The sequence below is a fragment of the Pectinatus sottacetonis genome (assembly GCF_015732155.1).
In the GTDB taxonomy this organism is placed as follows: domain Bacteria; phylum Bacillota; class Negativicutes; order Selenomonadales; family Selenomonadaceae; genus Pectinatus; species Pectinatus sottacetonis.
In genome coordinates this window covers 1,516,714-1,573,990 of sequence record NZ_WIQK01000001.1, presented here as the reverse complement: position 1 = coordinate 1,573,990, position 57,277 = coordinate 1,516,714, and the positions used below count along the sequence as shown (strand labels likewise).

General features: G+C 36.3%; 72 protein-coding genes, 1 pseudogene and 2 riboswitches (2 of these 75 running past the window's edge). Of the genes and pseudogenes, 19 read left to right on the top strand and 54 right to left on the bottom strand.

Translation table 11 applies throughout. The features are described 5' to 3' along the window. On the top strand, window positions 1-402 hold the 3' portion of the coding sequence (locus tag I6760_RS07325; protein WP_196593835.1) for a M48 family metallopeptidase. 303 nt of this gene lie to the left of the window's left edge; the window shows 402 of its 705 coding nt (coding positions 304-705); its start codon lies off the left edge, out of view; it ends in the stop codon at window positions 400-402. A 7-nt stretch (window positions 403-409) separates the two neighbouring features. Here the strand turns inward: I6760_RS07325 and I6760_RS07320 are convergent, their stop codons facing one another. From I6760_RS07320 to thiD, 4 genes are all read right to left on the bottom strand, one after another. Beyond that, on the bottom strand, window positions 410-1,099 hold the full coding sequence (locus I6760_RS07320; protein WP_231036145.1) for a GntR family transcriptional regulator: 690 nt from the start codon (window positions 1,097-1,099) through the stop codon (window positions 410-412). 196 nt (window positions 1,100-1,295) lie between these two features. After that, a complete protein-coding gene (aroH, locus tag I6760_RS07315) occupies window positions 1,296-1,667 on the bottom strand; it encodes a chorismate mutase (RefSeq protein ID WP_196593834.1) in 372 nt (123 codons plus the stop codon). Between the two features lie 42 nt (window positions 1,668-1,709). Further along, window positions 1,710-3,314, bottom strand: a complete 1,605-nt coding sequence (locus tag I6760_RS07310) for an ABC1 kinase family protein (protein ID WP_231036143.1) — start codon at window positions 3,312-3,314, stop codon at window positions 1,710-1,712. A gap of 164 nt (window positions 3,315-3,478) precedes the next feature. Beyond that, window positions 3,479-4,306, bottom strand: a complete 828-nt coding sequence (thiD, locus tag I6760_RS07305) for a bifunctional hydroxymethylpyrimidine kinase/phosphomethylpyrimidine kinase (protein WP_196593833.1) — start codon at window positions 4,304-4,306, stop codon at window positions 3,479-3,481. A gap of 355 nt (window positions 4,307-4,661) precedes the next feature. On the opposite strand from thiD, the gene I6760_RS07300 reads away from it, so the two are divergent. After that, window positions 4,662-5,465 carry a Cof-type HAD-IIB family hydrolase gene (locus I6760_RS07300; protein ID WP_196593832.1) on the top strand — a complete coding sequence of 268 codons (804 nt, stop codon included), beginning with the start codon at window positions 4,662-4,664 and terminating at the stop codon, window positions 5,463-5,465. A gap of 197 nt (window positions 5,466-5,662) precedes the next feature. On the opposite strand, the gene I6760_RS07295 is transcribed toward I6760_RS07300, so the two are convergent. From I6760_RS07295 to I6760_RS07275, 5 genes and pseudogenes are all read right to left on the bottom strand, one after another. Further along, on the bottom strand, window positions 5,663-6,016 hold the full coding sequence (locus I6760_RS07295; RefSeq protein WP_196593831.1) for a PTS glucitol/sorbitol transporter subunit IIA: 354 nt from the start codon (window positions 6,014-6,016) through the stop codon (window positions 5,663-5,665). 158 nt (window positions 6,017-6,174) lie between these two features. Then, a complete protein-coding gene (gene srlE / locus I6760_RS07290; RefSeq protein ID WP_196593830.1) occupies window positions 6,175-7,152 on the bottom strand; it encodes a PTS glucitol/sorbitol transporter subunit IIB in 978 nt (325 codons plus the stop codon). Window positions 7,153-7,174: 22 nt separating this feature from the next. After that, window positions 7,175-7,703: pseudogene (gene srlA / locus I6760_RS07285) on the bottom strand (PTS glucitol/sorbitol transporter subunit IIC). Window positions 7,704-7,911: 208 nt separating this feature from the next. Next, window positions 7,912-8,277 (bottom strand): transcriptional regulator GutM, encoded by a 366-nt coding sequence (locus I6760_RS07280; protein WP_196593829.1) that lies wholly within the window; start codon window positions 8,275-8,277, stop codon window positions 7,912-7,914. 130 nt (window positions 8,278-8,407) lie between these two features. Continuing rightward, window positions 8,408-9,778, bottom strand: coding sequence for a sn-glycerol-1-phosphate dehydrogenase (locus I6760_RS07275; protein WP_196593828.1), 1,371 nt, complete (start codon window positions 9,776-9,778; stop codon window positions 8,408-8,410). 432 nt (window positions 9,779-10,210) lie between these two features. On the opposite strand from I6760_RS07275, the gene I6760_RS07270 reads away from it, so the two are divergent. Further along, on the top strand, window positions 10,211-11,020 hold the full coding sequence (locus I6760_RS07270) for an HAD-IIA family hydrolase (RefSeq protein WP_196593827.1): 810 nt from the start codon (window positions 10,211-10,213) through the stop codon (window positions 11,018-11,020). 515 nt (window positions 11,021-11,535) lie between these two features. Here the strand turns inward: I6760_RS07270 and I6760_RS07265 are convergent. After that, window positions 11,536-12,366, bottom strand: a complete 831-nt coding sequence (locus tag I6760_RS07265) for an energy-coupling factor transporter ATPase (RefSeq protein WP_196594794.1) — start codon at window positions 12,364-12,366, stop codon at window positions 11,536-11,538. Window positions 12,367-12,740: 374 nt separating this feature from the next. After that, window positions 12,741-12,918, top strand: a riboswitch (cobalamin riboswitch). A 53-nt stretch (window positions 12,919-12,971) separates the two neighbouring features. Here I6760_RS07265 and I6760_RS07260 point away from each other — a divergent pair. The 6 genes from I6760_RS07260 (at window position 12,972) to sufU (ending at window position 19,142) form a co-directional block, all read left to right on the top strand. Next, window positions 12,972-13,922: an L-lactate dehydrogenase gene (locus I6760_RS07260; protein ID WP_196593826.1), complete on the top strand. Its 951-nt coding sequence runs from the start codon at window positions 12,972-12,974 to the stop codon at window positions 13,920-13,922. Between the two features lie 301 nt (window positions 13,923-14,223). Further along, on the top strand, window positions 14,224-14,988 hold the full coding sequence (gene sufC / locus I6760_RS07255; protein ID WP_196593825.1) for a Fe-S cluster assembly ATPase SufC: 765 nt from the start codon (window positions 14,224-14,226) through the stop codon (window positions 14,986-14,988). Then, the gene (gene sufB, locus I6760_RS07250; protein ID WP_196593824.1) at window positions 14,981-16,399 is read left to right on the top strand and encodes a Fe-S cluster assembly protein SufB; all 1,419 of its coding nucleotides are present in this window, start codon (window positions 14,981-14,983) and stop codon (window positions 16,397-16,399) included. The genes sufC and sufB overlap by 8 nt, the downstream gene beginning before the upstream one ends. Then, entirely contained in the window at window positions 16,399-17,472 is a 1,074-nt protein-coding gene (locus I6760_RS07245) for a SufB/SufD family protein (RefSeq protein WP_196593823.1), read from the top strand. Before sufB ends, I6760_RS07245 begins: the two co-directional genes overlap by 1 nt. Then, window positions 17,459-18,673, top strand: a complete 1,215-nt coding sequence (locus tag I6760_RS07240) for a SufS family cysteine desulfurase (protein WP_231036141.1) — start codon at window positions 17,459-17,461, stop codon at window positions 18,671-18,673. Before I6760_RS07245 ends, I6760_RS07240 begins: the two co-directional genes overlap by 14 nt. Further along, window positions 18,660-19,142: a Fe-S cluster assembly sulfur transfer protein SufU gene (sufU, locus tag I6760_RS07235; protein ID WP_196593821.1), complete on the top strand. Its 483-nt coding sequence runs from the start codon at window positions 18,660-18,662 to the stop codon at window positions 19,140-19,142. Before I6760_RS07240 ends, sufU begins: the two co-directional genes overlap by 14 nt. Before the next feature lie 77 nt (window positions 19,143-19,219). On the opposite strand, the gene I6760_RS07230 is transcribed toward sufU, so the two are convergent. Together I6760_RS07230 and I6760_RS07225 are read right to left on the bottom strand one after the other, a co-directional pair. Further along, window positions 19,220-20,296, bottom strand: coding sequence for a tartrate dehydrogenase (locus I6760_RS07230; RefSeq protein WP_196593820.1), 1,077 nt, complete (start codon window positions 20,294-20,296; stop codon window positions 19,220-19,222). Window positions 20,297-20,670: 374 nt separating this feature from the next. Beyond that, window positions 20,671-21,297, bottom strand: coding sequence for a GntR family transcriptional regulator (locus tag I6760_RS07225; RefSeq protein ID WP_196593819.1), 627 nt, complete (start codon window positions 21,295-21,297; stop codon window positions 20,671-20,673). A gap of 465 nt (window positions 21,298-21,762) precedes the next feature. Here I6760_RS07225 and I6760_RS07220 point away from each other — a divergent pair, with 465 nt between their 5' ends. The 3 genes from I6760_RS07220 (at window position 21,763) to I6760_RS07210 (ending at window position 24,994) form a co-directional block, all read left to right on the top strand. Beyond that, complete coding sequence (locus I6760_RS07220) at window positions 21,763-22,266, top strand: L-2-amino-thiazoline-4-carboxylic acid hydrolase (RefSeq protein ID WP_196593818.1); 504 nt, start codon at window positions 21,763-21,765, stop codon at window positions 22,264-22,266. A 26-nt stretch (window positions 22,267-22,292) separates the two neighbouring features. Beyond that, complete coding sequence (locus I6760_RS07215) at window positions 22,293-23,558, top strand: L-cysteine desulfidase family protein (protein ID WP_196593817.1); 1,266 nt, start codon at window positions 22,293-22,295, stop codon at window positions 23,556-23,558. Window positions 23,559-23,896: 338 nt separating this feature from the next. Further along, window positions 23,897-24,994 (top strand): YkvI family membrane protein, encoded by a 1,098-nt coding sequence (locus tag I6760_RS07210; protein WP_196593816.1) that lies wholly within the window; start codon window positions 23,897-23,899, stop codon window positions 24,992-24,994. 266 nt (window positions 24,995-25,260) lie between these two features. Here I6760_RS07210 and rplQ read toward each other — a convergent pair whose 3' ends face one another. The 41 genes from rplQ to cysK all read right to left on the bottom strand — a co-directional run bounded on the left by rplQ (window position 25,261) and on the right by cysK (window position 48,934). Further along, entirely contained in the window at window positions 25,261-25,602 is a 342-nt protein-coding gene (gene rplQ / locus I6760_RS07205; protein WP_196593815.1) for a 50S ribosomal protein L17, read from the bottom strand. 11 nt (window positions 25,603-25,613) lie between these two features. Beyond that, complete coding sequence (locus I6760_RS07200; RefSeq protein WP_196593814.1) at window positions 25,614-26,573, bottom strand: DNA-directed RNA polymerase subunit alpha; 960 nt, start codon at window positions 26,571-26,573, stop codon at window positions 25,614-25,616. Between the two features lie 60 nt (window positions 26,574-26,633). Beyond that, window positions 26,634-27,221, bottom strand: coding sequence for a 30S ribosomal protein S4 (gene rpsD / locus I6760_RS07195; protein WP_196593813.1), 588 nt, complete (start codon window positions 27,219-27,221; stop codon window positions 26,634-26,636). Between the two features lie 20 nt (window positions 27,222-27,241). Further along, on the bottom strand, window positions 27,242-27,631 hold the full coding sequence (gene rpsK / locus I6760_RS07190; protein WP_196593812.1) for a 30S ribosomal protein S11: 390 nt from the start codon (window positions 27,629-27,631) through the stop codon (window positions 27,242-27,244). A gap of 12 nt (window positions 27,632-27,643) precedes the next feature. Then, entirely contained in the window at window positions 27,644-28,018 is a 375-nt protein-coding gene (gene rpsM, locus I6760_RS07185; RefSeq protein WP_196593811.1) for a 30S ribosomal protein S13, read from the bottom strand. 18 nt (window positions 28,019-28,036) lie between these two features. Further along, window positions 28,037-28,150, bottom strand: coding sequence for a 50S ribosomal protein L36 (gene rpmJ, locus I6760_RS07180; protein ID WP_132548289.1), 114 nt, complete (start codon window positions 28,148-28,150; stop codon window positions 28,037-28,039). Between the two features lie 47 nt (window positions 28,151-28,197). After that, window positions 28,198-28,416, bottom strand: coding sequence for a translation initiation factor IF-1 (gene infA, locus I6760_RS07175; protein WP_009645081.1), 219 nt, complete (start codon window positions 28,414-28,416; stop codon window positions 28,198-28,200). Between the two features lie 146 nt (window positions 28,417-28,562). Further along, complete coding sequence (locus I6760_RS07170) at window positions 28,563-29,207, bottom strand: adenylate kinase (RefSeq protein ID WP_196593810.1); 645 nt, start codon at window positions 29,205-29,207, stop codon at window positions 28,563-28,565. Between the two features lie 11 nt (window positions 29,208-29,218). After that, on the bottom strand, window positions 29,219-30,475 hold the full coding sequence (gene secY / locus I6760_RS07165; RefSeq protein WP_196593809.1) for a preprotein translocase subunit SecY: 1,257 nt from the start codon (window positions 30,473-30,475) through the stop codon (window positions 29,219-29,221). Window position 30,476: 1 nt separating this feature from the next. Further along, the gene (gene rplO / locus I6760_RS07160) at window positions 30,477-30,917 is read right to left on the bottom strand and encodes a 50S ribosomal protein L15 (RefSeq protein ID WP_196594793.1); all 441 of its coding nucleotides are present in this window, start codon (window positions 30,915-30,917) and stop codon (window positions 30,477-30,479) included. 24 nt (window positions 30,918-30,941) lie between these two features. Next, window positions 30,942-31,127, bottom strand: a complete 186-nt coding sequence (gene rpmD / locus I6760_RS07155) for a 50S ribosomal protein L30 (RefSeq protein WP_196593808.1) — start codon at window positions 31,125-31,127, stop codon at window positions 30,942-30,944. A 13-nt stretch (window positions 31,128-31,140) separates the two neighbouring features. Continuing rightward, entirely contained in the window at window positions 31,141-31,641 is a 501-nt protein-coding gene (gene rpsE / locus I6760_RS07150; protein WP_196593807.1) for a 30S ribosomal protein S5, read from the bottom strand. A gap of 23 nt (window positions 31,642-31,664) precedes the next feature. After that, window positions 31,665-32,024 (bottom strand): 50S ribosomal protein L18, encoded by a 360-nt coding sequence (rplR, locus tag I6760_RS07145; protein ID WP_196593806.1) that lies wholly within the window; start codon window positions 32,022-32,024, stop codon window positions 31,665-31,667. A 26-nt stretch (window positions 32,025-32,050) separates the two neighbouring features. Next, a complete protein-coding gene (gene rplF, locus I6760_RS07140) occupies window positions 32,051-32,602 on the bottom strand; it encodes a 50S ribosomal protein L6 (RefSeq protein ID WP_196593805.1) in 552 nt (183 codons plus the stop codon). 24 nt (window positions 32,603-32,626) lie between these two features. Next, window positions 32,627-33,025 carry a 30S ribosomal protein S8 gene (rpsH, locus tag I6760_RS07135; RefSeq protein ID WP_196593804.1) on the bottom strand — a complete coding sequence of 133 codons (399 nt, stop codon included), beginning with the start codon at window positions 33,023-33,025 and terminating at the stop codon, window positions 32,627-32,629. Window positions 33,026-33,053: 28 nt separating this feature from the next. Beyond that, complete coding sequence (locus I6760_RS07130) at window positions 33,054-33,239, bottom strand: type Z 30S ribosomal protein S14 (RefSeq protein WP_196593803.1); 186 nt, start codon at window positions 33,237-33,239, stop codon at window positions 33,054-33,056. 20 nt (window positions 33,240-33,259) lie between these two features. Further along, window positions 33,260-33,799, bottom strand: coding sequence for a 50S ribosomal protein L5 (gene rplE / locus I6760_RS07125; protein ID WP_196593802.1), 540 nt, complete (start codon window positions 33,797-33,799; stop codon window positions 33,260-33,262). Between the two features lie 21 nt (window positions 33,800-33,820). Continuing rightward, complete coding sequence (rplX, locus tag I6760_RS07120) at window positions 33,821-34,153, bottom strand: 50S ribosomal protein L24 (RefSeq protein WP_231036137.1); 333 nt, start codon at window positions 34,151-34,153, stop codon at window positions 33,821-33,823. A gap of 18 nt (window positions 34,154-34,171) precedes the next feature. Further along, window positions 34,172-34,540 (bottom strand): 50S ribosomal protein L14, encoded by a 369-nt coding sequence (gene rplN, locus I6760_RS07115; protein WP_196593801.1) that lies wholly within the window; start codon window positions 34,538-34,540, stop codon window positions 34,172-34,174. Window positions 34,541-34,581: 41 nt separating this feature from the next. Next, window positions 34,582-34,839, bottom strand: a complete 258-nt coding sequence (gene rpsQ, locus I6760_RS07110) for a 30S ribosomal protein S17 (protein WP_196593800.1) — start codon at window positions 34,837-34,839, stop codon at window positions 34,582-34,584. A 33-nt stretch (window positions 34,840-34,872) separates the two neighbouring features. Further along, entirely contained in the window at window positions 34,873-35,073 is a 201-nt protein-coding gene (gene rpmC / locus I6760_RS07105) for a 50S ribosomal protein L29 (RefSeq protein WP_196593799.1), read from the bottom strand. Then, window positions 35,063-35,503, bottom strand: a complete 441-nt coding sequence (rplP, locus tag I6760_RS07100) for a 50S ribosomal protein L16 (protein ID WP_196593798.1) — start codon at window positions 35,501-35,503, stop codon at window positions 35,063-35,065. Before rplP ends, rpmC begins: the two co-directional genes overlap by 11 nt. Then, on the bottom strand, window positions 35,503-36,174 hold the full coding sequence (gene rpsC / locus I6760_RS07095; RefSeq protein WP_196593797.1) for a 30S ribosomal protein S3: 672 nt from the start codon (window positions 36,172-36,174) through the stop codon (window positions 35,503-35,505). The genes rplP and rpsC overlap by 1 nt, the downstream gene beginning before the upstream one ends. A gap of 15 nt (window positions 36,175-36,189) precedes the next feature. After that, a complete protein-coding gene (gene rplV / locus I6760_RS07090; RefSeq protein WP_196593796.1) occupies window positions 36,190-36,522 on the bottom strand; it encodes a 50S ribosomal protein L22 in 333 nt (110 codons plus the stop codon). Window positions 36,523-36,543: 21 nt separating this feature from the next. Then, window positions 36,544-36,825 (bottom strand): 30S ribosomal protein S19, encoded by a 282-nt coding sequence (rpsS, locus tag I6760_RS07085; protein ID WP_196593795.1) that lies wholly within the window; start codon window positions 36,823-36,825, stop codon window positions 36,544-36,546. 38 nt (window positions 36,826-36,863) lie between these two features. Next, window positions 36,864-37,703 (bottom strand): 50S ribosomal protein L2, encoded by an 840-nt coding sequence (gene rplB, locus I6760_RS07080; protein WP_196593794.1) that lies wholly within the window; start codon window positions 37,701-37,703, stop codon window positions 36,864-36,866. 23 nt (window positions 37,704-37,726) lie between these two features. Continuing rightward, window positions 37,727-38,008: a 50S ribosomal protein L23 gene (gene rplW / locus I6760_RS07075; RefSeq protein WP_196593793.1), complete on the bottom strand. Its 282-nt coding sequence runs from the start codon at window positions 38,006-38,008 to the stop codon at window positions 37,727-37,729. Continuing rightward, complete coding sequence (gene rplD, locus I6760_RS07070) at window positions 38,008-38,631, bottom strand: 50S ribosomal protein L4 (RefSeq protein ID WP_196593792.1); 624 nt, start codon at window positions 38,629-38,631, stop codon at window positions 38,008-38,010. Before rplD ends, rplW begins: the two co-directional genes overlap by 1 nt. A gap of 26 nt (window positions 38,632-38,657) precedes the next feature. Then, the gene (gene rplC / locus I6760_RS07065) at window positions 38,658-39,302 is read right to left on the bottom strand and encodes a 50S ribosomal protein L3 (RefSeq protein WP_196593791.1); all 645 of its coding nucleotides are present in this window, start codon (window positions 39,300-39,302) and stop codon (window positions 38,658-38,660) included. 15 nt (window positions 39,303-39,317) lie between these two features. Next, window positions 39,318-39,629, bottom strand: coding sequence for a 30S ribosomal protein S10 (gene rpsJ / locus I6760_RS07060; RefSeq protein ID WP_456320150.1), 312 nt, complete (start codon window positions 39,627-39,629; stop codon window positions 39,318-39,320). A 165-nt stretch (window positions 39,630-39,794) separates the two neighbouring features. Then, window positions 39,795-40,982, bottom strand: a complete 1,188-nt coding sequence (tuf, locus tag I6760_RS07055; protein ID WP_196593789.1) for an elongation factor Tu — start codon at window positions 40,980-40,982, stop codon at window positions 39,795-39,797. Between the two features lie 18 nt (window positions 40,983-41,000). Next, the gene (fusA, locus tag I6760_RS07050) at window positions 41,001-43,079 is read right to left on the bottom strand and encodes an elongation factor G (RefSeq protein ID WP_196593788.1); all 2,079 of its coding nucleotides are present in this window, start codon (window positions 43,077-43,079) and stop codon (window positions 41,001-41,003) included. A 26-nt stretch (window positions 43,080-43,105) separates the two neighbouring features. Next, on the bottom strand, window positions 43,106-43,576 hold the full coding sequence (gene rpsG, locus I6760_RS07045; protein ID WP_196593787.1) for a 30S ribosomal protein S7: 471 nt from the start codon (window positions 43,574-43,576) through the stop codon (window positions 43,106-43,108). Window positions 43,577-43,614: 38 nt separating this feature from the next. Further along, window positions 43,615-43,992 (bottom strand): 30S ribosomal protein S12, encoded by a 378-nt coding sequence (gene rpsL, locus I6760_RS07040; protein ID WP_132548344.1) that lies wholly within the window; start codon window positions 43,990-43,992, stop codon window positions 43,615-43,617. A gap of 51 nt (window positions 43,993-44,043) precedes the next feature. Next, window positions 44,044-44,289 carry a L7Ae/L30e/S12e/Gadd45 family ribosomal protein gene (locus I6760_RS07035; protein ID WP_196593786.1) on the bottom strand — a complete coding sequence of 82 codons (246 nt, stop codon included), beginning with the start codon at window positions 44,287-44,289 and terminating at the stop codon, window positions 44,044-44,046. Window positions 44,290-44,513: 224 nt separating this feature from the next. After that, on the bottom strand, window positions 44,514-45,230 hold the full coding sequence (locus I6760_RS07030) for an amino acid ABC transporter ATP-binding protein (RefSeq protein WP_196593785.1): 717 nt from the start codon (window positions 45,228-45,230) through the stop codon (window positions 44,514-44,516). After that, on the bottom strand, window positions 45,217-45,885 hold the full coding sequence (locus tag I6760_RS07025) for an amino acid ABC transporter permease (protein ID WP_196593784.1): 669 nt from the start codon (window positions 45,883-45,885) through the stop codon (window positions 45,217-45,219). Before I6760_RS07025 ends, I6760_RS07030 begins: the two co-directional genes overlap by 14 nt. Window positions 45,886-45,922: 37 nt before the next feature. Then, window positions 45,923-46,714, bottom strand: a complete 792-nt coding sequence (locus I6760_RS07020) for a basic amino acid ABC transporter substrate-binding protein (RefSeq protein ID WP_196593783.1) — start codon at window positions 46,712-46,714, stop codon at window positions 45,923-45,925. Between the two features lie 184 nt (window positions 46,715-46,898). Then, complete coding sequence (locus tag I6760_RS07015) at window positions 46,899-47,189, bottom strand: zinc-ribbon domain containing protein (RefSeq protein WP_196593782.1); 291 nt, start codon at window positions 47,187-47,189, stop codon at window positions 46,899-46,901. A gap of 282 nt (window positions 47,190-47,471) precedes the next feature. After that, the gene (locus I6760_RS07010; protein WP_196593781.1) at window positions 47,472-47,654 is read right to left on the bottom strand and encodes a YjfB family protein; all 183 of its coding nucleotides are present in this window, start codon (window positions 47,652-47,654) and stop codon (window positions 47,472-47,474) included. Between the two features lie 350 nt (window positions 47,655-48,004). Further along, complete coding sequence (cysK, locus tag I6760_RS07005; RefSeq protein WP_196593780.1) at window positions 48,005-48,934, bottom strand: cysteine synthase A; 930 nt, start codon at window positions 48,932-48,934, stop codon at window positions 48,005-48,007. Between the two features lie 407 nt (window positions 48,935-49,341). Between cysK and I6760_RS07000 the strand changes: the two genes are divergently transcribed. The 4 genes from I6760_RS07000 to rpsR all read left to right on the top strand — a co-directional run bounded on the left by I6760_RS07000 (window position 49,342) and on the right by rpsR (window position 51,941). Continuing rightward, entirely contained in the window at window positions 49,342-50,697 is a 1,356-nt protein-coding gene (locus I6760_RS07000; protein ID WP_196593779.1) for an MFS transporter, read from the top strand. Window positions 50,698-50,829: 132 nt separating this feature from the next. Then, window positions 50,830-51,117 (top strand): 30S ribosomal protein S6, encoded by a 288-nt coding sequence (gene rpsF, locus I6760_RS06995; protein ID WP_196593778.1) that lies wholly within the window; start codon window positions 50,830-50,832, stop codon window positions 51,115-51,117. A 21-nt stretch (window positions 51,118-51,138) separates the two neighbouring features. Next, window positions 51,139-51,570 (top strand): single-stranded DNA-binding protein, encoded by a 432-nt coding sequence (locus I6760_RS06990; protein ID WP_196593777.1) that lies wholly within the window; start codon window positions 51,139-51,141, stop codon window positions 51,568-51,570. Between the two features lie 137 nt (window positions 51,571-51,707). Beyond that, a complete protein-coding gene (gene rpsR / locus I6760_RS06985; RefSeq protein WP_183860014.1) occupies window positions 51,708-51,941 on the top strand; it encodes a 30S ribosomal protein S18 in 234 nt (77 codons plus the stop codon). Window positions 51,942-52,006: 65 nt separating this feature from the next. On the opposite strand, the gene I6760_RS06980 is transcribed toward rpsR, so the two are convergent. Beyond that, entirely contained in the window at window positions 52,007-52,438 is a 432-nt protein-coding gene (locus tag I6760_RS06980; protein ID WP_196593776.1) for a universal stress protein, read from the bottom strand. Between the two features lie 212 nt (window positions 52,439-52,650). Beyond that, window positions 52,651-52,747, top strand: a riboswitch (TPP riboswitch). Between the two features lie 79 nt (window positions 52,748-52,826). Here I6760_RS06980 and thiC point away from each other — a divergent pair. The 3 genes from thiC to glmS all read left to right on the top strand — a co-directional run. Beyond that, complete coding sequence (gene thiC / locus I6760_RS06975) at window positions 52,827-54,152, top strand: phosphomethylpyrimidine synthase ThiC (RefSeq protein ID WP_196593775.1); 1,326 nt, start codon at window positions 52,827-52,829, stop codon at window positions 54,150-54,152. 211 nt (window positions 54,153-54,363) lie between these two features. Next, a complete protein-coding gene (locus I6760_RS06970) occupies window positions 54,364-55,203 on the top strand; it encodes a PHP domain-containing protein (RefSeq protein WP_196593774.1) in 840 nt (279 codons plus the stop codon). Window positions 55,204-55,618: 415 nt separating this feature from the next. Further along, on the top strand, window positions 55,619-57,277 hold the 5' portion of the coding sequence (gene glmS / locus I6760_RS06965) for a glutamine--fructose-6-phosphate transaminase (isomerizing) (RefSeq protein ID WP_196593773.1). 171 nt of this gene lie beyond the right edge of the window; only the first 1,659 of its 1,830 coding nucleotides appear in the window; the start codon lies at window positions 55,619-55,621; the stop codon falls past the right edge of the window.

Sequence of the window (57,277 nt, the reverse complement as noted above, 5' to 3'; positions counted from 1 at the left end):
AATAACAATAATATTATTATTCCTCACACTGACTCACTGTTTTTACCACTTGATTCTTTATTTATTCCCTGGTACAAGCAAGAAGCAAAAATTTATCTTACACAAAGAACTGTATTTTGGAGTAAAAAACTATCTGTTTACGTTTCGCGTATAAGTATCCGTGATCAAAAAAGCCGCTGGGGCAGCTGTTCAAGCCTGCACAATATAAACTATAACTGGCGAATTATGATGGCACCGGACAACATAATTGATTACCTAGTCATACACGAAACAGCCCATCTGCTACAAATGAATCATTCAATAAAATTCTGGTCAATAGTAAAAAGACTTGACCCGGATTTTCAAAAACATCGCCTATGGCTTAGACAACATGGTGATATTATCCTGCATGTACTACGTTAGCATTTATTTATTTAAAAAACTCTGGATATTGTTTTTGTAAGTCATCAACATCACTAATAACTTTATTTATATGCCGAACTATTATATTTTCACCCAAACTTGTATCCTTCGTAATAATCGCTTTAACTATTTCTTTATGCTGTGCAAACAATACTTCTATTTCATCTTGCCGTGAAGACAAATCTAATACACGCGCACGTGCATAATTTAAATTTGCCTCCTGGATTATTTTCCATATATATGATTTCTCACAGCCAGTAAAAATTATGTCATGCATCATATTGTCAAAAATGAAAAATTGCTCATGATTTCTTTTTTTCACACATATACTTTGTTTTTCCAAACAGTTGCAAAGCTGTTCCTGAAGTTTTTGAGGAAAATCACTACAAGCTAATTTCATCACTGCCTGCTCTAAGGTTATTCGTAAAAATTTAAATTCAGCTATTTGCTCCGTGTCTATTTTAGATACATATGTTCCCCGTTGTGGCAATATTTCCAGCAGTCCTTCCTGTGACAGGCGAATAAAAGCTTCACGAACAGGTGTCCGGCTAATGGACAAGACATCAGAAATTTCTTTCTCCGATATTGCAGCCCCTGGTACTAAAACCAAATCCAATATATTTTCGCTCAATATGCGATAAGCATATTCACGTACTGATTCTCGTGGATTTGGTTCAGATATTTTTAAGTTTATCATCAAAATCCTCCATTAGTCTGAATTTATATTATTTTATAAAATAATTATATAATTGTAATACTTTAAGTCAAGTATAATAACCTTATATATTATTTTTTTCTATTTTTATACTTATTTTCAACATAAATCCAGAACATTAACCCTCAATATTTTAAATAGCAATTATTATGTAAATCATATTTTTACCTTAAGAAAATTATACTTTTTCTTTTTTTATTATATCTGGTCTTAACTTTTTTGCCCGTCGTAGATAAACATGATTTATTTCGTTCTGACTTTTACTGCTGTTTACCAAAAGCAATACTCTTATACATTTCCTAATGCTGTTATCTACAACCATCTGTTGTGCATCAAAAAGAGGAACCATATCCCAGCCTGCCAGAGTACGGGCTGCAGCTGCCGGAAAAGCTGCGGTTATATCACTGGTAGCCGAAAAAATAGCCGCACCTATATCACCTGTACTTAAATAATTTTCACTCATCATTTCTTTTAATAACATTTGAACCGCCTCACAAACAGCTTTACTTTCATTTACTTCTACAGTTATTGCGCCACGTATACCACGCAAATAAATCTCTCCTTTCTTTAAAGTATTTATTGCAGTTTTATGCTACCGATGCCGCCATATACTTATTAATAATCTTACACATAGAATAAGGGCTGCCATATATCCTAGTACTCCTAAAAAAGGAATCTCCAGAAATTTGGGTGTCATACTAGTAGTGCATATGATCGATGACCCCAGCAAAAGCGCTGCACTTATTATTCCAATGATTAATTTATTGATCATTTTATCTATCTGTTTAAGTGGTTCTTCCGAACCAGTTAAATCAAGATTGACTTTAGTCTGACCACTCATTGTCATTTTAATTATATCAGAAATCTGTTCTGGCAGCTGCATTGAACGGTATAACAGTGAATAACTTCCCTGCTTCATCTTTTTTAGTTCCTCCCGCCAATTAAAGTTGCGGGAAAAATCATTTTGCATCTGTTCTTGTAATATATCAACAAAGTTTATCTTAGGACAGGTTAACTGCATTATACCATCAATCGTCATTATACCGCGGGCAAACATGCTAAGTCCGGGAATAATTCCCATATTATGGTGCTGTAGAATTTTAATTATATCATGTGATAATCGACCAAGATTTAATTCCCCAAATTGCAGATCATTATAACGCATCATCAAAATATCAATGTCTTCATATAATTTAATATGATTTATTCTGCCCCGAGCTATCCCTAGGGATAGGATAGCCGACTTCATCATAAAGGTATCATGATGTGCCAGGGCATAAACAGCTTTTTTTAAAGCTGCCCGCTCCTGTTGTGACAATCTTCCCATCATGCCCAAGTCCAGCCAGATTATTTTTCCATCCCTCACCCATATATTTCCTGAATGTGGATCAGCATGAAAATATCCATCCTTTATAATTTGTTTAATATAGTTTTTACCCAAATTACGTCCCAGCTGCTCAACACTATAACCTGCTCTTCTTAATTTATCAATTTTATCTATGCGGATTCCATCAATATATTCCATAACTAAAATACGGGCAGTAGTCAATTTTCTATATACTTGTGGACAATCTACATTTGGATCATCACTATTCAAATGACGGAATTCATCAATATGGTCCGCTTCCATCATAAAATCCATTTCCTGTTTTGTTATTGTCCACATTTCATCTAAAACTGCCATAAAATTAACAACATCACTTGATTTACTGAATACCTGCAAAAGTTTTACAATTCTTTTCAACAATATAATATCTTGTGCCATTACATCATATATTCCTGGCCGCTGAACCTTAATTACTACCCTTGCTCCGTTTTTCAATATAGCACTATGGACTTGTGCTATTGATGCTGACCCAAGTGCTTTTTCATCAATACTGCTAAAAACATCATGCCACTTTTGATTATATTCCTTTTCAATAACTGACTTTATCACGTCAAACGGTAGAGGATTAGCCCGTGTCTGAAGTTTGCTCAATTCATATATATATTCACTCGACAAAAAATCCGGCCGCATAGATATTACCTGCCCTAATTTTACAAAAGTAGGACCCAAAGCTTCTAATATAAGCCGCATCTTTCGCGGATTTATTCCCCGAACTATATCATATTTGCGCAGTACAGTCAGCATTTCTTTTAATCTTAACGATGATCCTATATAGCTATATTTATTGTTTTTTAACATATCATTGAGCATTCTATTACTCCTAAAACTGCTTTATCCTCAAATAGTATACTGCCGCAAGATCATCCTTAGCTCAATTGTCATCTATGCGGCCATTATCTTGTTTGCATCTGGCAGCCTATCTGAACTCATTAAGTAAAATCCGGACATAATCAATACACTTTATTGTTCAATTATCAGTCCAGTATATTTTTTGCTATCCATGTATTTGCTGCCATGTGATTTAAGGGACCACTTCCATTACCCAGGTCTAATCGGGTTTTTAATAAAAGTGCTACATATTTTTTAGCATAATTTATACTGTCGTGCAAATTCATGCCACCAGCTAAATTGCAGGCTATTGCTGATGATAAAGTACAGCCTGTACCATGTGTATTTGGATTATCAATTCTTTTGCTATGATATACATAAGTTACAAGTGCATCTCTCAATACATCATCTGCATTATCATCTGAATGTCCACCTTTTATTAGTACTCCATAATCCTTATCTTGACGCTGGGCAAATATTTTTTTCATGATCACTATGGCTGCTTTTTCCATCTCATCAATATTATGCGGCTCAAAGCCGCATAATATTGATGCTTCAGGTATATTAGGCGTAACAACAGTGGCCAACGGCAGTAAAAATTCACATAATGATTTTACAGCATTCTCATCCAAAAGCTTATTACCTGAAGTTGCCACCATAACAGGATCTATTACTATGTTACTGACATTATATTGAAGCAATTTTCGCGCTATTATTTTTACTATAGCATCATTAGAAACCATCCCTATCTTAACAGCATCAGGTTTTATATCTGAAAACACAGCATCCATCTGTGCCGCAACAAAATCAGGTTCAATATCCATAACTTTATATACTGCGTTAGTGTTTTGGGCAGTAAGTGCCGTTATTACACTCATTGCATACATCCTGTGGGCCGTTATAGTCTTAATATCAGCTTGTATTCCCGCCCCTCCACTGCAGTCTGACCCGGCAATTGTCAATATTTTCTTCATAAAATCATCCATTCAATATTAATTTGCGATTTAATTTTACTATATTGTAACTTTGTAATCAATAACATAAATGTTACATTATTATATTATAGTATTTATTATCTTATAGCAAATATTTACGCTATATATCCTGTTATTTTTTTATATCCTTAAATTTCATTATATTTACAAGATTACCTAACTAAAAAATATTACTTACCTCATGCCATTACCTTTATTTTATCAATCAAATACGTTATAATAACCCAAGTAGAATTAGTAATTTAACTATCTAGTATATATCCTTTTTATTATTCAGCATATACTTTAATTATCCCATGAATTTTATTTTACTAAATTGTAAAGGATGGATTATATGGCAATAAAAATAATTATCAGTGACCTTGATGGCACTTTATTAAACGATAATAAAACGATTAGTATAAATAACATCAAAGCTTTCCATGCTGCTTCCCGACAGGGAATATATTCCTCAATAGCAACAGGAAGAATGCATTTTGCCGCTTCTTTTTTTGGTAGGATAATTGGTACTAAAGTTCCTGTAATATCATGCAATGGTGCAATGATCCGTACAATTAATACTAATGAACCTATATTTGAAAAATATATTGACGATGCTGTTACTGAGGAACTGTTGGCATTTTTTATAGAAAACAACATTTTTTGTAGTTGGTATATTGGTAACAACCGGTTTGCACCATTTTTTTCCTGGGATATGTTTCCCGGCTACCGCACTATAAAAAATTTTAACATAACCGAAGTAGGAGCAAATTATAAACCCTACTCTAAAAATGTCACTCAGATAGTTATCCGCAGCAGCACAAAAATTCCACTGGAGTTAACACAGTCCCTTGCTGAAAAATATAAATCAGCCATAAAATTTCAGCAAAATACCGGCTATACTATAGACATTACCCCGCCTAATATAAATAAAGCTATCGGTATAAAACAGCTCGCCGCCTATTTAAATATACAGAAAGATGAAATAATGGTTCTCGGTGATGGTGATAATGACCTTGCCATGTTAAAATATGCTGGTATTTCTGTTGCTACAGGCAATGCCATAAAAGAAGCTAAATCAGCTGCTTCCTTTACAACAGATAATTGCAACAATGATGGTGTAGCAAAAGCCATTTACAAAATTTTAAAATTGAAATAACTATTTATAAACGTAAACAATGCTCCTCTAAAAACAAACTTGTTTTTAGAGGAGCATTGTTTATAGTACACTATTATTTAACAACAATAACCTTCAGCATAGAAAAAACTATTTTTTTGCATACATTCGCCGCTTGAACATTAATATTCTGTTATGATATAGAAATAACAACTTTACACCCTAGCAGAATATATTTATCATTCAATAGAAATAATATCGCCAATCTTTGGTGCCGGTAAACCATTCCCCTTAAGGTTGATATGTCCTGGCAGCTGTGGTTTCATATCATCGGTAAATTTAAAAGTACAGTGTCCCAATGTCTTTAAAGTATGTTGTGCTTCATTTCCTACTGCTGCTATTATATAAGCACTGCTACCTATTAATACTTTATCGCCAATAACTATATCAGTATTTAAAATACCTTTAGTATGCATAAAACATACCTCAGCCAAAGCTTCCATTTCGCACTGCTCAAATATAATCATATCTCCTGCTGAAAGCAAATCATTAGCCATTGACCCTACATTAGTTATTTTTACACTATATTTCAACTAAATCACTCCCAAAACATATTACTTCCGTATTGTGCCAATTAGCACCTATACCCTAGATATTACATTTTATTAAAGAAAATATTCACATAGCATTTTCTCGAAAATATAAAAATTTTACCGACACAATACAAATTATCTCTATCCTACATATACACTCAGCTAAATAATCCTATCCCAACAAAATAGGCAACAATAACACCTATAGGCCCGCCCAACTGGCGTGACATCAATATCGCTGGTACACCTATATCAACTGTTTCTGGTTTTGCTTCCATAAGGCTCAACCCCACAGGCATAAAATCACAGCCAACCTGCGAATCTATGGCAAATAGTGCCGGAAGCGCAAATTCAGGTGAAATTGCTCCCGCACCTATTTGTGTCCCTATTAAAACTCCAATTACCTGAGCAATAACAGCTCCCGGACCTAATATAGGTGACAAGAATGGTAAAGAACAAACAACCGATATAATAAATAGGCCCGGTAATGATCCAGCATATGGAGATAAATGCGCCGCAATAAAATCACCTAATCCTGATCCCATAATAAGACCAACGATCATACTGACAAAAGCCATAAATGGTAAAATCGTTTTTACCACCATGTCAATAGTATCGCGCCCTGCCTGGAAAAAAATCTGAATAACACCACCAGCGGCCTTCCCAAAACGCATTAATATATTTCCCTTTTCCTTTTTTGTCGAAATATTTTCAAGTTTAGCAGTTTGCTTCAATTCCGGCGCAGGAACGTCTGAGATCACTCCATCTGCACTGACTGTACTTATTCCCTCAGGTTTTACATCAGATACATATATTGATTCATTAATAAACGCCGCTAACGGACCTGACTTTCCCACAGGCGTCAAATTTACTGTAGGTATTCCTTTTTTAGGATAAATCCCACAGCGTAGCGTACCACCACAATCAACAATTGCTACTGCTATTTCTTCATCTGGTACCCCATGATTAAAACCATCAACTAATTCTGCTCCCAGTATTTGAGCTATTTTTTCGGCAATCGCCGGTTTTTCACCTCCCGTTATATATACGACTTTATCACGCTTCCCAGTCAATTTAACTGTAAGAGGCCCACCAAAGCCATTAGGCCCTTTTTCTATTTTAACTGCATTCGCCATGCTTTTTTCCTCCCATCAACAATTAAAGTTCTACGCCCTTTTTTTTCATCATATACAAAGTTATCTTTTCCGTTATTATTCCTCTTATAAGTATTACAATTACGCCTGCCAGAAAGTAGCGTACTGCTAATTCACTAGTTGGCAGTCCTAACTGCATAACGCCGTTAGCTATTCCCAGCCAGACAAAAAGTTCCGCCGGATTTGCATTAGGAAAAAGCCCTGTTATAGGATGACAAAAAGTTATACAGGAATCCATGAAAGCCGGTTTATATTTTTCTGGAAGAAAACGCCCCATGGTATAAGCCATTGGATTTCCCAAAAAAAAGCATGGAAATTATATTAAATACTGTATAGCGTAATATTATGTTCCTACTGGTAAGCTGTGCTAATTTATTAATACGTTTCTGCCCCATGATATGAATAAACGCATTAATAGCCGTAATCAATGCTATCAATGTAGGCAACATGCCTGTTACCATACCAACAAAGCTTTTTCCTCCTTCTTGAAATAAGCCAATAAAACCTGCTGCCAAAAATCCCAAATGCTGCATAATTCCCATTTTTTTTCCTCCTCAATTATAAAAAATTCCACTTTACTGCTCTAGATTTATACTCCTTTCATATTTGTCATATATAAAATTTATTAAATAAATAAACGCAAAATTACGTCAATTACAAATAATATATCTACCATTTGTATTAATATTTTCTAAAATAAACATAAGTATTATAAATTTTCTAACTATTTATCCGAAAACATTACACAAGATCTTTTTTTACCACAATACTATCTATTGCTTGCAATAAAGCTTTGTTCTGCTTTTTTTCTTTTAACGCTGTTTGCTTTAAAAAATTTATATTTTTTCCCTTCCATACTCCCATACTCTTAAATCGTGCCAATAAAGTACGTCCCTTCATCTGTTTTGCTTCAAGGATCATGCCGTTATCGTCACTAACTAATACCACTACATTTCCAGCAGAAAACTTGCTTTTTCTTTCACCTATACCTACATGTCCTTTTGTCATAAAATCCTTAACAATACTTTTAAAGTGCTTCATCTGCAGATACATAAAAAAACATTGTACTACATATAAAACAAATGCCAGAAATAATATTTTTTCCATAATAACCATCCTTTTGGGACTGCCGTACCTAAACGTTTTTCCAATCCACATTCAACAGCAAACTACTGCATTTTTATGCAGCCAATAGTTTATGTCACAGTCCCTTATAAAATTATTGTTTTGTTTTATATTATTTTTTGATAAAATCATCAATAATTTCTGTATATTTTTCTGTCAATCCCAAATCAGAAAGCATATTTAAAATAGTATAGCGCTGACGCACTTCCTTAGCCATAAGCATACTATTATGAACGGTTGTTTCATCAACGCCAACATCTTGCGGACGAAGCGGTGCCCCAGCACATTTCATTATATTTTCAATAAAAGAAGCTGTCTTGGCTGTCTTGGCTAATTTTGTAATCTCAGTAAAATTTGTCCTTATTGTTTCTATTCGTTCCAGTCGCTTTTCAATACAATTTCTGTTATCTGTGGCTGCTGCTTTTAATATACCCGCTGCCGCTTTACCATAAAATTGCTTTATATTATCTTCCCATTTGGATGCATCAAAATTCCTTGCCTTCCTTATTGCTGCTGTAAAATCAACTTTTTCTTGTGCAAAAGTTTCATAGATCTTTCCTGCCAATATACTTGTAATCCCTACCTTAGTTCCATGAAGAAGCGCTTCTTTTCCCTGAAATAAAAACATCATTTCCCAATAATGCGATAAATGGTGTTCGCAGCCAGATGCCGGCCGAGAATTATTTACATAGCTCATAGCAATTCCTGTACGTATCAGCCCATCCATTATATTGGCAATAGCTGCATCTGAACGCTTTTTTACCCCGTTAATATTATCAACACATTTTTGAATTGCCTCAGCAGAAATTGTTGCTGTTGTCGCACAATAATATTCGTTGTTTATAATTTCACTTAATTTCCAATCAGTAAGTGCCGAATACTTTCCTATCATATCGCCTAATCCAGCAAGTATCATTCGTTCTGGTGCTTGTTTCAATATATCTACATCACCTAAAACAACTTTTGGCAGCTCACACGACACACTTGTTTTCAAATTATCAATGGTCAGCGCTGATGTATCCGATACAAACCCATCCATCGATGGTGCAGTTGCAATAATAACAGCCTTTAATCCTGTACGCCTGCTTATATATTTAGTGAGATCGTTTAATACGCCAGATCCCACTGCTATCAGCAAATCTGTATTATCTCCCACTGCTAAAATCAATTTTCCCATGGCTTCCTCATCAGGAACCAAAGAACACTTCGTTTGATAGATAACTTCCTTATGTGCAATATTTTCACTATCAAGCAACGATTCAAGCATTTCTCCCGCAACTTTATATGTATTAGAATCAGCTATAATTAATGGATATTTACTGCCATATTTGTTTATTACATCAATTATTTTATTTATTGCACCATTTTCTATAACTATTGCATTCATATCCATATAATGTTCTCGACCACACTCACAGGAAAACTTTTTTCCAATAAATTCATTAATCTTCATTTTTTTTACTACCTTTGGTGTTAACTTCATAACATTATCCTTTCTTTACTCAGTACTTAATCTTCAACTCATAGTATAATTGATAAAATCAGAATATTTTTAACAATTATACTGTTCTTATCGTTTATTTATGTTTATATTTTATTACCTCTGAATAAATTTCATTATAGCAAATTTTTTCTAAAAATCAAGTATTTTGCTAAAAAATAATTATTTATTGTTATATTTAATTATTTTTTATGTTATTGTATTTTATTTAATATTCATAATTAGTAAAAATTATTTTTTATTTATTTTTTTATAATATATATCTTTTTTATTATTCCTTTATTGATGAGTTTTTTTCTAAATTATTGTAAATAAATTTAAAATAATACTTGTTTTTTTAATAATTCTTTGACATTTAACCTGTTTATTGATTATACTATTAATTAATACAAAAACAAAAAGAGGTGTAAATAAATGATTTCAAAAGTAAACAAAGATAAAAGTAACATAATAAAAACTATAGATTTTTTTTCTCTTGACATGGACGGCACTATTTACCTCGACGAAACATGGATAAATGGTGCAAAAGAATTTTTACACAAAGTAGAATCGTCAGGCCGGAAATTTATTTTTCTGACCAATAATTCTTCCAAAAGTTCACAAAATTATGTCGATAAACTTCATAAAATGGGACTTGATATTGATGTAAACCAAATAATAACTTCAGGGCAAGCAACTATTTATTATTTAAAACAAACTTACCCTAATAAAAAAATTTTTCTTTTAGGTAATGCTTTACTGAAAAAAGAATTTCTTGAAGAAGGCCTAATTTTAGATGAAGAAAAACCTGATATAGTTGTTACAGCCTTTGATACAAGCTTAGATTATAATAAAATGTGTAAAGTTTGTGATTTTGTACGTGCTGGGCTGCCGTATATCTCTACCCATCCAGATTATAATTGCCCTACCAAAACCGGATTTATTCCCGATTCTGGTGCAATTGCCGCATTTATCAAAGCTTCAGCTTTTCGCTATCCCGATCGTATTATAGGTAAACCTAATCCTGATATTATAAAATATATGCTAGCCCGGCTAAACACTACTGGCGATAAAGTAATGATGGTCGGTGACCGGCTTTATACCGACGTAGCTGCCGGTGTCAATAATGGTCTTTACAGTATGCTTGTGTTAAGCGGCGAAACAAAATTAGAAGATGTGGAAACCTCTTCAATAAAACCTCATCTTATTTTTGATTCTGTAAAAGAAATTATTCCGTTTCTATAATATGGTTACTAAAATTATTATTATGAACTCCTTTATGTTTCCATAAAGCACAGACTATATCTTGTCCTTTGGCATTATCCGTTAAGGTCTGCCCACTTCCAGCCGCTAGGCTGTACTTCCCTCAAGAAAAATAGTCGTTGGGGATTCTCCTGTTCAGAGCTTTCCTGCTGATTGTCCATTTTCTAGTGTTTAGGGTTTAACCTTGCACCATACAGCATATTTTTTTACTTTCGCAGCCGTCACGTTTGAGCTTGTTTCATCTTAGCGTTGTGGCTATGAGTTTCCAGCATTTAAGGCAGTATTGTACTGGTCTTGTACCAATCTCTATATGCATATTTCTATACATACTGACTAATTCGGTCGCCTAACTCAGACTAATGTCACGAGTGTGCGGTTCCCATTTAATCAAATTGCAATCAATAAAATAAAAAATGCCTTCCCATTAAGTTAGATTTTAATTTCAATTTACGGGAGGGCATTTTTAATGCAATAATAAATATTTCTTTTTAACTATTTCATTTTTTTAAAGCTTCTATTAAATCTCTATCTTGATAAATATTTTCTGATAATGGTAGTTTTTTTCTTCGCAGATTACCTGCTATTTGAGATGCTAATGGCAAATCCAGTCCCATTTTTTTTATTTTTTCAGGATTATTAAATATTTCCCCAGGTGTTCCATTGGCAGCAATTCTTCCTTCATGCATAATTATTATCCGGCCCGCACTGACAGCTTCATCCATAAAATGCGTTATTAAAATTATGGTTATACCATATTCCCTATGTATTTTATGTACTGTTTCTATAACAGCCTGTCGCCCTAAAGGATCAAGCATCGCTGTCGGTTCATCCAATACCAGATAGTCTGTCCGCATAGCCAGTACACCAGCTATAGCTATTAATTGTTTCTGCCCGCCTGATAAAAGATGCGGCGCAAATTTTCGTTTTTGTTCCATTGCCACGACCTTTAAACTTTCAGTGACTCGTTTTCTTATTTCCTCAGGCATTATCCCCAAATTCTCCGGTCCAAAAGCAACATCATCCTCAACAATCGCGGCAATTATCTGATTATCTGGATTTTGAAAAACCATTCCTACCTTTTGCCTTACCTGCCAAATAGTTTTCTCATCTTTTGTATTTATCCCATCAACAATACAGCTTCCCTCATCTGGAAGTAGCAACCCATTAAACTGGCGAGCAAGAGTTGATTTTCCTGAGCCATTCATACCAATAATTGCGATAAACTCACCTTTACTTATAGTCAAATTTATCTTATCCAAAGCTTTTTTCTTCTGGTTATCTGCCCCAGTATAACTATATATTAAGTTTTTTACTTCTATTCCTTGCATTATTTTTTCTCCATGCCGTATAGATTTTACTATATAAAACAATTATAAAATGCTTCCTTAACAGATATTTTTATTCTACACCATTTTTTACTTTTTAAGCAATATTTAAATTATTTTGTCATAAACTATGCTTACTATTTTTTACATAATTACATATGATTATGAATTATCTCACTACACAAAAACATTTATATATTTATTACATTGTTATTAGAATAATAAATAATTTTTATTATTCTAATAACAATGTAATGCCTAGTCTGCTATCTTGACAATTTAATCACTATGTGCAACAATGATAAATGAAATTTTTATATTTGACCAGCAATTAAATATAATATATTTTAAAAGGGTTAAACTATAAGTTTAGTTTATCTACCGTTAAAGGAACAGGTGTTATCCACTTAATAGAGAATCCGTTAAAAACCGGAGCTGTCCCGCAGCTGTGATGCAGAGTAAATTACATTTGTCCATTGAGATAGTGTGAGTCTTGAGAAGGCGTAATTTATAATGAAGCAGAGCCAGAAGAACTGCCTGTTCAGCAATCACCATGTCGTAAATATTTATGCGACGCACCTACGAGTGATAGGGAGGAGAATTTTTTTATGGTAAACAAAGGAAAAATCGTAATCATTGGAGCCAGTAATGTAGGTTCCGCAATATTGAACAAAGTCACCGACTTTCAATTAGCCTCAGAAATTGCTTTAATCGACATCAATACAGATAAAGCAAAAGGTGAAGCACTTGACGCTAGTCATGCAACATCATGTATCTACAGCACAAATATTAATGTGCATTCAGGTACATATGCCGACTGCAAAGATGCGGGTATTATAATTATTACAGCAGGTCCCAGTATAAAACCTGGCGAAAAGCCTGATCGTTTAATTTTAGCAAAGACCAACACTAAAATTATGGGCAGTATTATGTCTGAAATAACAAAATATACAAAAGAAGCTATGATAATTGCTATAACTAATCCGCTTGATGTAGCTACTTATTATATTTCAACTCATTTTGATTATCCGCGTGAAAGAATTGTCGGTACTGGGACAATGCTGGAAACGTTCCGTTTCCGCCGTGCTTTAGCTAATCATTATCGTGTTGATCCCAAAAATATTCATGGTTATATCTTAGGCGAACATGGAAATACTGCATTTACTGCCTGGAGTACTGTAAATATAGCAGGGATGCCACTTGAACACTTAGATGAGTGTTTCAATTTCTCACAAAAAATCAGCCGCAAGGCTATTGAAGATGAAATTGTACAAGTAGCATATGATATAATCAATCTTAAAGGATGGACGAATACAGGGATTTCGATGGTAGCCTGCCGTTTTATAAAAGCCATTTTATATGATGAACATACTATCTTACCTATGTCTGCCGTATTTGAAGGCGAATACGGTTTGCATGATGTTGCTCTTAGTATACCTCGTATGCTTTGTGGCGAAGGCGTTGTAAAATCCTTTGAAGTTAAATTAACCAAAGAAGAAACTAAAATGCTTATGGATTCTGCCGACAGCGTAAAAAAAGCTATTGCCGGTTGTAAATAAACATTTCATCTTTATTTAATATAACGTAAAAATGAAAATATACATAGATAATGCCTGTCTAATATTGGACAGGCATTATCTATGTATATTTTCATTATAACTACATTAATAATAAGCAAAACTAAAAAATAACTATTGTTTATATATTATCATAGTAGTATAATATGATTAATGAGATAGGGCTGATAGCGCAAATTAAATTGATTATCTAGCAATATTTTGTAATAATAAATTATTAAGCAATAATTTCTATTTTATATAATTGAATAATACATTATTGATATTAGGGAGTGTCTTTCTTATGAACAATAAACTACTAGAAGTAAAAAACTACTCTGTCACATCTAATGACAATGTTCCTATATTGCACGCACTTAACATTACGATAAACAAGGGTGAAACACATGTATTGATGGGGCCCAATGGTGCTGGTAAATCAACATTTGGTTCATCCCTTTTGTCTAATCCGGCTTACAAGGTCGATAACGGCAGAATTTTTTTTGAAGACGAAGATATAACGGAGCTTCCTACTGACAAAAGAGCCAAAAAAGGTATTTTTTTATCTTTTCAGTCACCAGTAGAAATTCCAGGAATTTCCTTATATAGTTTTTTACGCGCTGCTGTTAAAAATACACCCCAGCCAATTAAAGGCAAAGAATTTCGGCAAAAATTATATACTACATTAGGTATTTTAGATTTGAAAAAAGATTATTTAGATCGTGATCTTAACGTTGGTTTTTCCGGCGGTGAACGAAAAAAAGTCGAAATGCTTCAACTTTTGATGCTTTCCCCTAAGCTTGCTATTTTAGATGAAACCGACTCTGGTCTCGATGTTGACGCCGTAAACATCATGCTCAAGGGAATCAAAGAATTTCAACAGAATAAAGACAAAGGATTATTGATAATCTCACACAATATGCATATTTTAAACAAATTAAAAATAGATAAGGTCCATATTCTATTCAAAGGGCACATAATTGCCGAGGGCGGCAGTGAACTTATTGAAGAAATAAACGAAAATGGATTTGTTCGTTTTGAAGCACAGGCAGGTGATAAAAATGTCTGACATCTTAGCAAAAGCACCGGTAATAGCGGATATAAACCGCAATATGTACGATTTTGCCAAAGAAGAAAAAGATGTAGAAAAACTAACCAGCGGTCTTACTGAAGATATAGTCAAACAAATAAGTGCCAAAAAAAAAGAACCTGAATGGATGCTGATCCATCGTTTAAAATCCCTGAAAATCTACCATGAATTAAAAATTCCTAATTGGGGTCCTGACATTGATGATCTTAACATTAACAATATTGTAACTTATGTCCGCCCTAATGCAAAAATGGCCACTAAATGGGATGAAGTTCCCGCCGATATAAAAGACACATTTGAACGGCTAGGTATTCCTGAAGCAGAACGTACTTCCCTTGCCGGAGTTGGCGCTCAATATGATTCTGAACTTGTTTACCATAACATTCAAAAGTCTGTTGCTGAGAAGGGTGTAATATACAGTGGTATTGAAGAAGCCTTAAAGGGACCTTACGCTGAAATGATAAAAAAACATTTTATGCATCTTGTTCCAGCTTCTGACCATAAATTTGCCGCTTTGCACGGAGCTGTATGGTCAGGCGGCTCTTTTGTCTATGTTCCGCCTTATACTACTGTAGATATTCCCCTCCAATCTTATTTCCGCCTTAATTCACCGGGTGCCGGTCAATTTGAGCATACCTTGATAATCGTTGACAAAGGTGCCCGCCTGCATTTCATTGAAGGTTGTTCTGCCCCCAAATACAACGTTGCCAATTTACATGCCGGCTGTGTAGAATTATTTGTCGGTGAAGGTGCACATTTACGTTATTCAACCATCGAAAATTGGTCTAAAAATATGTACAATCTCAATACCAAACGTGCCAAAGTAGAAAAAGGTGGCGTCATGGAATGGGTTTCAGGTTCCTTTGGTTCCCATGTATCTTATTTATATCCTATGACAATATTAAATGGTGAACGGGCAAAATGCGAATTTACTGGTATAACATTTGCTGGTAACGGACAAAATCTTGATACTGGAACTAAAGTACTGCATAATGCACCACATACATCTTCCGTAATAAATACAAAGTCGCTATCAAAAGATGGCGGCATCAGTACTTTTCGAAGTGCCGTTGCCCTTACGGAAAAGGCCCACAAAAGCAAAGCCAGTGTTTCCTGCCAATCACTCATGCTCGACGACAAGTCCCGTTCAGATACTGTTCCCTTGATGGATGTCCGCTGCGATGATGTAAACGTAGGACATGAAGCTTCTATCGGTCGCATCGATGATGAGGCTGTTTTTTACCTGATGAGCCGCGGTTTAAGTGAAAGCGAAGCTAAAACTCTTATTGTTAATGGCTTTGCCAATCCTATTTCCAAGGAACTTCCGCTTGAGTATGCTGTAGAAATGAATAATCTTATACGTTTGGAAATGGAAGGGAGCATCGGATAATGGGTACTATCTTACACGCAAATAATTTACCTGTTCTTACATGGAATAGATTTAACGTCAACTATAAACAAATACAACTTTCTGATAAACCTGATACAAAAACAGAACCTGTTATAAGTGGAGTTAATAAAAATATGAGGCTCCTTAATAGTCCCACGTTTAACAGCTGCATTTTACGCGATAATGACAAAAAAACCACTGATTACATTACAGCCAATGCGTCTTTTATAAAATCAATAATTGTAAACAAAAATGTTCAGATAAAAGAACCGCTAATTATTGATTTAACAATGCAGCAAAACGACAAACTTACTTGTTTATTTGACATTATCCTTGAAGAAAATAGTTCTGCTGAAATAATACTCTCTATGTCATCTGAAATTAACGCTGTCGGGCAATACGCCGATCTTATTAGAATAAAAGCTGCAACTGGTTCTTCCCTTAAACTTACATGTCTGCAGCTGCTAGGACAGGATTTTCTTGCTTTCAACAATATCACGGCAGAACTTGATAAAGATTCTCTTGTAAAAATCAATCAAATCCCGCTAGGAGCTGGAGCAGCTTTAGCTTCCGTAAATGCTGACCTACGAGGATATAACTCAGCTATAAAGATCTACTCAAATTATATTGGCCATAAAAAACAGGAAATAGATCTCAATTATGTGGCCCGCCATTATGGTAAAAAAAGTTTATCAGAAATAAAAATGACTGGTCTGTTGTTAGGCTGCAGTAAAAAAACTGCCCGCGGTACAATCGATTTTCACCGTGGCTGCAAGGGAGCGGCCGGTAGTGAAAGCGAAAATGTCCTTATTTTAAGCAAAACTGCCAAAAATAAAAGCGTTCCTTTAATTTTATGTGATGAAGATGATGTTGCCGGTAATCATGGCGCTGCCATTGGAACCCTTGATGATGAGCCAATGTTTTATCTAAAATCACGCGGCATCAATGAAGAAGAAGCCCGCCGTATTTTTCTCAGTTCTGCCGTTTCTCGTTTAAAAAATATTGTACCGGAAAAATTGGCAGCAAAACTTGATAACTATAATAAGGATGTGCTTTTTAATGAATCAATATAAAAACTATTTTCCTATAATGCGCCATAACAAAAATTTAGCTTATCTGGATAATGCCGCTACTACCCAAAAGCCTGATATGGTCATAGATGCCATTGCTGATTACTATAAACAGAAAAATGCCAATCCACTACGCGGACTATATGAACTTTCGCAAAAAGCTACTGATGCCTATGAAAATGCCCGCAAGAAAATCGCGGCTTTTATCAATGCCCCCAAAGAACAGGAAATTATTTATACGCGGAACGCCTCCGAATCTCTTAATATTATTGCTTATTGTTTATCTGATCTGTTACTTAAGCCTGATGATGAAATCCTCATCTCAATCATGGAACACCACAGTAACATGATCCCATGGCAGCAGGCTGCTAAACGGCATAACGCAAAATTGATATATCTTTATCCTGATAAAAATGGCTGCATTACTACTGATGAACTAAAAAGCAAATTATCCGCTAAAACCAAAATTTTATCCTTGACTCACGTTTCCAATGTACTTGGAACAATGCAAAACATAAAAGAACTAATAGCTATCGCTCACAGCAACAATACTGTTGTTTCCGTTGATGGTGCGCAGGCAATACCTCATGCTAAAATTGATGTAGATAAACTTGATTGTGATTTTTACTCTTTTTCCGGCCACAAAATGTATGCGCCAATGGGTATCGGTATTTTATATGGCAAACAAACTTACTTAGAAAAAATGCCACCATTTTTAACCGGCGGTGAAATGATCGACTATGTAGATGAACAAACAGCTACATTCGCCGAGCTACCTTATAAATTTGAGGCAGGTACCCAAAACGTAGGTGGTGCTGTAGGATTAGCTGCTGCCATAGATTTTATGCAGTCTATTAGTTATGATACAATTATAAAGCGTGAAACAGCTTTAAGTGAATCAGCCGGAAACCAGCTAAGCAGACTTCCATACGTTACTATCTATGGTGACAAAGACTACACTAAACATCATGGCGTCATCGCTTTTAATATTGAAGGTGTACACCCCCACGATGTTGCCTCACTAATGGACGCCGGAGATGTTGCTATCCGTGGTGGCCATCATTGTGCCCAGCCACTTATGCGCTACTTAAAATGCAATTTCTGCTGCCGAGCCAGCATGGCTTTTTATAATGATGAAGAAGATATTAACAAACTCGTTGAACGGGTAAAATATATAAGGAGTTATTTTCATGGCGCTCAATAACATTTATAATGATATTCTTATGGACCATAATATGCATCCCGACCACAAGCATAAGCTGACTGCTGCCAGTGATTACAAAGTTGCCATTAATCCCCAATGCAGCGAAGATGAAGTTTTAATAAAAAAGGGGATAAATCCCAGCTGCGGTGATGAAATAGTATTAGAAATAAATGTAGAAAACAATATAATAAAAGATGCTGCCTTTAACGGACAGGGATGTGCTGTATCTCAGGCTTCTACGGACATTATGGCTGAACTTGTAATTGGTAAAAGTGTAGAAGAAGCATTAGCACTCACTGATCTGTTTATCAAAATGGTCCGTGGTGAAGAAACTGATGAAAAAAAACTGGAACAGCTTGATGAAGCTGTTGCCTTAAAAGATGTTGCCCACATGCCCGCCCGTGTAAAATGTGCCGTCCTCGCCTGGCATACCCTAAGTGAAATGCTTAAAGAAAGACAAAACAAATAAATTAATCACCCACGCAATACTTAGAAGCCCCGCACAAAATTATGTGCGGGGCTTCTAAGTATTGTCAATTTCCTATATTAAATGGTATATATTTTCCTTAGCTGTTTTCCTATCTCTTCACCTACTTCCTTAGTTGTTGCTGTTCCAGCAAAATCTATTGATAATACTTTCTTGTCTGTCAAAACTTTTTCAATAGCCATTATCATTTTATTACTCCACTTTTTCTCGCCAAAGAATTCCATCATTTGTGCTGCCGACCAGATAGCAGCCATCGGGTTAGCTATACTTTTACCGGCAATATCCGGTGCTGAACCATGAATAGGCTCAAACATTGACGGATATTCTTTTTCTGGGTTAATGTTAGCACCAGCAGCCAGCCCCATTCCTCCAGCAATTGCTGCTCCCAAATCAGTCAAAATATCCCCAAATAAATTTGATGTCACTACTACTTCAAAACGGGCTGGATCTTTCACAAAAAACATTGCTGCCGCATCTACTAAATAACTATACTGTTTGACATCAGTATATTCTTTTCCCACTTCGGCAAATATCTTATCCCAAAACACCATTGAATAATTTAGTGCATTACCTTTACTTACACTAGTAATACTTTTATGCTCTCTGCGCGCCAGTTCATAAGCATAACGTATTATCCTTTCCGTTCCCTTACGAGAAAACACACTTGTCTGTAAAACAACTTCTTCTGGTTTATCTTTATAAAGCCAATCACCTGCTCCTGCATATTCACCTTCGGAATTTTCCCGCACAACAATCATATCTATATCAGCCTGGCTTTTTCCAATCAAAGGACATGGAGCTCCCCGTAATAATTTTACTGGTCGTAAATTCACATACTGGTCAAAACCCTGTCTGATTTTTATCAACAAATCCCGTAATGATATATAATCAGGTACCTCCGGAGCTCCTACAGCCCCTAAATATACAGCATCATAATTTCGCAGTTTTTCCAATCCATCATCATCCATAATCTTACCTGTTTTTTTATAATACTCACACCCCCAGGGAAAATAAGTAAAAGAAAACTGTATATCTTTATCTAATTCTTCAATTATTTTTAATACTTTTATTCCCTCAGCTGTTACCTCTGTTCCTATTCCATCACCAGCTATGACCGCTATGTTATATTCTTTCATATAAATTCCTTCTTTATATTAGTATTACATTATTCAAATTAAACTTTGTATTATGAAAAATCAATATATTATCTTCACCCATTAACCTCCTTATAATTTATTACGAAATAACATACAGTTGTTTTTTATAAACGCCACCATAAATATATATTCTAACCCCTGGGAGTCTACTTCACAGATATCTGCGCTAAAAGCACGCCATAAATTATCTCCACAGGCTAACCCCGTAATTTCTACGGTTCTTATATATGTTATTACGCTATTGCGTACAATATTCTTAATCCTTCATATTTATGGTTGCATTTATATATCAGTCATGATGTGCCTTGCATGCAGGGCATTTCCACACTTTTATAGCAAGGTCTTTAACTTCTTTATTCTGATGGAGCTGTCGTATTTAAAAGAAAATCGCCTATATCTGCCTTTAAAATATTTATAGCAATATTTATTTCCTTCTTTTCAATATAATCCAGCACAGCAAGATGTAAGCTATTAGATGCATAGTGTTTTGTTTGAACAAAAAACATTGTTTGTATTGATAATGCATCATTCAACAAGGAATAAGAATAATTATTATTATAGTTAGAAAATAGCTTTAAATGAAATTCACAATTATATTGCCAGCGCGTCATAAAATCAGTTGCCGGAGACTTATCATATAAATAACAAATTTGCTTCAGTTCTCCTATTGATTTATCTGCTATGCACGAATAATACATTTCTAGAAAAGCTGGTTCTAAAGCAGTACGGAATTTAACTATATCACGCATTTGCTTAGGACTTGGCTCGACTATCTTATAACCCTGCCGTGGTATACTCGATAAAATAGCTGTAGCTGTTAATTGGGTTAGTGCTTCTCTAATAGGTGCCCTACTAACATTATATTTTTCCATTAAGAATTTTTCTGTTAAAATAGTATTTATTTTATATTTACCACTGATAATATCAGAAAAAAGATCATTATAAATTTGTGCTTTTAGCGTACTTAAATTTTTATTCATGATTACCTCGTTAGGAATTTAAATGCTTCATATTAATACACTATTCTACAAATCAACACATACAAATATTTACGAGTACAATATATTTTGCAATAAATTGGGCATGATTAGATCATATTAATATAAAACACTATTATAATATATTATATCTGATATATACAATAATGCAATCATTTCATAAGTACAAAACATATAGCATAATTAGATTAATCCGCAAGTCACGTTTTTTAATCATATCAGTATATGGTTAGAATCTTATCATTAAATTTATTATAATTTCCTAATTTTATTATGCTTAAAGGCATATCTATTTTAAATTTTAATTTTAATTATAATGATATAAAATTTTTATTGCATTATTTTTTATGCCGTGATATGATTACGTTAAAGGTAAAAGACATATGTTCTATTATTATTACTTATTTTTATTAATATTTTGTAATCATATTAAGGAGAGGGATATACATGATTAATAACAAAACTTCCATCAAGGGTGATCCAATGGCTGATTTACAAAGAAGCGCTATAGCTCACAGAGCTATTTGGACTGGTCTAACCTATGTAAAGGCCAAGGAAACTGGTAAAGCCAATGAAGTCGAAAAAATTATTCGCGAAGCAATTGCCCAAACTGGCAAAATGCAAGGTAATGAAATTAAAAAACAATGTACTAATCCTGATAGTGTAAAATGTTTTGCTGACACTTTTTTAACTGGAAGTACATTAAAAACTTTTGAAGTAGAATTCAAAGTAAAAAATAATGACAAAATGGAAATGGAATTTCATCATTGCCCATTACTAAAAGGCTGGCAAGATGCAGGTATCGATGATGAAACATGCGTAAAGCTTTGTGATATGGCTATGGATGGTGACAGAAATATTGCTAAATCTATGGGGTATGATTTTAAGTTAACTGATACTATTGCTAATGGATATCCAACATGCAAAATTGCTTTTTCCAAGAAAAAATAATTTTATGATTCGGAGGAAATAAATCTATGGAAAAACTGCAATATGATAACTATGTAAAAATACTTAAAGAAGATCTTCTCCCTGCCATGGGATGCACAGAACCAATTGCCATAGCATATGCTGCTGCTAAAGCTAGAGAAATCCTTGGACATATTCCAGAAAAAATGATATTGCGGTGCAGTGGTAATATTATAAAAAACGTAAAAGGAGTAGTTGTTCCAAATTCTGGCGGTCAAAAAGGTGTTGCTGCAGCTGCTGTCCTTGGTGCTGTAGCCGGTAAAGCTAATTTAGAACTACAAGTTATCAGTGAAGTCATTCCTGAACAATTAAGGATCGCCAACCAATTACTAAGGCAAAAAATATGTAAATGTGTACTAGAGGAAAATGAAGAAAATCTTTTTATCCGTGCTGAAGTAAGATATGGGAATGATACCGCAGCTGTTGAAATAAGAAGCAAACATAATCACATTGCTAAAATAGAAAAAAATGGTATCGTGTTATTTGAACAATCTGGACTCCTTACCACATCAAATAGTAACAAATCAAGCTTAAGTATAAAAAATATCCTTGAATTTGCCAACAATGTAAAACTATCTGATATCGAGGACATTATACACCGACAGATCGAATATAACAGTGCTATTTCCCAGGAAGGTCTTACTCACGAATGGGGGGCACAAGTAGGCCGTACATTAATGGCTTATAACAGCAATGACATTCGTATAAGGGCCAAAGCTGCCGCCGCTGCTGGCTCAGACGCGCGTATGAATGGCTGTGCCCTTCCTGTAGTAATAAATTCCGGCAGTGGTAATCAAGGCATAACATGCACAATGCCGGTACTTGTATATGCTACGGAGATGGGCAGTAATGAAGAATGCCTATATCGAGCATTAGTTCTCGCTAATCTGTTATCTATACATCAAAAAAGATTTATTGGTAACTTATCTGCATATTGTGGTGCTGTTTCGGCTGGAGCCTCAGCTGCCTGCGGTATTGCTTATTTAAACGGTGCCGGTGAAGATATGATCGGCAAAACTCTTATCAATGCACTTGGTAATGTAGCTGGTATAGTCTGCGACGGAGCCAAGGATTCGTGTGCTGCTAAAATCGCTAGTGCCATAGATGCTGGAATAATGGGCTATGAGCTTGCCAAACGCGGACTTTCCTTCCCGTTCGGTGAAGGTCTTATGGAAACAGATTATGAAAAAACCATACAAAACATTAGTCGGGTAGGAAAAAATGGTATGAAATCAACTGATATTGAAATTCTTAATATTATGATAGGTAACTGAACATAAAACTTTCCTTCCTAGTTAATAATCCAGGTTAAAATCTTATATGAAAATTTTATCTGACATAACTTCAATGATGAAGCTGCTAAAATAAAGTGTATATTTTTTTAGTTTTATAATAATGCTTATTTTGGCAGCTATTTTCTATATAAATTTAAAAGAAATTTCATAATTTTCAATCTTTATTACTACAAGCAGTCGCTGTAAGGCGCTGAAAAAGTGAAAAGACATAACCTTTGCTACAAAGATCATTAAAATCTATTCTAGCATCAGAAGTTCCTTTTGTAAGTAAGGCGGATGTCTTGCTTACAAAACTTATTATACGAGGAGTGACAAAAATGAATAAGGACTCAATAAGTATTAAAAAACTCATTATCCTGGCAGGAGCCCTATCAGCTTACTGGATAGGTTCTGGTTTTGCCACCGGCCAGGAGGCACTACAGTTTTTTGCGGTGTATGGAATTAATGGCATTTTAGGTGGGATCATATTTCTTATTATAATGAGTGCTATAACTTATATTCTATATGGCAGAGGACAGATAAATAAATTTAAAAATCCCTATGATATTTTTGAATATTATTGTGGTAAATTGTTAGGACAAGCTTATATCTGGTATAGTATTACTTTAATTTATTGTATATTTGTTGTTATGTTAGCCGGTGGAGGTGCCACTATAAATCAGTATTTTGGTATGACCACATATGTTGGAACAGGTATAATAGGTATTTTAGCTTTAGGGACTGCTTTGCTAGGTGTAGAAAAGCTCATTGATATTATTGGAGTAATTGGTCCAGTAAAAATAGTATTTTTAGCGATAATAGGGCTGTTTGCCTTAAAAACACTGGCTGGACAACCAACACTTTTGCTTAGTAAAGCTTCTCTAATGCCTGTATTAGGTTTTAAAGCAGCCTCGTCAAGCTGGTTATGGTCTGCTACATTATATGCCTTTTTAGCACTTATCGTCAGTATTCCGTTTCAAATAAACTGCGGAGCATCGGCTAATAATTTAAAAGAAGCACGCATTTCTGGTATTATCGGAACCTTAGGTTTTACTATAGCAATTATTTTATTAGTAATAGGTGAAATAGTTTATAATCATCTTATAGTAAATCAGCAGGTTCCTACCTTGGCCATTGCCAGATATATATCACCTGTTTTGGGGTTATTATTTTCTATTCTGATAGTGGTATCGATCTATTCAGCAGTGGCTTCTTTTCTCTTAATGGTCGTCAGAAAATTTGCCGTTGACAAAACAAAAAAATTCAATATAATTGCCACTGTACTCACTTTCATCGGCGTATTTTTTGGCGGTATAATTCCTTTTGATGAATTAGTAAATATTCTTTATCCATTTGCCGGTTATTCCGCTATTGTGTTTGTCTGCTTCATGACATTTAAAGAAGTAAAATTAAAAATCACCAATAAGAATTATTAATTTTACTAAAATATTGTCCTTTTATAAGAAGTGACACATTAATATATATTTAAAGCTAACAGAAAGGATAAATTCTTAACTATGATCAAATTAATACAGCTTTTATAGCTTTCACACTCAACTGCTGATAATTATATATATCACTTAAAGAGAGCATCTATTATAAATACAGAGATGCTCTCTTTATATTGTAACAAAAAAATAAGAACCGCCATAAGACAGTTCTTATCACATATCTCATTTATAACAGGCATTACCTGTATAAATTATTTAACTAATTCAAGGATAACCATCGGAGCGGCATCACCGCGACGAGGTCCTAGTTTAAGAATACGAGTATATCCACCCTGGCGCTCATTATACGCAGGAGCTATTTCATCAAATAATTTTGCTGCTGCTGCCTGATCCTGCAAATCAGCAATGACCTGACGACGTGCGTGTAAATCACCACGTTTAGCCAAAGTGATCATTTTTTCAGCAAGTCCGCTTATTTCTTTTGCCTTTGCTTCTGTTGTTTCAATGCGTTCACGTTGGAACAATGCTGTCAAAACACTGCGAAAAAGAGCACGACGTGCACTACTATTACGACCTAACTTTCTATAAACCAATTTTTTCCCTCCTATTCGTCATTGTGAGTAAGCGAAAGTCCTAATTCTTTCAATTTATTCCTTACTTCATCAAGTGATTTTCTACCTAAATTTCTGACCTTCATCATATCTTCTTCAGATTTTTGAACAAGATCAGCAACTGTATTTATTTCAGCACGTTTCAAACAATTAAATGAACGGACTGACAAATCGAGATCCTCAATTGTCATTTCCATCACTTTATTTACATCGTCTTCTTCATTTTCCATGAAAGTGCTTTCAGATTCATTTTCTTCTTCAGAACATCCTGCCATACTCTGGAAAAGCTTGAAATGCGCTATTAAAATGCTGGCAGATTTACTCACAGCTTCTTCTGGTCTTAATGAACCATTAGTCCAAACTTCCATAGTAAGCTTATCATAATCTGTTACATTTCCTACACGGGTATCTGATACAGTATAATTTACTCTTTGTATCGGGGAAAAAATCGAGTCGATAGGAATGACACCTATAGGCTGATCAGGCTTTTTATTCTTATCAGAAGGAACATAACCTCGACCACGTTCAACTGTCATTTCCATTTTGAGTGAGCCACTTTCGTCAACAGTTGCAATATGCAGATCGGGATTTAATATTTCAATGTCAGCGTCAGTTTTAATGTCCGCAGCAGTAACTTCTCTTTCTCCGGTAACATCAATACTGATAGTATGTGGTTCGTCATTATACATTTTGAGACATAACGACTTCAAATTTAAAATAATATTAGTAACGTCATCTCTCACACCCGGTATTGTAGAAAATTCATGAAGTACGCCATCAATTTTAATTGATGTAATCGCAGCTCCCATCAATGAAGATAAAAGTATACGGCGCAGTGAATTTCCTAAAGTTGTTCCATACCCGCGTTCAAGTGGTTCACAGACAAACTTGCCATATTTTTGATCTTCACCTATTTCCACAATCTCTATTTTAGGCTTTTCGATTTCGATCATCTAAGGTTCCCCTCCTTTATTCTATGCACATAAAGTGCTAACACTGCCCAATATGACATATTATCTGGAGTACAATTCGATGATAGCCTGTTCATCTACCGGAACATCAATTTCGTCGCGATTAGGAAACCTTGTCACCGTACCACCTAATTCACCAGCAGTAAGCCATGCAGGAACACTTAAATTATTACCTGATTCAGCAATAGCTTTAAACAGTTCATTGGAACGGCTTGATTCTTTTACACCAACAACATCATTAGCATGTACAAATGCTGAAGGAATATCAAGACGTTTACCATTGACTGTAATATGCCCATGTGATACCATCTGGCGAGCTTGACGACGGGTACTGGCAATTCCTAAACGGAATACTACATTATCAAGACGTCTTTCCAGTAAAATCAAAAGATTTTCCCCTGTTACACCTTGCATTTTTTTTGCTTTATCATAATAAAGACGAAATTGTTTTTCCAATACGCCATAAATAAATTTTGCCTTTTGTTTTTCTTTAAGCTGCATACCGTATTCGCTTACTTTACGAGTTCTGCGGTTAACCTGGCGTTTAGATTTCTTGCCAAGACCGACAACAGCAGCTTCAATGCCTAATGCGCGGCATCTTTTAAGCGATGGTACTCTATCAATTGCCATTTATCTATTCTTCCCTCCTATTATACTCTTCTACGTTTTGGTGGACGACAGCCATTATGCGGAATGGGGGTTACATCCTTAATCATATTTACTTCAAGTCCCGTAGCCTGGAGTGAACGGATAGCTGCTTCACGTCCTGCACCAGGCCCTTTTACGTATACTTCTACCTGTTTTAAGCCATGTTCCATTGCTGCCTTTGCTGCAACTTCTGCTGCCATCTGTGCAGCAAAAGGTGTGCTTTTACGTGATCCTCTGAATCCGAGTCCACCAGCACTTGCCCAGGAAAGTGCATTACCATTTTTATCAGCAATAGTTACGATTGTATTATTAAAAGTTGAACGAATATGGGCGATTCCATATTCGATATTTTTACGTTCTCTTTTTTTTGTGCGAGATTTACCTGCTGGCAATTCTATCCCTCCTTATACTTCTTTTTTCTTACCCATAATAGTTTTCTTAGGACCTTTTCTTGTACGTGCATTGTTTTTAGTATTTTGTCCGCGTACGGGCAATCCAAAGCGATGACGTCTGCCACGATAGCAGCCAATTTCTACTAAACGTTTAATATTGAGCGATACTTCACGACGAAGGTCACCTTCAACTACATAATTTTTTTCAATAGCCTCACGCAATTTTGCAACTTCATCTTCTGTTAAATCACGAGAACGTGTATCTGGATTGATTCCTGTCGCGGCTAAAATGTCACGGGAAGATTTCAAACCAATACCAAAAATATATGTTAAAGCGATTTCCATTCGTTTATCGCGTGGTAAATCTACGCCGGCAATACGTGCCATATGTTAACACACCTCCTGTTATCCTTGTTTTTGTTTATGTTTAGGGTTTTCGCAAATGACCATTACCCGGCCCTTACGTTTAATTATTTTACATTTTTCACAAATACGTTTCACTGATGGTCGTACTTTCATTGCAATTACTCCTTTCAGCAATATTCCTATAATCTTCAATATGCCGCTTATTTAAATCTATAAGTAATGCGGCCTCTCGTAAGATCATACGGCGTAAGCTCTATTGTAACTTTATCCCCGGGAAGTATACGTATAAAATTCATGCGTATTTTACCGGACACATGAGCTAAAACGACGTGGCCGTTTTCCAGTTCTACCTGAAACATTGCGTTTGGTAATGCTTCAAGCACTTTACCTTCAACTTCAATTACATCTTGTTTAGACATGAAACTGCTCCCTTTCGAATGAAGGTTGGGCTATCTCTGTATTTTCAGGCAACCTTTTTTCTAAGGAACCATCCTTGCCCAACATTATTGCAATGAATTGTCCTCGTAGCATTTCTTCACTATTCAGCACAATTATCTTTATTATATCAGCCGCGTAATACAGCCACAACATCACTATACACCTTGTCCATTGACTGTCTGCCGTCAACCTGTTTATATATACCTGCATCCTTATAATATTTGATAAGCGGTTTTGTCTGCTCATCATAAACAGCTAACCTGTTTTTCATAGTTTCTTCACTGTCATCAGCACGCTGATAAAGCTCTCCGCCACAAATATCACAAATACCGTCTTTCGCTGGTACTTTAAACCTTATATGATAAGTTTCTCCACATTTTTTACAAATACGCCGTCCTACAGCCCGTTCTATAAGCTCTTTTGCCGGAACATCTATATTAAGCGCTCCAGTCAATTTTAAGCCTAATTCAGCTACTATTTTATCAAGTGCTTTTGCCTGTTCAACGGTACGGGGAAACCCATCAAGAATAAATCCCTTCTGGCAATCATCCTGTGATAAACGTTCCTTAACAATACCTATAGTAACATCATCCGGCACAAGTTTTCCTTGATCCATACAAGCTTTAGCTTTTTTACCAAGCTCCGTCTGATTTTTAACTGCGGCTCTAAACATATCGCCTGTAGAAATATGCGGGATTTTAAATTCTTCTACCAATTTTGCCGCCTGTGTGCCTTTGCCCGCACCAGGGGGCCCCATTAACAAAATATGCATAATAATTCTCCTTATTTCATAAAACCTTCATAATGGCGCATAACCACCATAGATTCTATTTGCTTCATCGTGTCAAGTGCAACCCCTACTACGATTAGCAACGCTGTACCGCCAAAATATATTCCCTGAATATGTGTGGCATGAGCAATAACCATAGGAAGTATTGCTATAAATGCTAAAAATACTGCCCCAGCTAATGTTATTCTCGTCATAATTTTATCAAGATATTCGGCCGTATCCTGTCCAGGTCGTATTCCTGGTACAAATCCGCCATATTTCTTAAGATTATCCGCTAAGTCAGGTATTTTTAGTGTAACAGCTGTATAAAAATAAGTAAAGAAAATTATCAGCAGAGTATATGTTATTGCATGAGTAAGTGTTCCCCATTGGAAATAAGAGGCAATTGTCTTTACCCAACCAATATTTACAAACTGGCCAATTGTAGCCGGAAACATCAGTAACGATGAGGCAAAAATAATAGGAATAACTCCTGCCTGATTAACTTTTAATGGTATATGCGAGGATCGTCCACCATAAGTTTTATTTCCGACAACTCTTTTAGTATAAGAGATAGGCACTCTACGCTGCCCCTCTTGGATAGCAATTACAAAAACTATCATCGCCAGTGCTATTATAATAAATAACACTACATTAAAATAATTTATTGTGCCTGCCTGTAAATATTTATACATTGTGCCCAATGAACGCGGCAAAGCTGCCACGATACCGGCAAAAATAATTAATGAAATACCATTTCCTATACCATTGGCTGTTATCTGTTCACCAACCCACATTAAAAAAACTGTTCCTGCTGTTAATGTGATTGCAATAATTAAAATGGATATCGGATTAGGATTTATTATAGCGGCTTTTAATCCTATGGACATACCAACAGCCTGTAAAAACGCAAGGACAACCGTTAAATAACGGGTGACCTTTATCGTTTTTTTCTGGCCTTCTTCTCCTTCTTTGGACCAATCTTCCAAAGTCGGAATAACTACAGCTAACAGCTGCATTATGATAGAAGCATTGATATACGGTGTTATACTCATAGCAAATATAGAAAACTTACTAAGAGCTCCTCCCGAAAATAAATCCAACAGTCCAAATAAATTACCACTATTAAAAAGATGTTCCAGTGCACTTGGGTTAACTCCAGGTACCGGGATATGAGTTCCCAGCCTGAACACTGCAAACATTATTAAGGTGAAGATGATTTTTTGCCGTAATTCAGGAATTTTAAATATGTTCCCAAGGGCTGAAATCAACTCAGATCACCTCAATTTGTCCGCCTGCTGCTTTAATTTTTTCTTCAGCAGATTTTGTGAACCCCTGCGCTTTCACAGTAAGTTTTTTTGTTATTTCTCCATTACCAAGGATACGGATACCGTCGCATACATTTTTTAATATGCCGGATTCTACTAAAGTAACTGCATCAACTACGCTGCCATCTTCAAAACGTTCAAGCATACAAACGTTAACTTCTGCATATTCCTTAGCAAAAATATTTTTAAATCCGCGTTTTGGCAATCTACGATAGATCGGCATCTGCCCACCTTCAAAACCGGTACGAACACCGCCGCCGGAGCGGGAATTCTGTCCCTTATGACCACGTCCTGAAGTCTTGCCTAAACCAGAACCAAGACCGCGCCCTACACGAATACGTGTTTTCTTCGATCCCGGAGCTGGAGCCAATTCATGTAAATTCATCGTCAACTGGCACCCCCTTCTCAATTATGCATTAATTTCTTCTACTGTTACGAGATGTTCTATTTTATGAATCATACCGCGAATAGCTGGATTATCTTCTTTTTCCACCACGGAATTTATTCTTTTTAAGCCTAAAGCCCTAACAGTTGCACGTTGATCCTGTGGATGACCGATAAGGCTGCGGGTAAGAGTAACTTTCAGCTTTGCCATTGAAATAACCTCCTTAACCCAAAAGTTCCTGAACAGTTTTGCCACGCAACTGGGCAACTGTTTCTGCTTTTTTTAATTGATTCAAACCACAAATTGTAGCACGAACCATGTTATTAGGATTAGAAGAACCAAGTGATTTTGTTAAAATATCACCTATACCACATAACTCGAGTACTGCACGGGCAGGACCGCCAGCAATAACTCCAGTCCCTTTTGCTGCCGGTTTTAAAAGCATTTTTCCTGCACCAAAAATTCCTGTAATCTGATGCGGAATAGTTTTTTCAACCAATGATACTTCTATCAAATTTTTCTTTGCATCTTCAATACCTTTTCTGATTGCTTCCGGTACTTCACTGGCTTTACCAAGTCCTGAACCAACATGACCGTTCTTATCACCGACAACAACCAACGCACTAAATGAAAAACGGCGACCGCCTTTTACGACTTTAGCAACACGGTTTATATATACAACTTTTTCCTGTAACTCAAGCGCATTAGCATCTATTCTGGACATTAATTAACCTCCTGTTCCATAAATTAAAATTTGAGTCCTGCTTCACGAGCTGCATCAGCCAAAGCTGCAATACGACCATGATATAAATACCCGCTGCGATCAAATACAACTTCCGTGATGCCTTTTTCTATAGCGGCTTTAGCTACTGCTGTTCCAACTAATTTAGCTGCTTCAGTATTTCCACCGTATTTCTTAAAACTTTTATCCTGCGAGCTAGCTGCTGCTAATGTAACGCCATTAACATCATCAATAACCTGGGCATAAATATTGCTAAGGCTGCGGAATACATTTAAACGAGGTCTTTCTTTTGTGCCGGACAACCGATTACGTACACGCAGATGACGTTTTTGACGAGCTTCATTTTTATCCTGTTTTTTAAACAAGTCAATTGCTCCTTTCTCTTAAAAAATCATTTAGCCGCTTTAGCGCCGGCCTTACCAACTTTACGACGAATGTGTTCATTTTCGTATTTAATACCTTTACCTTTATAAGGTTCTGGTTCTCTATACCCACGAATCTTTGCCGCAACTTCGCCAACGATTTCTTTATCGATACCGGATACAACTATCTTATTAGATGCCGGAGCAGTAAGAGTAATTCCAGTTGGTGGTTCAACGATTACAGGATGTGAAAATCCTAATGAAAGATTAAGATTTTTTCCCTGCTGGGTTGCTCTGTAACCAACACCATTGATTTCAAGATTTTTAGAAAAACCTTCTGTCACACCCACAATCATATTATGAATAAGGCTACGTGTAAGACCATGTAATGCTCTATGTTTTTTATCATCAGAAGGACGCTGTACAGTGACAACATTTCCTTCAATTGTTATTTTTATATCTTTATGGCACGTACGAGATAATTCTCCCTTTGGTCCTTTTACAACTACGTAATTATTATCTGAAAGAGTAACTGTAACGCCGTTAGGAATCTCAATAGGTGCTCTACCAATTCTTGACATTTGTACACCTCCTAGTTCTAAAGATTACCATACATAAGCTAATACTTCGCCGCCAACACCTGCACCGCGAGCTTTTTTATCACTCATAATACCTTTTGATGTAGATATTATAGCGATACCAAGACCACCTAAAACACGCGGTACTTGATCTTTTTTCGCATAAGTACGAAGTCCGGGACGAGAAATACGTTTTAAACCAGTAATTACCTGTTCATCATCAGGACCATATTTTAATTTTATTGTGATAACACCCTGCTTATTATCTTTAGTAAAGGTATAATCTTTTATAAAGCCCTCTTCTTTTAAAACGTCAGCAATAGCTTTTTTCGTATTAGAACCAGGAATTTCAACTTTATCATGTAGGACAGAGTTTGCATTGCGCAAACGTGTAAGCATATCTGCAATCGGATCAGTCATTCCCATAAAACCGATATCCTCCTTTCTTTCTAAGTTACCAGCTGGCTTTTGTTACGCCAGGAATTGCGCCTTTATAAGCTTGTTCTCTAAAACAAATACGGCACATATCAAATTTACGCATATAACCGTGCGGACGGCCACAAATTTTACATCTATTATATTTACGAACTTTATACTTTGGTTCATTGCTCCATTTTTCAATCAATGCCTTTTTGGCCATTAAAAACTTACCTCCACTTCTTATGCACTAAACGGCATTCCCAAAAGGCGGAGAAGTTCTTTGGCCTCTTCGTCGGTTTTAGCCGTTGTTACAACGATAATATTCATTCCACGAACCTTGTCTATTTGATCATATTCAATTTCCGGAAAAATCAATTGTTCTTTAAGTCCTACGGAATAATTGCCGCGGCCATCAAATGCTTTTCCGCTGACACCACGAAAATCTCGAACGCGTGGTAATGCAATATTTACAAATTTATCCAAAAACTGATACATACGTGTCCCACGTAAAGTTACCTTACAGCCAATAGGCATTCCTGCGCGAAGTTTCCATGCTGCTAATGATTTCTTAGCTCTTGTCAATATTGGTCTTTGTCCTGCTATTATAGTCAAATCCTTAACAGCTGAATCTAATGCCTTGGAATTGCTGACAGCCTCACCAACACCCATATTGATAACAATTTTTTCTACTTTAGGCAGCTGCATAACATTTTTATAACCAAATTTTTCAGTTAAAGCCGGAACTATCTCTTTTAAATATCTTTCTTGCAATCTATCCACCAATGTTGCCTCCTTCCCTTATTATTTTGCCTGGTCTAAAAGTTCGCCACATTTTTTGCATACACGAACCATTTTACCATTTACTTCTTTTTTAGCAACACGGGTTGGTTTGGAACATGCCGGACATACAACCATTACTTTAGCTGCATGCATAGGTGCTTCTTTAGGAATAATACCGCCTTTTGGTACATTCTGGTTAGGCTTGGTATGGCGTTTTACTTTGTTTATTCCTTCAACTATGACTTTATCTTTTTTTGGCATTGCTTTCAAAACTTTACCCTGTTTGCCCTTATCTTTGCCAGATAATACAACAATTGTATCACCTTTTTTTACCTTCAATTTATATTGTGACAATTTTGCACCTCCTCACCATTAGAGTACTTCTGGAGCCAATGAAATTATCTTCATGAATGCCCTGTCACGCAGTTCTCTGGCTACAGGTCCAAAAATACGAGTGCCCTTTGGGGTTTTATCTTCTTTTATAATTACGGCTGCATTTTCATCAAAACGGATATAAGACCCATCTTTTCTTCTGAGTCCTTTTTTAGAACGTACTACTACAGCTTTAACGACTTCACCTTTTTTTACCATACCACCAGGAGAAGCAGATTTTACCGCAGCGACGATAATATCACCAACATTGGCATATTTGCGATAAGAACCACCCATAACACGGATGCACATGATTTCCTTTGCACCAGTATTATCGCCAACATTGAGCATTGTCTGTTGTTGGATCAATTGTTTTACCTCCTTTATTAAAATCCTTGGGCCTAATAAAATTATTTTGCTCGTTCAAGAATTTTAACGACTCTCCAACGTTTATCTTTAGATAACGGGCGTGTTTCCATGAGAGAAACGGTATCGCCGGTATGGGCATCGTTGTTTTCATCATGAGCTTTAAACTTAACTGTCTTTTTTACAAGTTTCTTGTAAAGTGGATGCTGTTCCAGATCTTCCACAGCAACTACGATAGTTTTGTCCATTTTATCACTTACGACTTTACCAATTTTAGTCTTGCGTTCATTTCTTTCACTCATAAAAGAGCCTCCTTCCTTATGCATATCTTTTCATCAGGCATTAACTTTTAATTCTTGTTCACGCTGAATTGTTTTTATACGAGCAATTGTTTTCTTTATATCCTTGATACGCATAGGATTTTCCAGTTGCCCTGTGGCAAGCTGAAATCTTAAATTAAAGAGCTCTTCTTTAAGTGAAGCAATTTTCTGGTTAAGTTCGCCGTCACTCATATCACGTATATCTTTAACCTTCATTTACTTCACCGCCTTCTTGCTGTTCTTCACGTTTTATAAATTTTGTTCTTATAGGCAGTTTATGTCCTGCAAGACGCATAGCTTCTTTAGCAGTTTCTTCAGTTACGCCGCCCATTTCAAACAAAATACGACCGGGTTTTACTACTGCTACCCAATATTCAGGTGCCCCTTTACCTTTACCCATACGAGTTTCAGCAGGTTTCGCAGTTACTGGCTTATCTGGGAATATTTTAATCCAAACCTGACCACCACGTTTAATGTAACGGGTCATAGCAATACGAGCTGCTTCAATCTGGCGATTGGTAATCCATGCCGCTTCAAGTGCTTGAAGACCATATTCACCATGAGATACTGTCGTACCACGATGGGCTTTACCCTTCATTCTTCCACGAAACTGTTTACGGAATTTTGTTCTTTTTGGAATTAACATTAAGCTTCGCTCCCTTCAGCTGCAACCTTTACAGGTTGTTTTTTTTCTGGAAGGATTTCGCCTTTGAATATCCATACCTTTACACCAATACGACCATAAGTAGTATGTGCTTCAGCAGTACCATAATCAATATCGGCTCTTAATGTATGAAGTGGAATACTCCCTTCACGATAGGATTCGCTTCTGGCAATTTCAGCACCGCCAAGACGACCACCAACGGTAACTTTTATTCCCTTAGCTCCCATGCGAATAGTACGTCCTACTGACTGTTTCATTGCACGGCGAAATGCAATACGACGTTCAAGCTGCGATGCAATATTTTCTGCAACAAGTGTTGCATCCATATCTGGTTGCTTGATTTCTGCAATATTAATATCAACATGTTTCGTCGTGAATTTTTTCAAATTATTTTTAATCTGTTCAATTCCAGAACCACCACGACCAATTACCATACCAGGCTTTGCTGTATGAATTGTAAGTTTAAGACGATTCTTGGAACGTTCTGTTTCAATTCGTGAAACACCTGCTTGATGAAGGCTCTGTTTAAGAAATTCACGGATTTTTATATCTTCGTATAAGTTTGCCGCATAATCTTTATCGGCATACCATTTTGCATCCCATGATTTTACGATGCCAATACGCATACCATGCGGATTAACTTTCTGGCCCAAATCTATTGCCTCCTTTTATCTTTCTTTTACTACAACTGTAACATGCGATGTACGCTTCAAAATTTTGAATGCCTGTCCACGAGAACGCGGATGTATTCTTTTTAATGTAGGTCCTTGATCAACACATGCTTCTGCTACATAAAGTGCATCCACATTCATATCAAAGTTATTTTCCGCATTTGCTACGGCCGATTTTAATACTTTATTTACTACATCAGCTCCCGCTTTCGGTGTAAATTTTAAAATTGCAAAAGCATCAGCTACATTTTTACCACGGATAAGATCTATGACAACACGAGCTTTGCGCGGAGCAATTCTAACATATTTGGCTACTGCTTTAGCGTCCACTAAAGTTCCTCCTTTCGGCAATTATTTTAAAGTAGTCTTGCGTTCTTCCCCGCCGTGGCCTTTAAATGTACGGGTCGGTGCAAACTCACCTAATTTATGACCAACCATATCTTCAGTCACATATACCGGCACATGCTTACGACCATCATGTACAGCAATTGTATGCCCTACAAATGATGGCAGGATAGTTGAACTTCTTGACCATGTTTTTATAACTTTTTTTTCATTTGCCACATTCATGGCATCTATTTTCTTTACGACACTTTCATGAACGTAAGGTCCTTTTTTTATGGATCTTGACAAGATGTATCCTCCTTTCAACCATCTGATTATAGATTATGTTATTTCTGACGACGATTTACGCGGCGTTTAACAATAAATTTATCTGATGGTTTCTTACGACGTGTTTTAGCACCCATAGCACATTTACCCCATTTAGTAACAGGATGTTTACGTCCAACAGGACTTTTTCCTTCCCCACCACCATGTGGATGGTCATTAGGATTCATGGCTACACCACGGTTTGCCGGACGAATACCAAGCCAGCGGGAACGACCTGCTTTACCAATGGAAATATTTTCATGCTCAAGGTTACCAATTTGACCGATTGTTGCACGGCAATTTACATGTACTTTGCGCAGTTCGCCTGATGGCATACGTAAAAGCGCATAATCGCCTTCCTTTGCCATAAGCTGAGCTGCAGCACCAGCTGAGCGAACTAACTGTCCACCTTTGCCAATTTTAAGCTCAATGTTATGAATCATTAATCCTACAGGAATATTAATTATCGGCAGAGCATTACCTGTCTTAATATCAGCATCAGGCCCTGATACTACTGTATCGCCTACTTTTAAACCGTTAGGAGCTAATATATAGCGTTTTTCACCATCAGCATAATTAAGTAAAGCTATGCGTGCACTGCGGTTAGGATCATATTCTATTGTTGCCACGCGAGCCGGTACAGAATCCTTATTACGCTTAAAATCAATTATACGGTAAAGACGTTTATGGCCACCGCCTTGATGTCTTACTGTCATACGACCATGCATGTTACGGCCGCCCATTTTCTTTAAGCTTTCGGTCAAAGATTTTTCTGGTTTATCAGTTGTGATTTCCTCAAAAGAAGAAACAGTCATAAATCTTCTTCCTGGGGAATATGGTTTGAATTTTTTTATTGCCACGTTATTTACCTCCTTTTCTTAAATTACGCTTCAAAGAATTCTATTGTTTCTCCAGCAGCGAGTTTTACAATTGCTTTTTTATAATCGGGACGTTTACCCATCGTACGGCCCATACGTTTTACCTTACCGGTAACATTAATGGTATTTACATCGGTAACCTTTACTTTGAATATTTCTTCAACAGCCTTACCGATTTCAATTTTATTTGCTCTCTTAGCAACTTTAAAAACATATTTTCCCTGAGCCATAAGATCAGTTGTTCTTTCAGTTACCAGCGGTTTTATAATAATATCTCTTACGTCCATTATGCCAATACCTCCTCAATACGGGTAACAGCATCTTTCGTGATGAAGAGTTTATTATGATTTAAAATATCATAAACATTCAATCCATTAGAATTTATTGCTTTTACACCCGGAATATTACGGGAAGATTTTTCCACGTTTTCAGCAAAATCAGCTGTTATAATAAGGGTCTTATTATCAATACTGAAATCACTCAGCATTTTTACAACATCTTTTGTTTTGGGTGCTGCAAATTCAAGATTATCCAGCACAATGAAATCTTTGCTATTTACTTTATCAGTGAGTGCACATTTTATTGCTAAACGACGCTGTTTACGTGGCATTGAAAACGCATAAGAACGAGGATGGGGTCCAAAGATTGTACCACCACCGACCCATATTGGAGAACGAGTGCTACCGCTTCTTGCGCGACCTGTTCCCTTTTGACGCCATGGTTTACGGCCACCGCCGCGAACAAGGCCTCTTGTTTTTGTAGCATGTGTACCTAGACGCTGAGATGCAAGCTGCATAACTACAGCCTGATGAACAAGACCTTCATTTATTTCAACACCGAACACATTTTCATTCAGCTGCATATCGCTGACTTTTTGTCCGGTCATGTTAAATACTTCTACTGTAGGCATTTACCTCATTATCCTCCTTCCAATTATTATTTTTTATTTGGTTTAACCGTTGCTTTTATAGTTACAAAGCTGTTTTTCGCTCCTGGAACAGCACCTTTTATAAGTAAAAGATTACGTTCACTATCAACCCGGACAATACTTAAACGCTGTATAGTAACCTGATCTGTACCCATATGTCCCGGTAATTTTTTACCCTTTAACACACGTCCACCATGTCCACTGATCATTGCACCAGTTGAACCAGGTTCACGATGTGATTTAGAACCATGTTTCATTGGACCGCAGGCAAAATTATGGCGTTTTATTCCACCAGCGAACCCTTTGCCTTTTGAAACTCCAACTACATCTACCAATTCACCTTCAGCAAATATGTCAACGCCGACTTCATCGCCGACATTATATTCAGAAGTATCAGCTAAACGTATTTCACGGATAAACTTTACCGGAGCTACGCCCGCTTTAGAAAAATGACCCTTCATTGGTTTTGTTACCTTCTTTTCTTTGAGGCTGCCAAAACCAATCTGTACTGCATTATAGCCATCATTTTCCATTGTTCTATTTTGAAGCACGACATTTTTACCGGATTCAATTACTGTAACGGGTATTACTCCGCCTTCATCGGTAAAAATCTGAGTCATGCCAAGTTTTTTACCTAAAATTGCTTTTGTCACTTTTACCACCTCCTATTACAATTTAATTTCGATATCCACGCCAGCCGGTAAATCTAAACGCATCAAAGCATCAACTGTCTTTGATGTAGGTTCTAAAATATCAATAAGACGTTTATGTGTTCTCATTTCGAACTGTTCGCGAGAATCTTTATTTACATGTGGAGATCTTAAAATTGTATAGATATTTTTTTCGGTGGGTAAAGGTATCGGACCGGACACCATTGCACCGGTTCTTTTAGCTGTATCAACTATCTTTACTGCGCTTTGATCAAGAGCCTTATGATCATATGCTTTTAAACGAATACGTATTTTTTGTTGTTTGGACAAAATATTTTCCTCCTTATCGCCCAGATTCCCTGATCCAGACATTTCTCTGTACTAGTTACCTCGTAAAAACACGAGCAATCTAACACATCATCGCATGGGACAAAAAAAAGCCTTATATAAGGGCGGCAGTTGCCGCCCTTATATAAACTTTATAGTTTTTTGAAATTATTTTTCGATTTCAATTACACGGCCTGCACCAACGGTGTGACCACCTTCACGAATAGCAAAACGCAAACCCTTTTCAATAGCGATTGGAGTAATGAGTTCAATATCCATTTCGATGTTATCACCAGGCATAACCATTTCAGTACCTTCAGGTAATGTAACAACCCCGGTAACATCAGTTGTACGGAAATAGAACTGAGGACGGTAGTTGGAGAAGAATGGAGTATGGCGACCGCCTTCATCTTTAGTCAGTACATAAACCTGAGCTTTGAATTTGGTATGCGGATGTATTGTACCAGGTTTAGCAAGAACCTGACCACGTTCAATTTCAGTACGATCAATACCACGTAAAAGAGCACCGATGTTATCACCAGCAACTGCAGCATCCATACTCTTACGGAACATTTCAATACCTGTTACTGTTGTGGATTTTCTTTCATCTGAAAGACCAATTATTTCAACTACATCATTTAATTTTAATTCACCACGTTCAACACGGCCTGTAGCAACAGTACCACGACCAGTAATTGTAAATACATCTTCAACTGGCATTAAGAATGGTTTATCTGTATCACGAACAGGTGTAGGAATATAATCATCTACAGCATCCATAAGATCAAGAATCTTTTGTTCTGCTTCTGGATCACCTTCCAGTGCTTTTAAAGCTGAACCTGTGATAACTGGGATATCATCACCAGGAAAATCATAAGAAGAAAGAAGTTCACGAACTTCCATTTCAACAAGTTCTAATAATTCAGGATCATCAACCTGATCTACTTTATTAAGGAAAACAACCATAGCAGGAACACCAACCTGACGAGCAAGCAGGATATGTTCACGTGTCTGAGGCATAGGGCCATCAGCAGCACTAACAACTAAAATTGCACCATCCATTTGTGCTGCGCCAGTAATCATGTTCTTTACATAGTCAGCATGGCCCGGGCAGTCAACATGGGCATAATGTCTTTTATCTGTTTCATATTCAACATGAGCAGTATTAATTGTAATACCACGTTCACGTTCTTCTGGAGCCTTGTCAATCATGCTGTAATCTTCAAATTGTGCATATCCTTTTTTAGAAAGGACTTTTGTGATAGCAGCAGTAAGAGTTGTTTTACCATGGTCAACGTGACCAATAGTACCAATATTAACATGTGGTTTAGTTCTTTCAAACTTTTGTTTAGCCATTGTGAGTAATTTCCTCCCTTATTCACCTTTGTTTTTTGTAACAATAGCATCTGATATATTTTTAGGAACTTCTTCATAATGAGATACTTCCATTGAATAGTTCCCACGACCCTGAGTTCTGGAACGTAAGTCAGTAGAATAACCAAACATTTCAGACAAGGGTACCATTCCATTAATGACCTGAACGCCATTGCGTGGTTCCATGCCCTCAATGCGGCCGCGACGAGAATTCAAATCTCCAATTACGTCACCCATATAATCTTCAGGAACAGTTACTTCAACTTTGACATACGGTTCCAAAAGAACTGGATCTGCTTTTTGCGCACCATTTTTAAATGCCATGGAGCCGGCAATTTTAAATGCCATTTCTGATGAATCGACTTCATGGAATGAACCATCATAAACAATTACTTTAATATCAACCATAGGATAACCAGCAACAATACCATTATTCATGGCTTCTTTTACACCGTTTTCAATTGGGTTGATATATTCCTTAGGAATAGCACCACCAACAATTTTACTTTCAAAAGAAAACCCTTCGCCAGGTTTTTGCGGCATAATTTCTAACCAGCAATGACCATACTGACCTTTACCACCAGACTGACGAATAAATTTACCTTCTGCCTTAACAGTTTTCCTGATTGTTTCTCTATAAGCAACCTGAGGTTTACCAACATTACATTCAACCTTGAATTCACGAAGCATACGATCTACGATAATTTCTAAATGCAGTTCTCCCATACCTGAAATTATTGTCTGCCCTGTTTCATGGTCAGTTTTAACACGGAACGTTGGATCTTCTTCTGCCAGTTTCTGTAAAGCAATACCCATTTTTTCCTGATCTGCTTTTGTCTTAGGTTCAACAGCTACCGAAATAACTGGATCAGGAAATACCATAGATTCAAGAACTATTGGATGTTTCTCATCACAGAGTGTATCACCTGTTGTCGTAGACTTAAGTCCAACAGCCGATGCAATATCACCGCTGTATACAACATCAAGTTCCTTACGATGATTTGCATGCATTTGCAAGATACGTCCAATACGTTCCTTTTTATCTTTAGTAGAATTATATACATAAGAACCTGCTGATAATGTACCAGAATATACACGGAAGAATGCTAGTTTTCCAACAAACGGATCCGCCATAATCTTAAAAGCCAATGCTGCAAATGGTTCTTCATCACTTGCATCACGTTCATCTTCTTCACCTGTATCCGGATTAACTCCCTTGATTGCCGGGATATCCAATGGTGAAGGCATATAATCAATAACTGCATCCAGCATAGGTTGTATGCCCTTGTTCTTATATGAAGAACCGCAAATAACCGGACAGATTTTGCACTCTACTGTAGCTTTTCTGATAACTTTTTTGATTTCGTCTTCAGTGATTTCTTCACCTTCAAGATATTTCATCATGAGGTCATCATCTGTTTCAGCTATAACATCAAGCATTTTCTGACGGTATTCCTGTGCTTTTTCCTTCAAATCATCCGGAATAGGCCCAAATGTTTCCAGTTTACCTTCTTTGTCTTCATATAAAATAGCTTCCATTTTTATCAAATCAACCATACCCTGGAAGTTATCTTCTGCTCCAATAGGAATTTGGATAGGCACGGGATTTGCATGTAAGCGATCTTTCATCATTTGAATAACATTGTAAAAATCAGCACCAACAATATCCATCTTATTGACATAAACCATACGTGGTACATTGTAGCGTTCAGCCTGGCGCCAAACGGTTTCTGATTGCGGCTCAACGCCACTTTTACCAGAAAGTACTGTTACCGCACCATCAAGTACCTTTAATGAACGTTCAACTTCTACTGTAAAGTCCACGTGTCCGGGCGTATCTATTATATTAATACGATGGTTTTTCCAATGGCAAGTAGTTGCCGCAGAGGTAATTGTTATTCCTCTTTCTTGTTCCTGAGCCATCCAGTCCATAGTAGCTGCGCCATCATGAACTTCCCCGATTTTATGAACAATTCCAGTATAGAACAGTATACGTTCAGTTGTGGTGGTTTTGCCAGCATCAATATGTGCTATGATACCGATATTACGAGTTTTTTCAAGAGAAAACTCTCTGCCCACTTGTATCGCTCCTTGTTCTATTTAAATTACCAACGATAATGTGCGAATGCCTTATTTGCTTCCGCCATTTTATGCGTGTCTTCTTTTTTCTTTATTGCAGCGCCAGTATTATTAGCCGCATCCATGAGTTCTCCAGACAATCTTTCATTCATTGTCTTTTCGCCACGTAAGCGAGCATAATTAACCAGCCAGCGAATTCCTAGTGTCATACGGCGATCAGGACGAACTTCAATTGGCACCTGATAATTAGCACCACCGACACGACGTGCACGTACTTCTAAAACAGGCATTACATTATTAAGTGCAGTTTCAAAAACTTCTAATGGATCTTTGCCTGTTTTGTCTTTTATACGATCAAATGCATCATATACTACTTGTTCTGCAACACTTTTTTTACCAGAAAGCATTACTTTATTAATAAATTTTGTTACCTTTTTTGATTTATAAACCGGATCCGGCAATACATCACGTTTAGGTACAGGACCTTTTCTTGGCATTTATGTCCCTCCTTGTCATTAAGCATTTTTATAAATAATTATTTTTTCTTACCGCGTTTCGCACCATATTTGCTTCTTCCCTGTGCACGGTCTTGAACTCCTGCAGTATCAAGCGAACCGCGGATAATATGATAACGAACACCTGGTAAATCCTTTACACGACCGCCGCGAATCAGAACAACACTATGTTCCTGAAGATTATGTCCAATTCCTGGAATATAAGCTGTTACTTCAATACTATTAGTTAAACGGACACGGGCAACTTTACGCAATGCGGAGTTAGGCTTTTTAGGGGTTGTTGTATAAACCCTGGTGCAAACACCACGTTTCTGCGGGCAGTTTTTAAGTGCCGGAGCCGTAGATTTTTCCTGCATGCTCTGTCTGCTTTTTCTGATCAACTGATTAATTGTAGGCATACATGCACCTCCTTCCTAAAAGATAAAACCCGAAACCGGGCATATCGGCAATTACTTGTTTATAATAGCTGCTGCTGCAGCGCCGACTTCTATTGAGCAGGCTTTGCCAAGTTCTGCCATCGTAGATCCTGTTATAATTTTAACTTTTCTGCTTTCGCATAAAATCTTTAATGGTTTCAGGACCCTGTCATCTGCGTCAATAGCTAAAAAAACATATTCTGCTAAACCGTTATTAACAGCCTTTGTCACCTGTTTCATTCCAATAACCCGTTTTGCATTTTTCAGTTCTTCCAGCATCAATATCACTCCTGTAACATTACCGCAGTCTCAGACACTCGTATATTTTACCATGCATAAAAATCTATGTCAACACTTATTTCATAAGTATTTACATTTACACGTTGCCTGGTGTATCTTATACTATATATCATAAAATGAAATTCCCGATAACATTCTTCATTATCGGGAATTTCATTTAAAAGGCTCCGGCTTTATATCACACTTATATAGCAGCAAACTCATTACAAAACCTTTGATAAAAAAAGCCTCGTACGTTCTTCCTTCGGCGATTCAAAAACAGCCTTAGGTTTTCCCTGCTCAATTATTTTCCCATTATCCACAAACAGTAACCTTGTCCCTACTTCGCGAGCAAATCCCATTTCATGTGTAACAATAACCATTGTCATTCCATCTTTAGCTAAATTACGCATTACATCGAGAACTTCCCCTACCATTTCAGGATCAAGAGCAGAAGTTGGTTCATCAAACAACATTACTTTGGGTTTCATTGCCAGTGATCTGGCAATAGCCACTCGCTGTTGCTGTCCACCTGAAAGCTGTGAAGGATATGCCAAAGCTCTATCTTTTAATCCAACTTTATCAAGTAATGCCAAAGCAGCTGCTTCCGCCTCACAGCGTTTCAGAGAACGAACCTTCATTGGTGCAAGTATAATATTATCTAATACTGTCATATGTGGAAACAAATTAAATCGTTGAAAAACCATCCCTATTTCTGAACGGATTTTATTTATATCAGTTTTTTCTAAATCCATTCCATCAATTATTACATGCCCCTGTGTTGGTATTTCCAAATAATTAATGCAACGTAAAAGCGTTGATTTCCCAGAACCTGACGGCCCTATTATAACGACCACTTCACTTTGCTGTACCGTCAGATTTATTCCCTTTAAAACATCAGTAGAGGCAAATGATTTATGCAAATCTTTAATTTCTATCATTTTTTATATCAAACCTCCGTTCTAAATAAGAAACAAGTTGGGATATCGTAAGCGTCATCACAAGATATAGGAATGCCACACTGAGCCATATTTCTAACGATCCATAAGTTCTTGCTATTATAAGTTGTCCACGCCGCGTCAATTCTTCAAATCCTATAACTGAAACCAGTGAGGAATCCTTGAGCAATGCGATAAATTCATTACCGAGAGGCGGTATTACACTTTTAAAAGCCTGTGGTACTATTATATAGCGCATTGTCTGCGCCCATGTAAGTCCTAAAGATCTCCCTGCTTCCATCTGTCCTTCATCAACAGATTGTATACCGGCTCTGAAGATTTCTGCTACATAGGCGCCGCTGTTTATACTACATGCTGTGATAGCCGCAACAAAAGGATTCATATGAATATCGACTACAAGCGGTAGAGCAAAATAAATTATAAATATTTGCACAAGTAGCGGTGTGCCACGTAAAAAATCTACATATACAGCCGCCAGCCATTTTACTGGTTTAACTTTAACTACACGCCCTATTCCAACAAATAAACCTATAAATATTCCTAATGCTACGCTGATAATTGTTATTTTCACAGTCACCAGTGCTCCAGCTAGCAGAAGCGGAAAAGATTCAATGACTAAATTAAAATCAAAACTCATTTGGACAACATCCTATACATTTTTTTACTATGCCACATTATTTGTTATCTGCTGTCGGTTCTACACCAAACCATTTTTTATACAGTTTGTTGTATTCCCCGTTTTCTTTCAATTTTTTCAATGCGTCATTTATTTTCTTTACTAATTTTGTATTATCTTTCTTTACTGCTATACCATAGCTTTCTGAAGTAAGTTTATCTCCGACACGTTTTACGCTGTTATCCCCATTTTTAACCTTATAATAATCATTTACTGGTTTATCATTGATAACTGCATCTACATTACCTGCTTTAAGTTCAAGAAAAGTGTCAGCAGAACTATTTAATTCTTTTACTTGTGCATTAGGAATTTTTTTAGCTTCTTTGGCTGAAGTCGTACCAATCTGAACAGCAATTCTTTTGCCCTGTAAATCTTTAAATGATTTTATATCATTATTATCTGCTTTTACCATAATAGTCAGCCCTGATTCATAATACGGATCTGAAAAAGCCACTTTCTTTTTACGTTCATCATTTATTGACATTCCAGAAATAACGGCATCAATATTCCCTGTCTGCAGCGCTGGAATCAAACCATCAAAACTGAGATTGTTTATTTTTACCTGCATCCCCATCTGTTTTCCGATAGCTCTTATAAGATCCATGTCAAATCCCTGATAAGACTTGCCTTCCTCACCTTGAAATTCAAATGGCGCAAAGTCAGCATTAGTTGCAACTTTCAGCACTTTAGGATCACTTGTTCCATTATCTTTATTCGCAGTACTTCCACATCCGGAAACGATAAGCAGCGCTCCCAAGACAGCCATACATAACAATAAAACTTTTTTCATATTAGAAATCCCCCTAATAATATAATTTAATTTCACCCAATGGATAGTGAATAAAATTAACACATAATTATAAATTCCACATAGTCTTACCTGCTTCATTTTACTAACATTAATACTCTTTTATGTAAAAAGGAGCACGGAAATCCGTGCTCCTTTGCCGGCATTTTAATTCAATAGATTTTACTTACTCAGATTTATTACGAAGGGCATTGAAACAATCACGACAATATATAGGACGATTTAATTTAGGCTCAAAAGGAACTTGTGTTTTTTTACCACATTTTGCACAAATTACATCATACATTTTACGATCAGTCTGCGCGCCCCGACTGCGTTTTTTAACTCCGCGACATTCATGGCATCGTCCCGGCTCATTTTCAAACCCCTTTTCTGCATAAAATGCCTGTTCACCCGCAGTAAAAACAAACTCTTTTCCACATTCCTTACATATTAAAGTCTTGTCTTGATAATCCATCCGTAAATTCTCCTTACATTCCAAAACCCATTCATTCACCCTGACTTAGCATATTTTATCCACTTAAAGTCAAAGAATTCTGTGGCAGTAGCAACTTCTGCCCGCCAAAACTGGCTGCAAGTTTTCTACCTAATAAACAATACTCACAAATACATTCACAGTTACCATATATTAACTACCCATATCAAGTAACAGAAAACACCTACATTACTATCATCTCAGATAATATGAAAAAAACCGAACAAAATAAGGCTATATAAAATTTACAGAAAAGCTGTATAATCATACACTAATATCAAGATTAGCACCAACGTTCGGATCAGAACCAACAGTCATTTCAGAAATCATATCTGCCGATGACTCCATTTCGTCAAAAACCTTTCCCAAAACAGAGGTTCCTACACTTTGCTGAATTTGTTCCTGATTCATTCCCACTGACATTGCAGCAATACTCATCATATCCATATGAACATATCCTCTCAGCATTTTATATAAATCTGTCTTTAATTATAATAGAAGGTTATAAAATTTGCAATAATAATTCATCTTATTACAGTAAATTCATAATAATAGAAAACATTTTTCTTATTTGTACACAATTGATAAGCTACTACTATTTTTTTGTTTTAAATTATTTCCTATCAATTTCTTTTAACTGAAATAAACATAGTATTATTTATACAGCTGTCACACAATCATTTTTATTCATAAATATACAATAACTTACCTCTATATGTTATCCTGAAAAATAAAGCAGACTATGCATTTTTATTAAATATGTATTATGTGACAACCAGTCTTATTCATTTTCACAATCAATTAAATAGTGGCGTAGATAAGTATCGTTCTCCTGTATCAGGCATAATAACTACAATTATTTTACCTGCATTTTCTGGTTTTTGTGCTAACTTAACAGCTGCTGCAAATGCTGCTCCCGAAGATATCCCCACGAGGACTCCTTCAATTTGAGAAAAAGCACGGCCATATTTAAACGCATCTTCATTTGACACAGTTATAACTGCATCATAAACTTTTGTATCAAGTGTTTCCGGAACGAATCCAGCCCCAATACCCTGTATCTTATGTGGCCCTGATTTCCCTGCACTTAAAACCGGTGAAGTTTCTGGTTCTACTGCATAAATCTTAATAGATGGATTTTTTTGTTTTAGATATTCTCCTGCTCCCGAAAGTGTTCCACCAGTACCAACTCCAGCGAGAAATATATCTACTTTTCCCTCTGTATCATTCCATATTTCCGGTCCTGTAGTCAAAAAATGAGCTTTAGGATTTGCCGGATTAGTAAATTGTGATGGAATAAATGAATTTGGTATCTCATTAGCCAGCGCTTCAGCTTTTGCAATTGCGCCTTTCATTCCAGCTGCCCCATCAGTCAAAATAATTTCTGCCCCATATGCTTTAATTAAATTACGCCGCTCTACACTCATGGTTTCCGGCATTATTATGATCGTCTTATAACCATGTGAAGCCGCAATAGCTGCCAGCCCTATACCTGTATTTCCACTCGTCGGTTCAATTATGACTGAATTTTTCTTTAGTATTCCCTTCGCTTCAGCATCTTCTATCATGGATTTTGCAATGCGATCTTTGGCACTACCAGCCGGATTAAAATATTCCAGTTTAGCTAGAATATCTGCCTGCAAATTATATTTCTTTATATAATTTTGTGCCCTTAACAAAGGGGTATTTCCTATTAATTGTGTGATACTATTATAAATTTTAGCCATGATAAATCCTCCCAGTAAATAAAATTATATTTTTAATAAATTTTTGTCTTATCTATCAGTACAAACATCGCCCGTTAGCCATACAATATACCCAACTTATTTTATTATATTTATTTTTCATATATATTTCCCCTTCTAAAATTAAAGGCTTGAACAAATGTATACCATTCGTTCAAGCCTTTAGATTTCTAATCAGCCTGTAACTGTTTCATTACAACAGCCCCACTGCCGTTATTAAGCTTATGGCGTGCTATTATCTTCTATCACTATATCACCAGTTAAATTCAAAGTCAATACCATATTATTTTAATAATATATTTCATTAATAATTTTTTTAAATAAAGGCCATATGATACTCCAATGTCGAATAACTTACTCAAATATAATGAAGGGACATTTATTATCTTATGAATGAAAAACGTATTTTCATCTCTGTATTGATAACATCTTTTTTTGGGCCTTTTATGGCCAGTTCCGTAAATGTTGCCATACCTTATATGGCTTCAGAATATGGCCTGAATGTAGAAAATTTAACATGGATACTAACGCTGTTTTTATTAGGTGCAGTTTGCTTTCTGCTTCCCTGGGGTAAATATGCTGACATAAAGGGCAGAAAAAAAGTCTATGAATATGGCTGTATTGGTGTAATAATAACCACTACTACTTGCATTTTCGCTTCATCACTAAACACTTTACTCTTGCTTCGTTTCATGCAGGGAGTTTGCATGTCAATGAACTTTGCCACAGGTATGGCCATGCTCATAGCCAGTCATCCAGCTACAAAACGCGGCCATGCAATCGGGTTTTGTGCCTCATGTGTATATATGGGATTGTCATTAGGTCCGGTTATTGGCGGTGCTTTTACAGAATTTTTCGGCTGGCGAGCTATTTTTATTTTTACAGCAATTGGCCTTACTATCAGCGTTGCCATTATAATACCTGTTCATAAAGATTGGTATGGTAATCCAAATGATAAATTTGATATTATTAGCGCTGTTTTATATGCTACTTCAGCTTCAAGTATTCTATATGGGTTTTCTTCTTATATATATCATCCAACAGCAAAATTGTTTCTCCTCGGAGGAATAATTATCTGTTTAATTTTTATCAGACGACAGGCTATCACTCAATATCCATTAGTTAAACTTTCCCTATTCAAAAATACCGTTTTTGCCATGTCTAATCTTGCTGCCCTCATAAATTACAGTGCCACTTTTGGTATCTCTTTTGTTGTATCTTTGTACTTGCAAATAATTCGTGACTTTACTCCATTAAATACAGGCATGGTACTATTATTACAGCCTATAATGATGTCTCTTCTATCTCCAATTGCCGGTTCCCTATCTGATAAATATGAGCCACGTGTAATCTCATCTATTGGCATGTCTATTACTGCCTTTGGTTTATTTTTATTATCACTTATTAATGATAATTCTTCATTGTATTATATAGGAAGTGTATTACTATTTATTGGGATAGGCTTTGCTTTATTTTCCTCTCCTAATAACAATGCGATAATGAGTTCTGTCAGTAAAAATTTTTATGGCATAGCCTCTTCTATTTTGGCAGCAATGCGCATGTTTGGACAAACTACTAGTATGGCAATAGTCAATCTGCTTTTATCTATTTACACAACTGGTTCACTAATTTCAAGCTATAATAATAATTTATTAGCAGGTATAAAAATGGTTCTTTTCATCTTATCCATAATCTGCAGTATCGGTATTTTTTGTTCTATAGCACGTGGTAAAAAAAGTAATTAAAAATCTCTTGTAATATCTTGAGCTTAATGCTATAATTTTATAGTTAATAATAATTTAGACTGGTTTCAAAATTTATTTTTGAATCCCCTGCCCTTATAAAAGGGCCGATAGTCCAGAGAGGGAGGTGATTTCGTGAGAAAATACGAAGTCATATTTATTGTAAGACCAATGGAAGAAGAACAAACTAATGCCGTAATTGAAAAATTTTCTAATCTTGTTACTAATAATGGCGGTACCATCGATAATGAAGATCGCTGGGGCAAAAAGCGTCTTGCCTATGAAATAAAAGGCTGCATGGACGGATATTATTGTTTGTTTGATATCAGTGCTGAATCTAACTGTGCTGATGAAATTGATCGTGTAATGAAAATTACTGATGAAATATTAAAACATATGATTATCAGATTAGATGAAAAATGATTTATTTCAGGGGGAAAAACTATGAACAAAGTTATTTTAGCAGGACGGCTTGCAACTGATCCTGAAGTACGTTATACCCAGACTGGAAAAGCAGTAGCATCTTTTCGTCTGGCTGTAAATAAGCGTTTTTCTCGTGATCAGCAGAATACTGCTGACTTCTTCAATATTGTCGCATGGCAGAAACTTGCTGAAATATGCGGAAATAATTTAGTAAAGGGCAGTCAGATACTTGTTGACGGCCATTTACAAATACGCAGTTATGATGCACAAGACGGCTCTAAACGATATGTAACCGAAATAATCGCTAATGATATCGAATTTATGGGTTCACGTCCTGCTGGTGCTGGTACTAACATCGATACTTCCAATAAACCATCAGCTCCATCTTCAAATGCAGGTTCAGCTGCATCTTTTGGTTCGGAATTACCCCCTGATGAAGAAATCCCCTTTTAGTTAAGGATTATCCATTTCACTACAGTCTTTAAACAATATAGATGTAGTGAAATGAATCGTAAAACCGTGAAATTCACGGAACAGCCACAAAGGCAGCTTATTAAGTGGTAAAAATTTCATTATAGGAGGTACTTACATTGGTTAAACGTGATAGAGGCAGAAGGCCAAAAAGAAAAGTTTGCAGTTTCTGCGCAGATAAAGTAGAATCTATTGATTATAAAGATGTTGCAAAATTACGTCGTTTTATTACAGAACGTGGTAAAATTTTACCACGTCGTATTTCCGGTAATTGCGCACGCCATCAGCGTCAGGTAACATTAGCTATTAAACGTGCTCGTAATATTGCATTACTACCGTTTACTGCTGAATAAATAAAAAAGGATGCGGCAAAATGAGAAATCATTTTGCCGCATCTTTTTTATTTATAAAAAATTGCTTATCTGACTGTCAACACAGGGCAGTCCGCATGTGTAACCAAATATTGGCTCACACTTCCCATTATTATCTGCTTAATTGCTCCCAAGCCTCTACTGCCCATAACAATTAAATCAGCTTTACATTCCTTAGAATATTTTAAAATCATTTTAGCAGGATCACCAATCTTAAGAATATATTCTGTCCCTGATACATCACCAATAGTTTGTTTAGCTTTTTCCAGTACTTTTTTGCCTTGTTGATCTATATCCTCAGGAATATACGCATTAAGACTGAGCCGTTCGAATGCAGAAACAGCTGTATTTAAGTCAATAACATATAAAACAACAACTTTAGCCTTACTCAATCCTGCTAAATAGGCAGCTTCTCTCATAGCATGTTCCGAATGAACGGAACCGTCAATAGGTACTAAGATAGATTTTAATTCATTCATTGCCGCACCCTCTTTATTAAAATTTAGCAAAACATTTTATTTTTGTAATCTTTATATTTTATATTTCGATAAAATTCATTAAATTCCTTGTTTTATTTTTTCTTTGTATAAGTTGTATTTTTATTTCGCATGAAGTAAAATATATACTAAAAAATAATTTTATTATTTATGAATGATTCAACTGCTTGACACTAATACTATATTTTGTTAGACTAATTCTGCAGGGGTGCTCTTATGCTGAGAGGGCTTTGCCCAACCCTTTGAACCTGTTGGTTAATACCATTGTAGGGAAGCTGATAAAAGAAGGAAAAGTCTGCTTTTCTATAAAGCAGACTTTTTTTATTAACCAAAATCAATTATGCCATAAATGGCAGAAAAGAGGATACATATGTCATATAAAACTCAAATGGAAGCGGCAAAACAAGGCATAATTACCGACCAAATTGCCCTTGTTGCCAAAAAAGAAAATCGAACTGCTGATTGGATTAGAGAACGTGTTGCCAACGGAACCATAACTATACCAGCTAACATTCACCACAGCTCTCTTTCCGCCGAAGGAATAGGTGACGGCTTAAAAATTAAAATTAATGTAAACCTTGGTATATCAGGAGATGCCAAAAATTATGATCTTGAAATGGATAAAGTAAAAATGGCTGTTAAAATGGGCGCTGAATCTATCATGGACCTGTCAAATTATGGCAAGACACATGAATTTCGCGAAAAACTGATCGCATATTCTCCAGCCATGATCGGAACTGTTCCCATGTATGACGCCATAGGCTATCTGGAAAAGGATCTATTAAAAATGACTGCCGATGATTTTCTCCGTGTGCTAGAAGCACATGCTAAAGAAGGCGTAGATTTTATGACCATTCACGCCGGTATAAATCGCCGAGCTGTCGAAGGTTTCAAGCGCTCTGGCAGAAGAATGAATATCGTATCTCGCGGCGGTTCTCTTCTATTTGCCTGGATGCAAATGACCGGCAATGAAAACCCCTTCTTTGAACATTATGATAATGTTCTTGAAATACTGCGTGAACATGATGTCACTATATCCATTGGCGACTCTTTACGTCCCGGCTGTCTTGATGACTCCACTGATGCTGGACAAATTGGTGAATTAATTGAAATAGGCTATCTTACTGAGCGTGCTAGAAAAGCCGATGTACAGGTTTTAGTTGAAGGTCCTGGACATATGTCCATTGATGAAATTGCTGCTAATATGAAACTGCAGAAAAGACTGTGCCATAATGCCCCATTTTATGTATTAGGTCCATTAGTCACAGATATTGCCCCTGGATATGACCACATAACCTCTGCCATAGGCGGAGCCATTGCTGCTGCTAACGGTGCTAATTTTCTTTGTTATGTAACTCCTGCTGAACATTTAAGGCTGCCTGATCTCAATGATGTTCGTGATGGAATAATTGCCACTAAAATTGCTGCCCATGCTGCCGATATAGCTAACAAACTTCCCGGAGCAAGAAACCAGGATAACCGTATGGCTGATGCCCGTCACAACCTTGACTGGGATGCCATGTTCAAAGAGTCCATCGATCCTCAAAAGGCAAAACAATACTATGAAAGCACACCTCCATCAGAACGCCATACCTGCTCAATGTGCGGCAAAATGTGTGCCGTAAGAACTACGAACAAAATACTTGATGGCGAAAAAGTTCTTTTTTGCGATGAAAACAGGAACTGTGATAAATAACAATTTTTATATCTATGCCTGAGTTTAACAGTACCAAAGAAATTGCCAGATAAATAATACTAAAGCTCATATATAAGCGGCTTCTGCACTTCTAAAAGCAGAGGCTGCTTATTTTTATAATAAACTATCACTTAAAACTAATTCTTTTGTTTTTCTTGCTACACAATTATTTTTTCGTTACAATAAAAATAGTTATAGTGAGGTGAAAATTATGATGGATTTACATTGCCATACCCTGGCATCGGATGGACAGTATACGCCAACACAGCTCGTTTATGCCGCAAAAAAAGCGGGGATTTCAGTATTATCAATAACCGACCATGATACCATAGACGCTTTAGAAGAAGGAGTTCAAGCTGCTAAGCAATTAAATATTCTCTTTATTCCGGGCATAGAAATAAATGCCCGCGGCAAAAATATTCACATTTTAGGCTATAATATTAATTATAAATCGATTATTACCCATAAAATATGTAAACACAATAAATATCTGCGCCAAAAAAGAGCTGCACTGATCCTGACCTTTCTAAAACAATACGGTATCAATCTAAATTGGTCTGACATTGATAAATATGCCCAGCACAAAGTTTATGCCCGACCACATTTTGCCCGGGCAATGCTTGACCGCAAATATGTCAGTTCAACCAAAGAAGCCTTTGACAAATATCTTGATAACTCTGAGTTCCACAAAATAAAAGACCCACATCCAACAGTAAAAGATGCTGTTAAGATGATAAAAAAAATGCAGGGAATTCCCGTCTTGGCACATCCTATGCGACAGGGAAAAACCTTTGCTGAGCTGAACACATTTATTGACATATTAAAAAAAGCAGGACTGGCCGGACTTGAATGTTATCATAGTGAAAATACTATACAAGATACTGAGCTGTCATTATCTCTAGCCCATAAGCACTCGCTATTAATAACCGGTGGCAGTGATTTTCATGGCGAGAAAATCAAACCCAAAATTAAATTAGGAACTGGTATAAATAAAAATCTAAATTTTAATGATGAAAATTTAATACAAAAAATATTATTGACAAAACATTGATGCTCGTACCAACAGTAGGATTTTATAAATATCCCTTATCCCCTAGAAAATTTTCCTTCTCCAAAATCAATTAATAAAAACTTGACCAATCAAGCAGTATATATTAGAATATGATGGATATGGAAAAATATCATTTTTTATATCCATTAACATTCATTTGTCATCATCTGCCATGACTACAATGAGTGGATAAATAAAGGAGGCTAGTTTCTATTTTACTAAAAAGCTTTTTGCTTAGCGCTGGCTCTTATTAAGAGGACGAGGAAGAGGTTGTCGATAATTCAGCGGATGCCTCTCGGCCCTAATCCAGTCGATAAAATTTGTCAAAACCGCCGGGTAACCTGCGGCACAATACAAAGATTACGGATTGGCAGATACATCTTTAATAACTATCTTATTTTGGAGGTATCTTTATATGTGTGGTATTGTTGGTTATGTAGGGAATAAACAGGCTGAACCATTCTTAATTGATGGGCTTACCAAACTTGAATATCGTGGTTATGATTCAGCCGGTATTGCTGTCTTTGACGGCAATAAAATAAATTTAGAAAAATGCGTTGGACGTCTAGACGCTTTAAAACAAAAAATTAAAAACCATGAACCCAAAGGAACAATCGGCATTGGTCATACACGCTGGGCTACTCATGGCAGACCATCGGATGTAAATGCCCATCCCCATATGGACTGCAAAGGTGATTTTGCTGTAGTCCATAATGGTATTATCGAAAATTACATGAGCTTGAAAGAAGATCTGACAAAAAAAGGACATAAATTTTTGTCTGAAACAGATACTGAAGTTGTTGTTCACCTGCTAGAAGAATTATACGATGGTGACTTTGAAGGCTCTGTGCGCGAAGTTCTAAAGCGTATTGAAGGGTCCTATTCTCTCTTATTCATGTCAAGAAGAGATCCTGATGAACTCATTTGTACTAAAAAAGACAATCCTCTAGTAATAGGTTTGGGTGAAGGAGAAAATTTCGTTGCTTCCGATATTCCCGCTATTATCGGTTATACACGTCGTAATTATATAATTAATGACGGTGAAATAGCCGTTGTAAAAAAAGATTCTATCTGGATAACCAATCATGAAGGATTGCCAATAACTAAAAAAGTATTTGAAGTAAACTGGAATGCCGAAGCTGCTGAAAAGGGCGGTTACGAACATTTTATGCTTAAAGAAATACATGAACAACCTAAAGCTGTCCGTGATACTGTTACACCACGTATTGCCAAAGATAATTCCCATGTTATTCTCGACGAATTAAAATGGAATAAGGAATATCTTAACTCCTTCCATAAAATTTTCATCGTAGCCTGTGGTACAGCTTATCATGCCGGACTTGTCGGTAAGTATTATATTGAAAAACTGGCCCGTATATCAGTAGAAGTAGATATTGCCTCTGAATTCCGCTATCGTTCACCTATTGTTGACGAGCATACATTGGTAATAGCAATCAGTCAATCAGGTGAAACAAGTGATACACTGGCAGCATTAAAAGAAACCAAGCGTCTTGGTGCTAAAACCCTGGCCATTACCAATGTAGTAGGTTCATCGATTGCCCGTGATGCTGATGAAGTTATTTATACATGGGCCGGTCCAGAAATAGCAGTTGCCTCTACTAAAGCATATACAACTCAGCTAGTCACAATGTTCCTGCTTGCCATGTATATGGCTGATTTAAAAAAATGTATTTCAGCTGAACGTACAAAGTCACTTTTAACTCAGCTACGTGAACTACCCGATCAAATCAGCCGCACCCTTGAAGACCCTGAACCAATAAAAACTTTTGCCAAAAAATATGGTTTCAATGAAGATGTATTTTTTATTGGTCGTTCCCTTGATTATAATGTTGCTCTTGAAGGAGCATTAAAACTAAAAGAAATTTCCTATATACACGCAGAAGCTTACGCTGCCGGAGAATTGAAGCATGGCACATTAGCTCTTATTGTCAAGGGCGTTCCGGTAATTGCCCTTGCCACCCAGAAAAGCGTCTATGAAAAAACTATTAGCAACATCAAAGAAATTAAGGCACGTGACGCTGTTGTTATCGGCATAACTTCAGAAAACGATAAT

What these genes read in the sequence shown, in the direction of transcription:
- I6760_RS07320 (WP_231036145.1), bottom strand. Translation starts at nt 1,099, where the DNA reads ATGATAAACTTAAAAATATCTGAACCAAATCCACGAGAATCAGTACGT.
- I6760_RS07310 (WP_231036143.1), bottom strand. Translation starts at nt 3,314, where the DNA reads ATGCTCAATGATATGTTAAAAAACAATAAATATAGCTATATAGGATCA.
- thiD (WP_196593833.1), bottom strand. Translation starts at nt 4,306, where the DNA reads ATGAAGAAAATATTGACAATTGCCGGGTCAGACTGCAGTGGAGGGGCG.
- I6760_RS07300 (WP_196593832.1), top strand. Translation starts at nt 4,662, where the DNA reads ATGGCAATAAAAATAATTATCAGTGACCTTGATGGCACTTTATTAAAC.
- srlE (WP_196593830.1), bottom strand. Translation starts at nt 7,152, where the DNA reads ATGGCGAATGCAGTTAAAATAGAAAAAGGGCCTAATGGCTTTGGTGGG.
- I6760_RS07280 (WP_196593829.1), bottom strand. Translation starts at nt 8,277, where the DNA reads ATGGAAAAAATATTATTTCTGGCATTTGTTTTATATGTAGTACAATGT.
- I6760_RS07275 (WP_196593828.1), bottom strand. Translation starts at nt 9,778, where the DNA reads ATGAAGTTAACACCAAAGGTAGTAAAAAAAATGAAGATTAATGAATTT.
- I6760_RS07270 (WP_196593827.1), top strand. Translation starts at nt 10,211, where the DNA reads ATGATTTCAAAAGTAAACAAAGATAAAAGTAACATAATAAAAACTATA.
- I6760_RS07265 (WP_196594794.1), bottom strand. Translation starts at nt 12,366, where the DNA reads ATGCAAGGAATAGAAGTAAAAAACTTAATATATAGTTATACTGGGGCA.
- I6760_RS07260 (WP_196593826.1), top strand. Translation starts at nt 12,972, where the DNA reads ATGGTAAACAAAGGAAAAATCGTAATCATTGGAGCCAGTAATGTAGGT.
- sufC (WP_196593825.1), top strand. Translation starts at nt 14,224, where the DNA reads ATGAACAATAAACTACTAGAAGTAAAAAACTACTCTGTCACATCTAAT.
- sufB (WP_196593824.1), top strand. Translation starts at nt 14,981, where the DNA reads ATGTCTGACATCTTAGCAAAAGCACCGGTAATAGCGGATATAAACCGC.
- I6760_RS07245 (WP_196593823.1), top strand. Translation starts at nt 16,399, where the DNA reads ATGGGTACTATCTTACACGCAAATAATTTACCTGTTCTTACATGGAAT.
- I6760_RS07240 (WP_231036141.1), top strand. Translation starts at nt 17,459, where the DNA reads ATGAATCAATATAAAAACTATTTTCCTATAATGCGCCATAACAAAAAT.
- sufU (WP_196593821.1), top strand. Translation starts at nt 18,660, where the DNA reads ATGGCGCTCAATAACATTTATAATGATATTCTTATGGACCATAATATG.
- I6760_RS07230 (WP_196593820.1), bottom strand. Translation starts at nt 20,296, where the DNA reads ATGAAAGAATATAACATAGCGGTCATAGCTGGTGATGGAATAGGAACA.
- I6760_RS07225 (WP_196593819.1), bottom strand. Translation starts at nt 21,297, where the DNA reads ATGAATAAAAATTTAAGTACGCTAAAAGCACAAATTTATAATGATCTT.
- I6760_RS07220 (WP_196593818.1), top strand. Translation starts at nt 21,763, where the DNA reads ATGATTAATAACAAAACTTCCATCAAGGGTGATCCAATGGCTGATTTA.
- I6760_RS07215 (WP_196593817.1), top strand. Translation starts at nt 22,293, where the DNA reads ATGGAAAAACTGCAATATGATAACTATGTAAAAATACTTAAAGAAGAT.
- I6760_RS07210 (WP_196593816.1), top strand. Translation starts at nt 23,897, where the DNA reads ATGAATAAGGACTCAATAAGTATTAAAAAACTCATTATCCTGGCAGGA.
- I6760_RS07200 (WP_196593814.1), bottom strand. Translation starts at nt 26,573, where the DNA reads ATGATCGAAATCGAAAAGCCTAAAATAGAGATTGTGGAAATAGGTGAA.
- rpsD (WP_196593813.1), bottom strand. Translation starts at nt 27,221, where the DNA reads ATGGCAATTGATAGAGTACCATCGCTTAAAAGATGCCGCGCATTAGGC.
- rpsM (WP_196593811.1), bottom strand. Translation starts at nt 28,018, where the DNA reads ATGGCACGTATTGCCGGCGTAGATTTACCACGCGATAAACGAATGGAA.
- rpmJ (WP_132548289.1), bottom strand. Translation starts at nt 28,150, where the DNA reads ATGAAAGTACGACCATCAGTGAAACGTATTTGTGAAAAATGTAAAATA.
- infA (WP_009645081.1), bottom strand. Translation starts at nt 28,416, where the DNA reads ATGTCTAAACAAGATGTAATTGAAGTTGAAGGTAAAGTGCTTGAAGCA.
- I6760_RS07170 (WP_196593810.1), bottom strand. Translation starts at nt 29,207, where the DNA reads ATGCATATTTTGTTAATGGGGCCCCCTGGTGCGGGCAAAGGCACACAG.
- rplO (WP_196594793.1), bottom strand. Translation starts at nt 30,917, where the DNA reads ATGAATTTACATGAATTGGCTCCAGCTCCGGGATCGAAGAAAACACGT.
- rpmD (WP_196593808.1), bottom strand. Translation starts at nt 31,127, where the DNA reads ATGGCAAAGCTGAAAGTTACTCTTACCCGCAGCCTTATCGGTCATCCA.
- rpsE (WP_196593807.1), bottom strand. Translation starts at nt 31,641, where the DNA reads ATGTCCAGAATAGATGCTAATGCGCTTGAGTTACAGGAAAAAGTTGTA.
- rplF (WP_196593805.1), bottom strand. Translation starts at nt 32,602, where the DNA reads ATGTCAAGAATTGGTAGAGCACCTATTGAGATTCCTAACGGCGTTACA.
- rpsH (WP_196593804.1), bottom strand. Translation starts at nt 33,025, where the DNA reads ATGGGAATGACTGATCCGATTGCAGATATGCTTACACGTTTGCGCAAT.
- I6760_RS07130 (WP_196593803.1), bottom strand. Translation starts at nt 33,239, where the DNA reads ATGGCCAAAAAGGCATTGATTGAAAAATGGAGCAATGAACCAAAGTAT.
- rpsQ (WP_196593800.1), bottom strand. Translation starts at nt 34,839, where the DNA reads ATGAGTGAAAGAAATGAACGCAAGACTAAAATTGGTAAAGTCGTAAGT.
- rpmC (WP_196593799.1), bottom strand. Translation starts at nt 35,073, where the DNA reads ATGAAGGTTAAAGATATACGTGATATGAGTGACGGCGAACTTAACCAG.
- rplP (WP_196593798.1), bottom strand. Translation starts at nt 35,503, where the DNA reads ATGTTAATTCCAAAAAGAACAAAATTCCGTAAACAGTTTCGTGGAAGA.
- rplW (WP_196593793.1), bottom strand. Translation starts at nt 38,008, where the DNA reads ATGGACGTAAGAGATATTATTATAAAACCGCTGGTAACTGAAAGAACA.
- rplD (WP_196593792.1), bottom strand. Translation starts at nt 38,631, where the DNA reads ATGCCTACAGTAGAAGTATTTAACATGACCGGACAAAAAGTCAGCGAT.
- tuf (WP_196593789.1), bottom strand. Translation starts at nt 40,982, where the DNA reads ATGGCTAAACAAAAGTTTGAAAGAACTAAACCACATGTTAATATTGGT.
- rpsG (WP_196593787.1), bottom strand. Translation starts at nt 43,576, where the DNA reads ATGCCAAGAAAAGGTCCTGTACCTAAACGTGATGTATTGCCGGATCCG.
- rpsL (WP_132548344.1), bottom strand. Translation starts at nt 43,992, where the DNA reads ATGCCTACAATTAATCAGTTGATCAGAAAAAGCAGACAGAGCATGCAG.
- I6760_RS07035 (WP_196593786.1), bottom strand. Translation starts at nt 44,289, where the DNA reads ATGCTGGAAGAACTGAAAAATGCAAAACGGGTTATTGGAATGAAACAG.
- I6760_RS07030 (WP_196593785.1), bottom strand. Translation starts at nt 45,230, where the DNA reads ATGATAGAAATTAAAGATTTGCATAAATCATTTGCCTCTACTGATGTT.
- I6760_RS07025 (WP_196593784.1), bottom strand. Translation starts at nt 45,885, where the DNA reads ATGAGTTTTGATTTTAATTTAGTCATTGAATCTTTTCCGCTTCTGCTA.
- I6760_RS07020 (WP_196593783.1), bottom strand. Translation starts at nt 46,714, where the DNA reads ATGAAAAAAGTTTTATTGTTATGTATGGCTGTCTTGGGAGCGCTGCTT.
- I6760_RS07015 (WP_196593782.1), bottom strand. Translation starts at nt 47,189, where the DNA reads ATGGATTATCAAGACAAGACTTTAATATGTAAGGAATGTGGAAAAGAG.
- I6760_RS07010 (WP_196593781.1), bottom strand. Translation starts at nt 47,654, where the DNA reads ATGGATATGATGAGTATTGCTGCAATGTCAGTGGGAATGAATCAGGAA.
- cysK (WP_196593780.1), bottom strand. Translation starts at nt 48,934, where the DNA reads ATGGCTAAAATTTATAATAGTATCACACAATTAATAGGAAATACCCCT.
- I6760_RS07000 (WP_196593779.1), top strand. Translation starts at nt 49,342, where the DNA reads ATGAATGAAAAACGTATTTTCATCTCTGTATTGATAACATCTTTTTTT.
- I6760_RS06990 (WP_196593777.1), top strand. Translation starts at nt 51,139, where the DNA reads ATGAACAAAGTTATTTTAGCAGGACGGCTTGCAACTGATCCTGAAGTA.
- I6760_RS06980 (WP_196593776.1), bottom strand. Translation starts at nt 52,438, where the DNA reads ATGAATGAATTAAAATCTATCTTAGTACCTATTGACGGTTCCGTTCAT.
- thiC (WP_196593775.1), top strand. Translation starts at nt 52,827, where the DNA reads ATGTCATATAAAACTCAAATGGAAGCGGCAAAACAAGGCATAATTACC.
- I6760_RS06970 (WP_196593774.1), top strand. Translation starts at nt 54,364, where the DNA reads ATGATGGATTTACATTGCCATACCCTGGCATCGGATGGACAGTATACG.